Origin of the sequence: Actinokineospora fastidiosa (assembly GCF_014648415.1) — a bacterium.
Lineage (GTDB): Bacteria > Actinomycetota > Actinomycetes > Mycobacteriales > Pseudonocardiaceae > Actinokineospora > Actinokineospora fastidiosa.
On record NZ_BMRB01000002.1, the window covers coordinates 890,575 to 947,261 of the forward strand.

The 56,687-nt window shown below is 73.8% G+C and carries 50 protein-coding genes (2 of these 50 only partly in view); 17 read left to right on the top strand and 33 right to left on the bottom strand.

Annotated elements, in window-relative coordinates; genetic code table 11:
* The 5 genes in view from IEY98_RS13970 to hpaD are tightly spaced (each overlapping or abutting the next) and all read right to left on the bottom strand, a layout consistent with a single transcriptional unit that may run on beyond the window.
* Positions 1-482, bottom strand: the 5' portion of a protein-coding gene (locus tag IEY98_RS13970; RefSeq protein ID WP_189210856.1) for an SDR family oxidoreductase. Its footprint begins 100 nt before the window's first position; only the first 482 of its 582 coding nucleotides appear in the window; its start codon is at positions 480-482; its stop codon lies off the left edge, out of view.
* Entirely contained in the window at positions 479-1,954 is a 1,476-nt protein-coding gene (gene hpaE / locus IEY98_RS13975) for a 5-carboxymethyl-2-hydroxymuconate semialdehyde dehydrogenase (protein ID WP_189210857.1), read from the bottom strand. Before hpaE ends, IEY98_RS13970 begins: the two co-directional genes overlap by 4 nt.
* The gene (dapA, locus tag IEY98_RS13980; RefSeq protein ID WP_189210858.1) at positions 1,951-2,880 is read right to left on the bottom strand and encodes a 4-hydroxy-tetrahydrodipicolinate synthase; all 930 of its coding nucleotides are present in this window, start codon (positions 2,878-2,880) and stop codon (positions 1,951-1,953) included. Before dapA ends, hpaE begins: the two co-directional genes overlap by 4 nt.
* Positions 2,877-4,283 carry a fumarylacetoacetate hydrolase family protein gene (locus IEY98_RS13985; RefSeq protein ID WP_189210859.1) on the bottom strand — a complete coding sequence of 469 codons (1,407 nt, stop codon included), beginning with the start codon at positions 4,281-4,283 and terminating at the stop codon, positions 2,877-2,879. Before IEY98_RS13985 ends, dapA begins: the two co-directional genes overlap by 4 nt.
* Positions 4,280-5,131, bottom strand: coding sequence for a 3,4-dihydroxyphenylacetate 2,3-dioxygenase (gene hpaD / locus IEY98_RS13990; RefSeq protein WP_189210860.1), 852 nt, complete (start codon positions 5,129-5,131; stop codon positions 4,280-4,282). The genes IEY98_RS13985 and hpaD overlap by 4 nt, the downstream gene beginning before the upstream one ends.
* Positions 5,132-5,337: 206 nt before the next feature.
* On the opposite strand from hpaD, the gene IEY98_RS13995 reads away from it, so the two are divergent.
* The 3 genes from IEY98_RS13995 to IEY98_RS32580 all read left to right on the top strand — a co-directional run bounded on the left by IEY98_RS13995 (position 5,338) and on the right by IEY98_RS32580 (position 9,190).
* Positions 5,338-6,300, top strand: a complete 963-nt coding sequence (locus IEY98_RS13995) for an AraC-like ligand-binding domain-containing protein (RefSeq protein WP_189210861.1) — start codon at positions 5,338-5,340, stop codon at positions 6,298-6,300.
* Between the two features lie 68 nt (positions 6,301-6,368).
* A complete protein-coding gene (locus IEY98_RS32575; RefSeq protein WP_229786896.1) occupies positions 6,369-7,796 on the top strand; it encodes an aldehyde dehydrogenase family protein in 1,428 nt (475 codons plus the stop codon).
* A complete protein-coding gene (locus IEY98_RS32580) occupies positions 7,769-9,190 on the top strand; it encodes an aldehyde dehydrogenase family protein (RefSeq protein WP_373292386.1) in 1,422 nt (473 codons plus the stop codon). The genes IEY98_RS32575 and IEY98_RS32580 overlap by 28 nt, the downstream gene beginning before the upstream one ends.
* 10 nt (positions 9,191-9,200) lie before the next feature.
* Here IEY98_RS32580 and IEY98_RS14005 read toward each other — a convergent pair whose 3' ends face one another.
* The 14 genes from IEY98_RS14005 to IEY98_RS14070 all read right to left on the bottom strand — a co-directional run bounded on the left by IEY98_RS14005 (position 9,201) and on the right by IEY98_RS14070 (position 24,871).
* Positions 9,201-9,755 (bottom strand): NUDIX hydrolase, encoded by a 555-nt coding sequence (locus tag IEY98_RS14005; RefSeq protein WP_189210862.1) that lies wholly within the window; start codon positions 9,753-9,755, stop codon positions 9,201-9,203.
* Between the two features lie 47 nt (positions 9,756-9,802).
* Entirely contained in the window at positions 9,803-10,813 is a 1,011-nt protein-coding gene (locus tag IEY98_RS14010; RefSeq protein ID WP_189210863.1) for a LuxR C-terminal-related transcriptional regulator, read from the bottom strand.
* Between the two features lie 119 nt (positions 10,814-10,932).
* Positions 10,933-11,901: an aldo/keto reductase gene (locus IEY98_RS14015; protein ID WP_189210864.1), complete on the bottom strand. Its 969-nt coding sequence runs from the start codon at positions 11,899-11,901 to the stop codon at positions 10,933-10,935.
* The gene (gene lipP1, locus IEY98_RS14020; protein ID WP_189210865.1) at positions 11,898-12,845 is read right to left on the bottom strand and encodes a LipP1 family hormone-sensitive lipase; all 948 of its coding nucleotides are present in this window, start codon (positions 12,843-12,845) and stop codon (positions 11,898-11,900) included. Before lipP1 ends, IEY98_RS14015 begins: the two co-directional genes overlap by 4 nt.
* The gene (locus tag IEY98_RS14025; protein WP_189210866.1) at positions 12,829-14,949 is read right to left on the bottom strand and encodes a N,N-dimethylformamidase beta subunit family domain-containing protein; all 2,121 of its coding nucleotides are present in this window, start codon (positions 14,947-14,949) and stop codon (positions 12,829-12,831) included. Before IEY98_RS14025 ends, lipP1 begins: the two co-directional genes overlap by 17 nt.
* A gap of 3 nt (positions 14,950-14,952) precedes the next feature.
* Positions 14,953-15,690, bottom strand: coding sequence for an SDR family NAD(P)-dependent oxidoreductase (locus IEY98_RS14030; RefSeq protein WP_189210867.1), 738 nt, complete (start codon positions 15,688-15,690; stop codon positions 14,953-14,955).
* Entirely contained in the window at positions 15,690-16,646 is a 957-nt protein-coding gene (locus tag IEY98_RS14035; protein ID WP_189210868.1) for a methyltransferase, read from the bottom strand. The genes IEY98_RS14030 and IEY98_RS14035 overlap by 1 nt, the downstream gene beginning before the upstream one ends.
* Positions 16,643-17,761: a zinc-binding dehydrogenase gene (locus IEY98_RS14040; protein ID WP_189210869.1), complete on the bottom strand. Its 1,119-nt coding sequence runs from the start codon at positions 17,759-17,761 to the stop codon at positions 16,643-16,645. Before IEY98_RS14040 ends, IEY98_RS14035 begins: the two co-directional genes overlap by 4 nt.
* Entirely contained in the window at positions 17,746-18,492 is a 747-nt protein-coding gene (locus IEY98_RS14045; protein ID WP_189210870.1) for a dienelactone hydrolase family protein, read from the bottom strand. Before IEY98_RS14045 ends, IEY98_RS14040 begins: the two co-directional genes overlap by 16 nt.
* Before the next feature lie 15 nt (positions 18,493-18,507).
* Positions 18,508-19,371, bottom strand: coding sequence for a branched-chain amino acid ABC transporter permease (locus tag IEY98_RS14050; RefSeq protein WP_229786897.1), 864 nt, complete (start codon positions 19,369-19,371; stop codon positions 18,508-18,510).
* 1 nt (position 19,372) lies between these two features.
* Positions 19,373-20,527: an ABC transporter substrate-binding protein gene (locus IEY98_RS14055; protein ID WP_189210871.1), complete on the bottom strand. Its 1,155-nt coding sequence runs from the start codon at positions 20,525-20,527 to the stop codon at positions 19,373-19,375.
* On the bottom strand, positions 20,524-22,248 hold the full coding sequence (locus tag IEY98_RS14060; protein ID WP_189210872.1) for a branched-chain amino acid ABC transporter ATP-binding protein/permease: 1,725 nt from the start codon (positions 22,246-22,248) through the stop codon (positions 20,524-20,526). Before IEY98_RS14060 ends, IEY98_RS14055 begins: the two co-directional genes overlap by 4 nt.
* Before the next feature lie 2 nt (positions 22,249-22,250).
* Positions 22,251-22,964 carry an ABC transporter ATP-binding protein gene (locus IEY98_RS14065; protein WP_189210873.1) on the bottom strand — a complete coding sequence of 238 codons (714 nt, stop codon included), beginning with the start codon at positions 22,962-22,964 and terminating at the stop codon, positions 22,251-22,253.
* Positions 22,965-22,978: 14 nt separating this feature from the next.
* Positions 22,979-24,871 carry a primary-amine oxidase gene (locus tag IEY98_RS14070; protein WP_189210874.1) on the bottom strand — a complete coding sequence of 631 codons (1,893 nt, stop codon included), beginning with the start codon at positions 24,869-24,871 and terminating at the stop codon, positions 22,979-22,981.
* Between the two features lie 143 nt (positions 24,872-25,014).
* Here IEY98_RS14070 and IEY98_RS14075 point away from each other — a divergent pair, with 143 nt between their 5' ends.
* Both IEY98_RS14075 and IEY98_RS14080 read left to right on the top strand, forming a co-directional pair.
* Positions 25,015-26,112 carry a histone deacetylase-like amidohydrolase gene (locus tag IEY98_RS14075; protein ID WP_189210875.1) on the top strand — a complete coding sequence of 366 codons (1,098 nt, stop codon included), beginning with the start codon at positions 25,015-25,017 and terminating at the stop codon, positions 26,110-26,112.
* Positions 26,113-26,214: 102 nt separating this feature from the next.
* Positions 26,215-26,781 carry a D-alanyl-D-alanine carboxypeptidase family protein gene (locus IEY98_RS14080; RefSeq protein ID WP_189210876.1) on the top strand — a complete coding sequence of 189 codons (567 nt, stop codon included), beginning with the start codon at positions 26,215-26,217 and terminating at the stop codon, positions 26,779-26,781.
* Here the strand turns inward: IEY98_RS14080 and IEY98_RS14085 are convergent.
* Positions 26,778-27,344 (bottom strand): TetR/AcrR family transcriptional regulator, encoded by a 567-nt coding sequence (locus IEY98_RS14085; protein ID WP_189210877.1) that lies wholly within the window; start codon positions 27,342-27,344, stop codon positions 26,778-26,780. The genes IEY98_RS14080 and IEY98_RS14085 overlap by 4 nt on opposite strands.
* 78 nt (positions 27,345-27,422) lie before the next feature.
* On the opposite strand from IEY98_RS14085, the gene IEY98_RS14090 reads away from it, so the two are divergent.
* Positions 27,423-29,177 (top strand): ABC transporter ATP-binding protein, encoded by a 1,755-nt coding sequence (locus IEY98_RS14090; protein ID WP_189210878.1) that lies wholly within the window; start codon positions 27,423-27,425, stop codon positions 29,175-29,177.
* Here the strand turns inward: IEY98_RS14090 and IEY98_RS14095 are convergent.
* A complete protein-coding gene (locus IEY98_RS14095; protein ID WP_189210879.1) occupies positions 29,167-29,736 on the bottom strand; it encodes a TetR/AcrR family transcriptional regulator in 570 nt (189 codons plus the stop codon). The genes IEY98_RS14090 and IEY98_RS14095 overlap by 11 nt on opposite strands.
* 49 nt (positions 29,737-29,785) lie before the next feature.
* Here IEY98_RS14095 and IEY98_RS14100 point away from each other — a divergent pair, with 49 nt between their 5' ends.
* The 4 genes from IEY98_RS14100 to IEY98_RS14115 all read left to right on the top strand — a co-directional run bounded on the left by IEY98_RS14100 (position 29,786) and on the right by IEY98_RS14115 (position 35,403).
* On the top strand, positions 29,786-31,036 hold the full coding sequence (locus IEY98_RS14100; RefSeq protein WP_189210880.1) for a flavin monoamine oxidase family protein: 1,251 nt from the start codon (positions 29,786-29,788) through the stop codon (positions 31,034-31,036).
* A 53-nt stretch (positions 31,037-31,089) separates the two neighbouring features.
* Positions 31,090-32,034, top strand: a complete 945-nt coding sequence (locus IEY98_RS14105) for a GlxA family transcriptional regulator (RefSeq protein WP_189210881.1) — start codon at positions 31,090-31,092, stop codon at positions 32,032-32,034.
* A 47-nt stretch (positions 32,035-32,081) separates the two neighbouring features.
* Positions 32,082-33,359 (top strand): DJ-1/PfpI family protein, encoded by a 1,278-nt coding sequence (locus IEY98_RS14110; RefSeq protein ID WP_189210882.1) that lies wholly within the window; start codon positions 32,082-32,084, stop codon positions 33,357-33,359.
* A gap of 157 nt (positions 33,360-33,516) precedes the next feature.
* Positions 33,517-35,403, top strand: coding sequence for a Calx-beta domain-containing protein (locus tag IEY98_RS14115; protein WP_189210883.1), 1,887 nt, complete (start codon positions 33,517-33,519; stop codon positions 35,401-35,403).
* Between the two features lie 43 nt (positions 35,404-35,446).
* On the opposite strand, the gene IEY98_RS14120 is transcribed toward IEY98_RS14115, so the two are convergent.
* The 9 genes from IEY98_RS14120 to IEY98_RS14160 all read right to left on the bottom strand — a co-directional run bounded on the left by IEY98_RS14120 (position 35,447) and on the right by IEY98_RS14160 (position 50,830).
* Entirely contained in the window at positions 35,447-37,003 is a 1,557-nt protein-coding gene (locus tag IEY98_RS14120; RefSeq protein WP_189210884.1) for an amidohydrolase, read from the bottom strand.
* An 84-nt stretch (positions 37,004-37,087) separates the two neighbouring features.
* Positions 37,088-40,027, bottom strand: a complete 2,940-nt coding sequence (locus IEY98_RS14125; protein WP_189210885.1) for a glycoside hydrolase family 48 protein — start codon at positions 40,025-40,027, stop codon at positions 37,088-37,090.
* Positions 40,028-40,127: 100 nt separating this feature from the next.
* Positions 40,128-42,566 (bottom strand): glycoside hydrolase family 9 protein, encoded by a 2,439-nt coding sequence (locus IEY98_RS14130; RefSeq protein WP_229786898.1) that lies wholly within the window; start codon positions 42,564-42,566, stop codon positions 40,128-40,130.
* 242 nt (positions 42,567-42,808) lie between these two features.
* Entirely contained in the window at positions 42,809-43,369 is a 561-nt protein-coding gene (locus IEY98_RS14135; RefSeq protein WP_189210886.1) for a hypothetical protein, read from the bottom strand.
* A gap of 61 nt (positions 43,370-43,430) precedes the next feature.
* Positions 43,431-44,741, bottom strand: coding sequence for a lytic polysaccharide monooxygenase (locus tag IEY98_RS14140; protein WP_229786899.1), 1,311 nt, complete (start codon positions 44,739-44,741; stop codon positions 43,431-43,433).
* A gap of 223 nt (positions 44,742-44,964) precedes the next feature.
* A complete protein-coding gene (locus tag IEY98_RS14145; RefSeq protein ID WP_229786900.1) occupies positions 44,965-46,026 on the bottom strand; it encodes a cellulose binding domain-containing protein in 1,062 nt (353 codons plus the stop codon).
* Positions 46,027-46,105: 79 nt separating this feature from the next.
* Positions 46,106-47,722 (bottom strand): cellulase family glycosylhydrolase, encoded by a 1,617-nt coding sequence (locus IEY98_RS14150; RefSeq protein ID WP_189210887.1) that lies wholly within the window; start codon positions 47,720-47,722, stop codon positions 46,106-46,108.
* Positions 47,723-48,986: 1,264 nt separating this feature from the next.
* Positions 48,987-49,994, bottom strand: coding sequence for a LacI family DNA-binding transcriptional regulator (locus IEY98_RS14155; protein WP_189210888.1), 1,008 nt, complete (start codon positions 49,992-49,994; stop codon positions 48,987-48,989).
* A complete protein-coding gene (locus tag IEY98_RS14160; RefSeq protein ID WP_189210889.1) occupies positions 49,991-50,830 on the bottom strand; it encodes a LacI family DNA-binding transcriptional regulator in 840 nt (279 codons plus the stop codon). The genes IEY98_RS14155 and IEY98_RS14160 overlap by 4 nt, the downstream gene beginning before the upstream one ends.
* A gap of 67 nt (positions 50,831-50,897) precedes the next feature.
* On the opposite strand from IEY98_RS14160, the gene IEY98_RS14165 reads away from it, so the two are divergent.
* From IEY98_RS14165 to IEY98_RS14180, 4 genes are all read left to right on the top strand, one after another.
* Positions 50,898-51,503, top strand: a complete 606-nt coding sequence (locus IEY98_RS14165) for a TetR/AcrR family transcriptional regulator (protein ID WP_189210890.1) — start codon at positions 50,898-50,900, stop codon at positions 51,501-51,503.
* Between the two features lie 32 nt (positions 51,504-51,535).
* The gene (locus IEY98_RS14170; protein ID WP_189210891.1) at positions 51,536-52,168 is read left to right on the top strand and encodes an NIPSNAP family protein; all 633 of its coding nucleotides are present in this window, start codon (positions 51,536-51,538) and stop codon (positions 52,166-52,168) included.
* A 123-nt stretch (positions 52,169-52,291) separates the two neighbouring features.
* Positions 52,292-52,687, top strand: coding sequence for an ATP-binding protein (locus IEY98_RS14175; RefSeq protein ID WP_189210892.1), 396 nt, complete (start codon positions 52,292-52,294; stop codon positions 52,685-52,687).
* Positions 52,684-53,475, top strand: a complete 792-nt coding sequence (locus IEY98_RS14180; protein WP_189210893.1) for a SigB/SigF/SigG family RNA polymerase sigma factor — start codon at positions 52,684-52,686, stop codon at positions 53,473-53,475. Before IEY98_RS14175 ends, IEY98_RS14180 begins: the two co-directional genes overlap by 4 nt.
* Positions 53,476-53,489: 14 nt before the next feature.
* Here IEY98_RS14180 and IEY98_RS14185 read toward each other — a convergent pair whose 3' ends face one another.
* Positions 53,490-53,849 (bottom strand): STAS domain-containing protein, encoded by a 360-nt coding sequence (locus IEY98_RS14185; RefSeq protein ID WP_189210894.1) that lies wholly within the window; start codon positions 53,847-53,849, stop codon positions 53,490-53,492.
* Positions 53,850-53,979: 130 nt separating this feature from the next.
* Here IEY98_RS14185 and IEY98_RS14190 point away from each other — a divergent pair, with 130 nt between their 5' ends.
* Together IEY98_RS14190 and IEY98_RS14195 are read left to right on the top strand one after the other, a co-directional pair.
* Entirely contained in the window at positions 53,980-54,480 is a 501-nt protein-coding gene (locus IEY98_RS14190) for a DUF6328 family protein (RefSeq protein ID WP_189210895.1), read from the top strand.
* A gap of 14 nt (positions 54,481-54,494) precedes the next feature.
* Positions 54,495-55,385 (top strand): universal stress protein, encoded by an 891-nt coding sequence (locus tag IEY98_RS14195; RefSeq protein WP_189210896.1) that lies wholly within the window; start codon positions 54,495-54,497, stop codon positions 55,383-55,385.
* A 2-nt stretch (positions 55,386-55,387) separates the two neighbouring features.
* Here IEY98_RS14195 and IEY98_RS14200 read toward each other — a convergent pair whose 3' ends face one another.
* Together IEY98_RS14200 and IEY98_RS14205 are read right to left on the bottom strand one after the other, a co-directional pair.
* Entirely contained in the window at positions 55,388-55,987 is a 600-nt protein-coding gene (locus tag IEY98_RS14200; RefSeq protein ID WP_189210897.1) for a flavodoxin family protein, read from the bottom strand.
* A gap of 16 nt (positions 55,988-56,003) precedes the next feature.
* Entirely contained in the window at positions 56,004-56,420 is a 417-nt protein-coding gene (locus tag IEY98_RS14205; RefSeq protein ID WP_189210898.1) for a CBS domain-containing protein, read from the bottom strand.
* Positions 56,421-56,504: 84 nt separating this feature from the next.
* On the opposite strand from IEY98_RS14205, the gene IEY98_RS14210 reads away from it, so the two are divergent.
* Positions 56,505-56,687, top strand: partial view of a ZIP family metal transporter gene (locus tag IEY98_RS14210; protein WP_189210899.1) — the start only. Its footprint extends 564 nt past the window's final position; the window shows 183 of its 747 coding nt (coding positions 1-183); its start codon is at positions 56,505-56,507; its stop codon lies beyond the right edge, outside the window.

A 56,687-nucleotide genomic window follows, 5' to 3' on the forward strand; every position in this document is an offset into this window, starting at 1 on the left:
GCGCGATTGGCGAGGCGGACCATGGCGGCGACCCCGCCCGAGGCGGCGGCGCGCTGCGGCAGGTGCGGGCAGGCGGTGTGCACGGCGACGATGTGGCCGCCGCGCCCGCGCATCGCCCGCAGACCCGCGCGGACGCCGTAGAAGGCGCTGTCGAGTTGCGCGGCGAGCGCGATGTGCCACTCGTCGTCCGTCACCGACGCCGGGTCGGCGAGCACCGAGGGGCATCCCGGTTCCGCCGTGACGACCAGCAGATCGAGCCGCCCGTAGTGCTCGACGACGGCGGCAACGGCGTTGTCGACCTGGACCGGGTCGGCGGCGTCGGCGTGCACGGCCATGCCCCGGCACAGCGCTCCCCCGGTCAGCTCCACCGACGTCGAGTCGCCGTCCAGCGCGGCGACTCGCGCGCCGAGGGCGTCGAGCCGGTGGGCCACCGCGGCGCCGACCCCGCCGCCCGCCCCGGTGACGAGGGCGACGACGGTCACGGCGCGCCGAACCGGGGCGCCGCGAGGTCGGCGACGGCGACGTGGACGACGCGCAGGTCGCTGTAGAAGTCAATGCTGTGCGCCCCGCCCTCCCGGCCGACGCCGCTGGCCTTGATGCCGCCGAAGGGGGTGCGCAGGTCGCGGACGTTGTGCGAGTTGACCCAGACCATGCCCGCCTGCACCGCCCGCGCCACCCGGTGGCCGCGGGCGAGGTCGCCGGTCCACACGTATCCCGCGAGGCCGTACCGGGTGGCGTTGGCCAGGGCCACGGCCTCTTCCTCGGTGTCGAACGGCGTCACGCACACCACTGGGCCGAAGATCTCCTCCTGAAAGATCCGCGCGTCCGGCGGCACGTCGGCGAACACCGTCGGCGCGAGGTAGGTCCCGGTCGGCAGCCCGTCGGGCCTGCCGCCGCCCGCGACGAGCCGGGCCTCCCGCTTGCCGATCTCGACGTACTCCATGACCCGGGCGTGGTGCTCGGGGTGGATGAGCGCGCCGACCTCGGTGGCCGGGTCGGACGGCGGGCCGACGCGCACGGCGGACGCGCGGGCGGCCAGCGCGGCCACGAACTCCTCGTACACCTCCCGCTGCACCAGCACGCGCGAACTGGCCGTGCAGCGCTCGCCGTTGAGCGAGAACACCCCGAACACGGCGGCGTCGAGCGCGCGGTCGAGGTCGGCGTCGGCGAAGACCACGCACGGCGACTTGCCGCCCAGCTCCATCGACACCTCCTTGAGGTGCTCGGCAGCGGCGCGCATGATGATCTGCCCGGTGGCGCTCTCCCCGGTGAAGGACAGCCGCGGCACGTCGGGGTGCGCGACCAGCGCCGCGCCCGCCTCCTCGCCGATGCCGTGCACGAGGTTGAACACCCCGTCCGGCACCCCGGCCTCGGCCATGATCGAGGGCAGCAGGCTCGCCGACAGCGGCGACCACTCCGCGGGCTTGAGGACCACGGCGCACCCGGCGGCGAGGCTGGGCGCGAGCTTCCAGGTCTCCAGCATGAACGGCGTGTTCCACGGTGTGATCAGCCCGGCGACGCCCGCTGGCTGGCGGATCGCGTAGTTGACCTGGCGCGTGCCCGCGAGGAAGGCGTCCTCGTGCTGGGCGACGATCACGTCGGCGAAGTAGCGGAAGTTCTCCGCGGCCCGGTGGGCCTGGCTCTTGGCCTGGGTGATGGGCAGGCCGGTGTCGAAGCTCTCCAGCCGGGCCAGGACGTCCGCGCGGGCCTCGATCGCCTCGGCGATCCGGACCAGGGTCGCGGCCCGCTCGCGCGCGGGAAGGCCGGGCCACGGGCCGTCGGTGAACGCCCGCCGGGCGGCGGCGACGGCGAGGTCGATGTCGGCGGCCTGGCCCGCGGCGCAGCGGGCGTACTCCTCGCCGAAGACCGGATCGCCGACGCCGAAGGTCTCGCCGCCGACGCTCGGGACGTCCTTGCCGTCGATGTGGTGCAGCAGTTCGGTGGGGATGCTCATGCGGGGACTCCTGGGGCGAGCAGGTCGGCGGCCTGGGCGCGCAGCGCGGCGATGCGGTCGAGGCCAGCCGGGGTGGGGGCGATCAGCGGCGGGCGGACGTGCCCGGAGGCGATGACGCCGAGGTCGGCGAGCACGTGCTTGGCCGGGGCCGGGTTCGTCTCCACGAACAGCAGCTCCACCAGCGGGTGCAGGCGGTAGTGCAGGTCGATGGCCGCGTCGTGCTCGCCCGCGGTGTAGAGCTCGTACATGCGGGCCACGGCGGCGGGCGCGAGGTTGGCCAGCGCGCTCACGAAGCCGCACCCGCCGATGGCCAGCAGCGGCAGGCACAGCAGCTCGATGCCCGACCACATGAGGAAGTCGCGCCCGCACAGGTGCAGCACGTGCGAGAAGTGCTCGAAGTCCTTTGTGGTCTCCTTGATGCCCACGATGTTGTCGTGCGCTTTGCGCAGCCGGAACACCGTCTCCGGGGCGATGTCCACGGCCGTGCGCGACGGCACGTTGTAGACCACGATCGGCAGGTCCGGGTACTCCCGCGCGATGGTCCCGTACCAGGTGACCAGCGCTTCCTGGGTCGGCCGGGCGTAGTACGGGGTGATGACCAGCGCGATGTCCGCGCCGAGGTCGCGGGCCAGGCCGGTCAGCTCCAGCGTGTCGGCCAGGCTCGCCGAGCCGGTGCCCGGCAGGAACGGCAGTTCGTCGGCGGTCTCCTCGGCGACGACCCGCATGGCGGCGGCCCGCTCGGCGGTGCTCTGCGCGCCCGGCTCGCCGGTGGACCCGCCGAGGGAGATGCCGTGCGAGCCCGCCGCGCGCTGCCAGCGCACGAGCGCGCGCAGGCTGTCGGTGTCCAGCTCGCCGTCGGCGGTGAACGGCGTGACCAGCGGGGCGATCGAGCCGCGCACGGCCGCGGGGTCGGATCGGAACTTCATGGGGTGGCTCCTGCTTCGTATTCCGCGCGCCGGGCCGGGCTGAGCGGGTACAGGCCGTCGATGGACTCGCCCGCGTCGACGCGGGCGAGGATGTAGCGCTCCTCGCGCTCCTGGGCGAGCGCGTCGGCGGCGACGGCGTCGGCGAGGTGGGCGGGGATGAGCAGCACGCCCTCGGCGTCGCCGACGAGCACGTCGCCGGGGCGCACCAGCACGCCCGCGCAGGCGATGGCGTCGCCGACCGACCAGGGCACGTGCCTGCGGCCGAGCACGGCGGCGTGGCTGCCCCGGCTGTAGGCGGGCAGGTCGAGGTCGGCGAAGGCGGGGCTGTCGCGCAGGCAGCCGTCGGTGACCACGCCCGCCGCGCCGCGGCGCAGGGCGCGCAGGGCGAGGATGTCGCCGAGGGTGCCTGCTCCCGGGTCCTCGCGGGCGTCGATGACCAGCACCTGGCCGGGCCCGATGGTCTCCACGGCCCGCTTCTGGGCGTTCATGCCGCCGCCGCGTTCGGCGAACTGGTCCTCGCGCAGCGGCAGGAAGCGCAGCGTGTGCGCGGTGCCGACCAGGCGCATGTCGGGCCGGGACGGGGCGAGGCCGGAGAGGAAGGTGTGGTCGAGCCCGCGCTTGCGCAGCTGGCTGGACAGCGTGGCGGTCGAGACGCGGCGCAGCGCGGCCTCGGTCTCCGCCTTGAGCGGGCGGACCGCGGCGCCGTGCGCGGTGGCGCGCTCCTCGGGCCCCGCGCGCGGCGGCACCGGCGGGTCGCCGTCCTCGCGGACGGTGTTGCGCAGCGGCTCGGTGTCGCCGACGGCCACCTCCACCACGTCGCCGGGGTGGACCACGGTCGCGCCAGCCGGGGTGCCGGTGAGGATGACGTCGCCGGGCTCCAGCGTGATGGTCGCGCTGAGGTCGGCGATCAGGTGGGCGAAGTCGAACAGCAGGTCGGCGGTGGAGGCGTCCTGCACCAGCACGCCGTTGACCCAGGTGCGCAGCCGCAGGTCGGACAGGTCGACCCCGGCCGGGTCGATGAGCACCGGGCCGATCGGGGTGTAGCCGTCCGCGCCCTTGCTGCGCAGGTTGGAGCCGCGGTCGGCCCAGCGCAGGTCGTGCACGCCGAAGTCGTTGGCCGCGGCCAGCGCGCCGATGTGGGCGGCGGCGTCGGCGCGCGCGACGCGCTGCGCGCGGGCGCGGATGACCAGGGCGATCTCGCCCTCGAACGCCGACAGCTCGGTGCCGCGCGGGCGGATGAGGTCGCGGCCGGTCCAGGACAGCGACGACGGCGGCTTGAGGAAGTACGACGGCTCGGCCGGGTACCGCCCGCGCTCGGCGGCGCGGGAGCGGTGGTTGAGGTGCACCGCGATGATCTTGGAGGGGGCCAGGCCCAGCGGGTGGCCCGGTGCCGTTGCGCTCATGCGTCCACCGGGAAGTCCACGATGACCTGGCCGGTCCCGCTGCTGGGGAAGTAGTCGCACAGCTGCTCGCCGCGGCCGGTGTAGGCGTCCCAGCCGAGCATGCCGAACAGCATCGCCGTGTCGGCCATCGCGGCCTCGCCCGTGCAGCGCTCGTTGTAGGCGGGCAGGGCGGCCAGGAACTCGGCGATGCGGCCCTCCCGCCACTGGTCGAGCACGACCCGGTCGGCCTGCTCGTTGAACGGGTCGCTGATCCGGTCGAGGAAGCGGTGGGACACCTCGTTGGGCGGGAACTGGTGCGACAGCGAGCCGCTGGCCAGGAACGCCACCCTGCGGTCGCTGCGCTCCACCGCGCGGCGCAGCGCCGCGCCGACCTGGCGGTTCTCCTCGATGGTCGAGTAGATGTTGCACCCCACCGGGACCACCGCCAGCGGTTCCTCGGCGCGGTTCATGAAGTGCATCGGCACCAGCGTCGCGTACTCCAGGCCCAGGTCGCGCACGTCGTGGGCCATGGCCCGCTGTCCGCCTGCGACGATCTCCTCCACGATGAGCGCCGCCAGGTCGGGGCAGCCCGGGTAGTCGTACTCCAGGTCGCGGATGAAGTGCGGCAGCTCGTGGGAGGCGTAGCTGCCCTGGTGGCGGGCCTTGGCGTTGACGTGGAAGCCCATGCTGTTCATCCAGTGCGAGTCGGCCACCAGGAAGGTGTCCGCGCCGCGCTCGCGGGCGCGGCGGCCGACCTCGGCCAGGCCCAGCTCGGCGGGCCTGCGGATGCCGTGGTGCTTGCCCGGGTGGATGGACAGCCAGATCGACGGGACGTGCGTGATCTTGGCCGCCAGCACCAGCTCGCCCATGTGGGAACCTCCGGCTGACTGTCGACGGCCCCGAGCGGGCCGCGTACCCAAGGTCTAACAGGACGGTCCGGCGGGTCGGTTGACTCGGCGCGCACTGCCGTTGTCGGGCGGCGCACGCGGTGGTCGGACCATTACGAGCGGGCCACGGTCCTTGACGCGGCGGCGTTCTGCGACGAGGGTGCCTCTCACGCGAAGGGAGGGAGCGCATGTCCTACGCGCTGACCACCGCGGGCGTGCCCGCCGCCCAGCAGTTCGAGGTCTGGGAGTCCGCGGTGTCGCAGACTTTCGTGCCGCTCACCGCCACCCCCGCGACGGGCTCGGGGTTCCGCGGCAGGCTGCGCGGCCAGGACCTGGGCAGCGTGGGGGTGTACGAGGCCACCGCCGACCCGCACACCGTGCGCCGGACCGAGCGCACCATCTCCCGCGCCGACCCCGAGGTCTACAAGCTGAGCCTGCAACTGCGCGGCACCGCCAAGCTCGCCCAGGACGGGCGCAAGGCGACGCTGGACCCGGGCGACTTCGCCATCTACGACACCACGCGCCCGTACACGATGGCGTTCGACGAGTTCGCCTCGACGCTGGTGCTGATGTTCCCCCGGGACATGCTGTGCCTGCCCGCCGGGCACGTGGCGGGGCTGACGGCGACGCGGTTCTCCGGCGGCCAGGGCGTGAGCGGGATCGTGAGCACCACTCTCGTCCAGCTGGCCCGCAACCTGGACGACCCGCAGGTGCACGGCAGCCTGCGGCTCGCCCGCAACGTGGTGGACCTGCTGGGCACGGCGCTCGCCGACCGGGCGGACTACCGCGACGTGCCCGCCGAGTCGTCCCGGGCGGCGCTGCTGGTCAAGATCCGGTCCTTTGTGGAGGCGAACCTGGACGACCCGGGCCTCTCCCCCGGCGACATCGCCGCCGCGCACCACATCTCGACCCGGTACCTGCACAAGCTGTTCAGCGAGGCCGGGACGACCGTCTCGGCCTACATCCGGCACCGGCGCCTGGAGCGGTGCGGGCAGGACCTGGCCGACCCGGCGAAGCAGCGGCTGTCCATCGGCGTCATCGGGGCGCGCTGGGGGCTGCCGGACGCGTCCTACCTGAGCCGGGCGTTCCGCACCGAGTACGGGATGTCGCCGAGCGAGTACCGCAGGCGCGGGGCGCGGCACCGGGGCTGAGCACGCTGGGTCAACTCCCATGCGCGCGGGGGCAAGCCCGGCGGGCCGCCGGTCCGCAGACTTCGCCCATGCGCACGACGAGTCTCTACATCGACGGCGAGTGGGGCCGCGCGGACGGCGCGTTCACCACCGCCGACCCGGCCACCGGCGAGCCGCTGGCCGACTGCGCCGCGGCCGGGCCTGCCGAGGTCGACGCCGCCGTGGCCGCGGCCAGGGCCGCCCTGCCCGGCTGGGCGGCCACCGCGCCGTCCGAGCGCGCCCGGCTGCTGTGGCGGATCGCCGAGCTGATCGAGGCGCACGCCGACGAGCTGGCCGAGACCGAGACCCGCGACCAGGGCCAGCCGCTCGGCGTGGCCCGCGCGGTGAGCGTGGCCGGGGCCGCCGAGCACTTCCGCTACTTCGCGGGCTGGTGCGCCCGGCTCGACGGCGCGGTGCACACCGTCGGCTACCCGGACACCCTCCAGTACACCCGGCGGGTGCCGGTCGGGGTGTGCGCGCTGATCGCGCCGTGGAACTTCCCGCTGATGATCATGGCGTGGAAGCTGGCGCCCGCGCTGGCCTGCGGCAACACCACCGTGATCAAGCCGGCCGAGCAGACCCCGCTGACCACGGTCCGGCTGGTGGAGCTGTGCGCGGAGGCCGGGCTGCCACGCGGCGTCGTCAACCTGGTGACCGGCGGGCCGGAGACCGGCCGGGAGCTGGTGCGGCACCCGGACGTGGACAAGGTGTCGTTCACCGGGTCGACGGAGGTCGGCCAGGAGATCGCCGCGCACGCCGGGCTCAAGCGCGTGACGCTGGAGCTGGGCGGGAAGACGCCGGTGGTGGTGGCCCGCTCGGCCGACCTCGACGCCGCCGTCGCGGGCACGGTCGCGGGCGGGCTGCTCAACAGCGGTCAGGTCTGCGCGGCGTACGCGCGGATCTTCGTCGACGCGGCGCGGGCCGAGGAGTTCACCACGCGGCTGTCGGCCGCCGTCGCGAGCCTGCGCGTGGGACCGGGCATGGCGCCGGAGACCGAGCTGGGGCCGCTGGTCGCTCCGGAGCACGTCGCGCGGGTCGACGCGCACGTCCGGGCCGCGGTGGCCGCGGGCGCGGAGCTGGTGACCGGCGGCGCGCCGGTGGACGGGCCGGGCTGCTTCTACCGGCCGACGGTGTTCTCCGGGGTCACCGACGAGATGGCGCTCGCCCGCGACGAGGTGTTCGGGCCGGTCCTGGCCGTGCTGCCGTACGACGACGAGGACACCCTGCTGGACCGGGTCAACGACTCGCGGTACGGGCTGGCCGCCGCGGTGTGGAGCGAGGACGTGCGGGTGGCGCACCGGCTGGCCGACGGCATCCGGGCGGGGGCGGTGTTCGTCAACATGCCGTGCGTGCCGGACCCGGCCGCGCCGTGGGGCGGGTTCCGCGCCAGCGGGGTCGGCCGCGAGATGGGGCCGTACGCGATCGACGCGTACACCGAGGTCAAGGGCGTGTGGGTGCACCACGGGGCGCGGGCGTGATCCCGTACTGGGTGGCCGGGCGGCCGGTCACCGGGCCGCTGCCGCTGGCGACGCGGGCGGGGACGACGTCGTGGGCGTCGGAGGCGCACGTCGAGCACGCGGTCGCGACGGCGTGGGCCGCCCGGGGCCTGCGCACGCCCGCCCGGGTCCGCGCCGACGCGCTGGCGCACGTCTCGGCCGCCCTCGCCGCCCGGGCCGAGGAGGCCGCGGCGCTGATCACGGCGGAGTCCGGCAAGCCGATCCGCTGGTCGCGGGCGGAGATCACCCGTGCGGTGGCGACGTTCCGCTGGGGCGCGGAGGAGGCGCGGCGGTTCTCCGGGACGGTCCAGCGGCTGGACACCGACGCGGGCTCGGACGGCCGCGTCGCGCTGGTCCGGCGGGTGGCGCGGGGGCCGGTGCTGGGGATCACGCCGTTCAACTTCCCGGTGAACCTGGTGGCCCACAAGCTCGCGCCCGCGATCGCGGCCGGGGCGCCGGTCGTGATCAAGCCCGCGCCAGCCACGCCGCTGTCCGCCCTGTTCCTGGGCTCGCTGCTGGCCGAGACCGACCTGCCCGAGGGGACGTGGTCGGTCCTGCCGGTGCCGAACGCCGACGCCGCCCGCCTGGCCGCCGACCCCCGGCTGCCGGTGGTGTCGTTCACCGGCAGCGACCGCGTGGGCCACCTGATCCGGGACGCGAACCCGGCCAAGCACGTCCTGCTGGAACTGGGCGGCAACGCGGCGGCCGTCGTCTGTCCCGATTGGACTGACCTGGCGTGGGCGGCTGAGCGGATCGCGGACATGGGCACGTATCAGGCAGGCCAGTCCTGCGTCTCGGTGCAGCGCGTCTACGCCCATCGCGAGGTGTACGGCGAACTGGTCGAGGCGCTGCGGGCCCGGATGTCGGCCTTGCCGGTCGGCGACCCGCGGGACCCCGCGACCCACGTCGGCCCGCTGATCGACGAGGCGGCCGCGGCCCGGGTCGCGGACTGGATCGCCGACGCGGTGTCCCGGGGCGCGACCCTGCTGGCGGGCGGGACCCGGACCGGGCGGACCGTCGCGCCGACCCTGCTGGCGGACGTGCCCGATGGCTGCGCCGTCCTGACCGAGGAGGTGTTCGGCCCGGTGGTCGTGGTGTCCCGTGTGGACTCGCTCGACGAGGCGATCGCCCGGGTGAACGCGTCCCGGTACGGCCTGCAGGCGGGCGTCTTCACCCACGACCTGCGGGTGGTGGACCGCGTCGCGGCGGAACTGGAGGTCGGCGGCGTCATCATCGGTGACGTGCCGACGTACCGAGCCGACCAGATGCCCTACGGCGGCGTGAAGGACTCCGGCACCGGCCGGGAGGGCGTGGCGGCGGCGATGGAGGACCTGACCGAGCCGCGGGTGCTGGTGATGCGGGGGTTGGGGTACTGATCCGCGGGCGCTACCTCGCCTCCCTCCGGTCCCGCAGGGCCAGATAGGTGGTCAGGGCGGTCAGGGTCGGGCCGTCGTGGAGGTCGCCGGTGCCGATCAGGGCGGGGAGGCAGGCCAGCGGAAGCCATTCGACCCGGCTGGACTCGGCCGGGTCCGCGGCGGCGGTCTTGCGCGTCCGGGTGGCGACGAACAGGTGGAAGCGGTGGTTGGTGATGCCGTTCATCGGGTGATACGTCACCAGCGGGGTGATCTCCTCGGCGTCGTGGCCGGTCTCCTCGCGGATCTCCCTGCGGATGGCGGAGACCGGGGTCTCGGTGCCGTCGAGCCACCCAGCGGGGATCTCCCAGCCCCAGGTGTCGGTGGTGAAGCGGTGGCGCCACAGCAGGAGGGCGTGGTCGTCCTCCACCACCAGCGCGCCCACCGACGGGCGGGCGAACCGCACCACGTGGTGGTCGAAGCGGGGGCCGCCGGGGATCTCGACGTCGTCGAGGTCCAGGTTGACCCAGGGGGACTGGTAGATCCGGCGGGTCCCGTGGACCGTCCACTGAGCGGCGTCGCGTTCCACTGGGGTTCCTCCCTCGTCGGCGTCACCTCGATGATGCCGGCGTTAGATCACCCCCAGTCGCTTCCCCGCGTCAGTCTGGCCAGATCGCCGATGCCGGGGTGCGGGGTCGGGCGGACGAACCCGGCCCTGGCCGCGACGCCCGCCGTCTCGCCGCGGGTCTGGCAGCCCAGTTTGGTCAGCAGCCGCTCCACGTACGTCTCCACCGTGCGGCGGCTGACCACCAGGGTCTCGGCGATCGCCTGGTTGCTCAGCCCGGCCACCAGGCCGGTCGCCACGTCCAGCTCCCGGGCCGTCAGCCCGATCGTGTTGGTGAACGGCGTGCACGTCACGACCACGCCGGTGTGCTCCCCCTTCGCCACGCGCAGCAGGCGGGCGCGGTGCCAGACGTCGCGGGCGGGCCAGAGGAAGGCCAGGGCGTCGGCGCGGACGTGGGTGAAGGCGTGGGCCACCGCCAGCACGTCCTCGGCGATCGGGGCCGGGTCGCGGCCGGGGATCGCCGCGACCGACGGCAGCACCCAGCTGGCCGTCCACTCCGGACCAAACCAGGCGTCGAGCTCGGGGCAGTGCAGCGGGTTGACGCGGCGGGCGATGGCCGAGCCGATCTCGGCGACGAATCCCCGGGTGGTCTCGTCGAACGCGTGCCGGACGGCGGCGTTCATGTGCAGGACGCCGACCACCGCCCCCGACGTCGAGCGCAGCGCGGCCGACAGCCCGTCCTCCAGGCCCGCCGGGCGCAGCTGCTCCTGGTAGTGCGGCGAGTCCCGGAAGTTGTGCGGCATGTCGTCCATCAGCAGCGGGCGCGGGGAGTCGAACAGCTGCCCGCCCCAGCGGGTGCGCGGCAGCTCGTGCGCCAGCTCGGCGCTGATCGCCCGGTTGTAGCCCTCCTCGGCCAGCACCCGGAACCGCCGCTGGACGGGGTCCCAGCCGGTGATCTGCGCGGCGCACACCCCGGGCAGCGCGCGGCGGAGGTCGGTGAAGACCGACGGCCAGTCCACCGCCGCCGCGCTGCCCAGGGCCGTGCCGATCCGCACGGCGGAGGCCACCAGTGCCGAGTCCATGCGCCCTCCTCGCGTAGAGCGCACAACTTACGGTGCGTGATGTGATGCGGACAATAGTGCGGTCGTGACGTGCGCTCCCGGACAACTCCAGTTCCCCGGGAGTCCAAAACGAGGCACGCTCAGTGACCGGTCGGGTCCACGACGTCCCGGTCCAACCACAGCTCGGCTACGGCCTCGCGCAGCGCAGGGCCGTGCTCGGCGGCCAGCTCGACCGCGGCCAGGTTCTCCGTCAGCTGGGCCATGCGGCTCGCCCCGAACAGCACCGTGGTCGTCGCCGGATCGGCGAGGCAGAACGCGATGGCCGCCTGCGCGGGCGTCGCGCCGAACCCGGCGGCGATCTCGGCCAGCCGCGGCGCCGCCGCGACGATCCGCTCCCGGATGGCGCCGGGGTCCTTGCCGATCTGCCGCTGCGGCGTGCCCACCCCGGCCAGGATGCCGCCCTCCAGCACGTCGGAGGCCTGGATGGTCACCCCCAGGTCGTCCACCAGCGCGCGGAACGGCGGCCCGTCCGGGATCGAGCGGCGCACGACGCTGTACTTCAGCTGCGCCATGGTCGGCCCCGGCACGCCCTGCGCGGCCGCGGCGGCGTGGGTGGCGCGGATGTGGTCCACCGACCAGTTGTTGACGCCCCAGCCGCCCAGCTTGCCCTTCGCCACCAGCTCGCCCAGCTGCGCGGTGAGCAGGTCGAGGTCGGGCTCCATGCCGAAGAGGTCGCCGAGGATGGCGTAATCGGCGTGCTCGACGCCGACGCGGAACAGCAGGCGGTCGAGCTGCTCCTCCATCGACTGCTCCGGGAAGTAGTTCACCCACAGCTTCGCCGACAGCCGGTAGTCGCCCCGGTCGACGCCGACGGCCTGCATGATCCGGCCGAAGATGACGTCGGTGTAGGACTCGGGCACCGGCTTGCCGTCGATGCTGAACCCGCCGTAGTAGCCGACGTCGAACAGATCGATGCCGGACTCCAGCGCGGCGGAGACCAGCGCGACCGAGTCGTGGAAGGGCACCCGGTCGTAGATGTGCCACGAGCCCAGGGCGAGGACGGACACCTCGGGGCCCTCCGCCCCGATGCGGCGCTTGGGGATGGTCATGCGGTGATCGACTCCTCGGTGACGGTGACGGCGAAGGCCCTGCGCAGCGCGGCGGCCGCGCGGGCGTGGGCGTCGGCTGACACGGACAGCTGGTCGACGAGCAGGGCGAAGAAGCCGTGGATCTGCCCGTCGTAGCGGACCAGCTCCACGGGCACGCCCGCGTCGAGCAGCCGGTGGGCGTACTCCTCGCCCTCGTCGCGCAGCACGTCGTACTCGGCGGTGAGCACCAGTGCGGGCGCGACGCCGGACAGGTCGGGCGCGGCCAGCGGCGACAGGTACGGGTCGTCCAGGTCGTCTGGCGTGCGCGGGTACTGGGCGAAGAACCACTCCATGCTGTCGCGGCTCAGGAAGTGCCCGTCCGCGTAGTCCACATAGGACGGGCGGTCGCTCGGCGGCGCGGTGACCGGCGAGGCGAGCACCTGCAGCGCGATCCGGGGCCCGCCCCGGTCGCGCGCCATCAGCGACACCACGGCGGCCAGGTTGCCGCCCGCGCTCTCCCCCGCCACCGCGATCCGCTCGGCGTTGACGTTCTCCGCGGTCCACAGCAGCGCCGCGTAGGCGTCCTCTGCGGCGGCCGGGAACCGGTGCTCGGGCGCCAGCCGGTAGTCCACCGAGACCACGACCATGCCCACCGCGTCGCACAGCGCGCGGCAGGTGGCCTCGTTCTCGTCCAGCGAGCCGATCACCCAGCCGCCGCCGTGGAACCACACCAGCGCGGGGAACGGCCCGTCGCCGAACGGCGTGTAGACGCGGACGGGGACGTCGCCGTCCGGCCCGGGGATGGTCCGGTCCACGACGGACGCGACCGGCTTGAGGTTCGGCGACGGCCGCCAGGACTCGGCGAACGCGGCGCGCATCTCGGCGGCGGACTGCTCGACCGGGACGAGCCCGCCCGCGGCGGCGCTGGCCTCGATCACCGCCCGCGCCTCAGGGTGCAGTGGCATGGTTGCCTCCGTTCGGCCCGGTGAACCGGCGCAGCACGGCGGCGGTCACCCGGGAGACGTCGTTGTCGTCGGCGGCGTGGGTCAGCGCGGCGCACCAGCCGATGGAGCCGGTGGCGAACACCTCCCCGCCGCCGGGGTGGCGGTACAGGGTCAGGTCGGCGCGGCGGCGGTCCACCGGGTCGCCGAGCGGGTGCGGGATGGCCGGGCCGGTGTCGCCGGACATGTAGGTGTCGCCGAGCATCGCCCGGCCGAGCAGCTCGACGTTCGGCGGGCTGCCCAGCAGCGGGTCGATGCCGTCGGTCTCGAACGACGCGGCCCCGCCCAGCACCGCGCCGTAGTCGCCCAGCGGCTCGGTCACGCCCGCCAGCAGCGGGTGGTCGGCGAGGTCGGTGTAGGACCCGCCGGTGGACATGCCCGCTGCGCTGGTGCCGATGCCGAACAGCCGGTGCGGGGAGCGCCCGCGCTCGGCCCAGAGCCCGCCGGGCTCGCCCGTGCAGGCCAGGGTCAGCTCCCCCGGCTCGCACTCCCACGTCCGCACGCCGCTGTACCCGCGGCGCAGCTCGGCCAGGTGCTCCCGGCCGGGCGCGATCCCGGTGACCCAGTACGCGCCGTTGCCGCCGAGGTAGGCCAGGTTGCCGCCGCCGTCGAGGTAGGCGTGCGCGGCGTCCATCATCGCCGTGGTCCAGTACTCCGGGTGGCTGCCGGTCAGCACGGCCCGGTAGCCGTCCAGCAGGCCGGGTTCGGCGTGCAGGTCGTGGTCGGTGAGCACGTCGACGTCGACGCCCTGCCGGGCGAGCCACCCCACCAGGTGCAGGTCCTCGCTGTACTGGTGCGGCGAGCGGGTGTAGCGGAAGACGTGGTCCTCGCGCATGCCCAGCAGCGGCCGCCGCAGCGAGGCGACGGCGACACCGCTGCCGTCGGTGTGCCGGTCGTAGAGGCTGTGCAGCGTGTTGTCCCTGGCGAAGGGCGCGGCGACCTCGCGCGGGTCCTCCTGGGCGAACGGCTGGTACAGGTGGTCGAGCGCGTAGGCGAGGTAGCTCAGCGTCGGGATCAGCAGCGCGACCTCGGCCCGCCGCCGCGTCGGCCGGACGAAGAACGGCAGCCGGTCCACGCCGCTGTCGGTGGCCAGTTCGACAGCGTAGCAGCCGGTGGGCGCGTCGGCGGGCAGGGCGACGGTGAGCACCGGCGGCCAGCCGCAGTCGGACAGGTCGTCGGAGTGGAAGTGGACCGCGCCGTAGCCCTGCGCGGCGAAGCGCCAGTCGAGCACGTCGCCGTCCCAGTCGTGCCCGGTGACGCCGCGCAGCGGGTGGTTGCGCAGCGTCCCGTGCCTGCCGTCGATCACGTCGAGCATCCGGTCGCCCGCGATGTCGGCGGAGAGGTCCCAGTGCGACCGGGCGCCGCCGCGCTCGTCCAGCCGCGGCGCGGTCTCCACCCGGTCGAAGACGGTCGGCGCGTCGAGCTTGCCGTCGAAGTGCCCGACCCGCTCCCCGCCGACCCGCCGGGCGGCCAGCAGCAGCGGTGCCGCGCCGATGACCGCGGGACCGCCGTCCGCCGTGGACACCGCGGACGGGTCCTCGCCCGCGACCCGGTCCCGGGGCCGGGTCTCCAGCCGCAGCCCGTCCGGGCCGTGGCTGCCCACGAGCCGGTACCAGCGGCGCAGGTGCAGCACCGGCCCGGCGACCGACACGAGCCCGCCCGTGGTGCGGACGGTGTACTCGGGCCTGCCGTCGGCGCGCAGCGCCAGCTCGGCGTGCGGGCCGGAGGCGGCGTCGCCCTGGCTGAGCAGGCCCGCGCGGTCGGCGGGCAGCGCGGTCGGCCAGACCCACACGGCGAACGTCCCGGCCGCGCCCAGGTCGGGCGGGCGCGGCACCTCGCCGTAGGAGCCGTGGTCGAACACCTGGTGCGGCACGTCGACCGTCTCCGGCGTGCCCCAGTCGAGCACGGTGTGGACGGGCGCGGTCCCGTCGTGGCCGACCCGGAGGACGCGCACGCGGGCCGTGCCGTCCACCGAGCTGGCCGACACCGCGATCCGCTCGCCGGGCCGGGCCGAGAGCCGGTCGGTGTAGCCGACGACCGGCGCGTGGGTGTGGTCTACCCGAGCCATCCCTCAGCCCTTCAGCAGTTGGCCGCCGTCGATCGGCAGCACGGTTCCGGTGATGTGCGCGGAGTCCGGCGAGGCCAGCAGCAGCACCGCGGGCACCAGGTCGGCGGTGGTCGCCACCCGGCCGAGCGGGATGCGCTCGGTCCAGAACGCCCTGGCCTCCGGCGACGCCAGGGCCGCTGCGGTGAGCGGCGTCTCCACCGGGCCGGGGGCGACCGCGTTGACCCGCACCCCCAGCGGCGCGAACTCCAGCGCCGCGGAGCGGGTCAGCGCGTTGACCGCCGCCTTGCTCGCCTCGTAGTGGCCGAGCCCGACCGTGGGCTGCACCGCGCCCGCCGAGCTGATGTGCACGATCGCCCCGCCACGCCCGGACATCGCCTCCGCGGCGGCCCGGGTGACCAGGAACGTCCCGCGCACGTTGACCGCGAGCACGGTGTCCAGCGCGTCGACCGGGATGGTCAGCAGCGGACCCCCGCCGCCGACGACGCCCGCGGCGTGCACCACGACGTCGACCGGGCCGAGTTCGGCGGTGGCGCGGGCGAAGCCCGCCCGCACCGACTCCTCGTCGCGCACGTCCATCGGCACGGCCAGCCCGCCGATCCCCCCGGCCAGCCGGGCCGCGCCGTCACCGTCCACATCGGCCACGGCGACCCGGGCGCCGAGCCCGGCCATGGCGGTGGCGATCGCCCCGCCTATGCCGCCCGCGGCGCCGGTGACCAGCGCGATCCGGCCGTCGAAGCCCATCACACCGCCTCCGCGACCACGACCCGGGGGCTGCCCGGCAGCGGCCGGACCTCCACCAGCCGCCAGCCGGTCTCGGCAAGCCAGCCGACGACCTCGGCCTCCGGGTACACCACCGTCCCGTCGATGACCAGGTACTCCCCCGCCAGCACCGGGTCGATGCGGCGGCCGTCGGCGGGGTCGAGCAGGAAGTCCAGCACCAGCAGCGTCGCGCCGGGCTCGACCACGCCGCGGGCGACGCGGAGGAAGGTCTTGTTCTGCTCGGCGTCGAAGCGGTGGATGACGTGCTCCAGCAGCACGGCGTCGTAGCGGCCGGGCACGTCGTCGGTGAGCGGGTCGGCCTCGTGGAAGGAGATCCGGTCGGCGACGTCGGCGGGCAGCGAGCCGGACACCATCGCCAGGAAGTCCGCCGTGCTGACGAACGCCCCGCGCAGCTCCGGGGCGCGGGCGGCCGCCTCGGCGAGGAACGCGGTGGAGAGCCCGCCGAGGTCGAGCACGTTCCGGTGTGCGGTGAAGTCGTAGTTCTCGGCGAGCATGCGCGCGTGCAGCGAGTTGTAGGTCTGCACGCCCGCCATGAACTCGCCCATGGTCGCCTCGTCCAACTGGAACGGTCCGGGCTTGGCAGTGCGCATGGACTCGGTGTAGTGCTGCCAGTGCGGGTAGCTCAGCGAGTTCCAGAACGCCAGCCACGGCCGCAGGTCCAGCCCGTCGCCGCCCGCGAGGTAGGCCGAGGTGACCTCGGTGTTGGCGTAGACGCCGTCGGCGTGGGTCACCAGGCCCATCCCGACCATGGCGTCGGCGAGGATGCGCGCGGAGCGCTCGGGCAGCCCGGCGCGCTCGGCGACCTCGGCGGCCGTGCCGGGCAGCGCGGCGAACACGCCCAGCTCCGATGCGGCGAACAGCTGCTTGGCCGCCATGAACCCGGTGGCGGCGGCCACCAGCGGCGTCGGGTCGGTCATGAGATCTCCATTCGGGGGTCGACGACGGCCTTCACGGCGGCCATCGTGGCCATGTCCTTGAGCGCGGAATCGGCGTCGGCCAGGCCGACGGGGTCGCTGAACAGCGCGTCCCACGCGAAGCGGTCGGCGAGGCCGGTGAGCAGGCGCAGGGCGCGCACGAGGTCGCCGACGTCGCCGTTGAGCGAGCCCACGACCCGCAGCTCGCGGCTCATCACCACGTCCATCGGCACCGCGGCCGCGCCCGGCCCGGCCAGGCCGACGACGACGTGGGTGCCGCGCTGGGCGCACATCAGCACGCCCTCGCGGTTGACCGTCGGCCCGCCCGCGACGTCGATCACGAGGTCCGCGCCGCGGGCCCCGGTCAGCTCCTCGACCATCGCCACCCGCTCGTCGGAGTCGGTGACGGCGGTGACGTCGATGATGGTGTCCGCGCCGAACGCGGTCGCCATCCGCAGCCTGCCGCTCGGCCCGCCCAGGGTGATCACCTGGCCCGCGCCGCCCGCCCGGGCCAGCGCGGTCGCCACCAGGCCCAGCGGGCCGGAGCCCTGCACGACGACCGTCGCACCCGGGTCGACGCCGCCCGCGTTGGCGAAGGCCCGCACGACCGTCTTGACCGCGCAGCCCGCCGACGCCGCCCAGGTGTCCGGCATGTCGTCGGCGACGACCACGCGGTGCGCGCCCGGCGGCAGGTAGGCGTACTCGGACAGGCCGCCGATGACGAACGGCCAGCGATCCGCGCGCTGGCTGAACCCGTAGCCGCGGTTGGCGCACAGCACCGGCTCGCGCAGCACGGCGCAGCCGTGGCAGTGCCCGCACACCGACTCCGACCACACCACCCGGCTGCCGATCTCGACCGGCGCGCCGAGCGCGTCCTGCCCGGCGTACGGGCCGAGGGCGACGATCTCGCCGACCATCTCGTGGCCCAGCACGATCGGCAGCGCGACGAACGGCATCGCGCCCTGCCACAGGTGCGCGTCCGTGCCGCACAGCGTGGTGGTGCGCACGCGCACGATGGCCGAGCCGGGCGGCAGCTCGTCGGGCAGCGGCACCTCGGCCAGCTCCAGCGGGGCGCCGAACTCGCGCAGCAGCGCCGCGCGGGTCACCTTGGGACGCATGCCTGCTCCTCGATGAAGGAGAGCACCCGGCCCCACGCGTCGGCGGCGTTGGCGGCCTGGTCGGGCAGCGCGCCGTCGAAGAAGGAGTGCGGGGCCCCGGGGTAGAGGTGGAAGTCGTGCGGGACACCGGCATCGGTGAGGCGGCGGTCGAAGTCGCGCGCCTCGTCCTCGGAGGTGAGCGGGTCCGCGCCCGCGGCGAGCACGAGCAGCGGCGCCCGCATCCGCGGGATGAGGTCGGCGCACTCGACCGGCCTGCCGTAGAAGCCGACCACGCCCGCGAGCCGGGGATCGATCGCGGACTGCGCCCACGACATCGCCCCGCCCAGGCAGAAGCCGACGGTGAACAGCGAGTCCACCCCGTCATCGGCCAGCCGGTCGAGCGCGGCGGCGATGTCGGCGCGGGTGTGCTCGGGCCGCAGCTTGGCGACATGGCCGAACCCGTCGAAATCCGGGCCGCGGTCGTCGTCGGCGGCGACGCGGCCGTAGTAGTCCAGCGCGAGTGCGGTCACGCCCGCCTCGGCGAAGCGCCGGGCCAGGTCGCGGTAGAACTCGTGCAGGCCACGCACGTCCGGCAGCAGCACCACCCCCGCGCCGGAGGGCCGCTCGGGCACCGCCCGGTAGGCGAGGAAGCGCGCGCCGTCGGCCGCGGTGATCCGCAGCTCCCCGGCCTCGGCCACCGCCCCCGCCGTCCCCGGGAGGGCGGGCGGGCGCGACTGGTCACCGTGACACATCGGTTCGTTCCTTTCTCACGCCGGCTCGTCCCAGCGGTCCCGGCGCCGCGTCCACACCAGGACGACGAGGATCACCAGGAACGGCAGGACGCCGCGGTACTGCTGGAGTTGGGTGACGGTGCTGGCCAGGCCCTGGAGCACGCCGAGGCCGACGCCGCCGACGAAGGTCCACGCGAAGCTGCTGAACCCGCCGATGAGGGCGGCGGCCAGCGCCGGGGTGATGAGCAGGGTCTGGGAGCTGAAGTCGCTGGCCAGCTGCGGGGCGACGATCATGATGGCCAGGGCGCTGGCCGCGCCCGCCGAGCCCCACACGACCATCGACAGGCGCGGCACGCGCACCCCGATCAGCTCGGCGGTCGTGGGCCGCTCGGCCATCGCGCGCAGCAGCAGTCCCAGGCGGGTGTGCCGCAGCAGCAGCGCGGGGCCGACGGCGAACAGCACGGCCAGCGCCATCGTCAGCACGGCGGTCCAGGTGACGACCACGCCGCCGACGGTCAGCGCGGGCCCGTCGAACGGGCTGGGGAACCGGCGCGGGTGCTGGGCGCCGAACAGCCGCAGCCCGAGCGCGACCAGTCCGGTGTAGACGGCGATCGTGACCGCCGCCTTCACGCCCTCGCCCGCCTCGGCGAACCAGCGGACCATCACCACGCCGAGGCCCATGTGCAGCAGCGCGGCGACGGCCAGCCCGGCGGGCACCGCCAGCGGCAGCGGCAGCCCGGCCTCGTAGAGCACGACCATGGCGAAGGCGCCGAACGCGCCCACGGCGGCCTGCGCGAAGTTCACCACCGCGACGAGCCGGTAGGTCAGCAGGGTGGACAGGCCCATCAGGGCGTACGCCCCGCCGGTGGCCAGCCCGGCGATGGCCGCGGAGACCAGCACCTCAGCCTCCCGCGGGGATGGTGATGAACTCGTCGCTGGCCACGACCCACTTGGTGCCGTCGAGGCGGACCATCTTCGAGGCCTGGTTGGGCGCGTGCGACTCGCCTGTGCCGAAGGTGAACGGCGTGCCCAGCATCGGGTGCTCGATGGGCGCCATGCCCCGCAGCGCGGCGTTGACCGACTCGCGGGTCACCTCGCCCTCGATCGTCCTGAGCACGTCGACGAGGAACTTGGCCGCCAGGTAGCCGCCCTGGGAGAACGCCGTCGCGGGCTGCTGGGCCCGGTTCACCGTGTCCCGCCACGCCGCGTTGGCCGGGCTCTCCACGGTGTAGGGCTCGAACTCGCTGCCCGCGTGCACCTTCAGGCCGAGCCCGCCGACGGCGGTGGCCACGCTGTCGGTGTAGGCCGGGGCGAGCAGCAGAAAGTTCACATCGGACATCCCCTGCGTCTTCGCCGCCTGCAGCCACGGCACGACCAGCTGCTCGGCCGGGTTGAACAGGATGGCGTCGCAGCCCGCCTGCTTGGCCTTGAGCAGGTACGGGGTGAGGTCCCCGCTCTGCTGCACGGTCATGTCGTTGACGACGAGCTTCTGCCCGCTGATCCGCTCCCAGTCGCCGAGGGCCTGCTTGATGGCGTCCTCGCTGCCGGGCAGCACGACGGTGAAGTTGCAGACCGCCTTGGCGTCCAGCTCCTCGGACGCGTAGAGCAGCACGGCGGTCATCAGGGTGAACGGGCCGACGTTGACCGGGGCGATGTTGGGGCTCTGGAAGCACTTCGGGCTGGCCGCGACGGCCATGATCGAGCTGATGTCGGACTGCCGGTAGAAGGCGTCGTTGACGTCGCAGTCGGTGAAGCTGGCCGAGGCGGCCATCGCCACCACGCCCTCGCTGTCGAGTTCGCGGGCGACCTGCGCGGTGCGCTGCGGGTTGCCCGCGTCGTCCTTGACGATGAACTCGATCTTCTTGCCGTTGACGCCCCCGGCCTCGTTGGCGTCGTCGAACACGCGCTGCGCGGTCCTGACGACCTCGGCGGTGATGAAGTTGCCGGTGAGCCCGGCGATCGCGCCGATCCTGATCGTGTCGTCGGAGGTCGAGCAGCCCGCCAGCGCCGTGGCGGCGAGCGCGGCCGACAGCGCGGTCGCGAGGTGCGCTCTCATGAGGTCTCCTTGGAGGTGGTGGGGGCGGTGCCGAGGTAGGCGGAGATGACGGCGGGGTCGGACAGCACCCGCTCCGGCGGCCCGGCGGCGATGACCCGGCCGAAGTCGAGGACGACGACGATGTCGCAGGTGGACCTGACCAGCTCGATGTCGTGCTCGACCAGCAGGACGGCGCTGCCGAAGCGCTCGGGGATCTCGGCGAGGCGCTGCTGGAGCAGCCGCGTCTCGCTCGCGGAGTGGCCCGCGGCGGGCTCGTCGAGCAGCAGCACCGGGGGCCTGCCCGCGGCCAGGCCCGCGACCTCCAGCAGCCTGCGGGTGGCCACGTCCACGGTGTCCACCGGGACGTCGGCGGCCGGGCAGCCGAAGAGGGCCAGCTGCTCGTCGATCTCCTCGGCCGTCAGCGGCTTGCCCGCCGCGACCTGCAGGAACATGCCGACGGTGAGGGTGGTGGGCACGCGCAGCTGCTGGAAGCTGCGGCGCAGCCCGGCCCGGGCGCGCCGGTGGGCGGGCAGGGCGTCCACCGGCGCGCCGCCGAGCAGGACCGTGCCCTCGTACTGCCCGGTGAAGCCGGTGACGGTGTTGATGAAGGTGGACTTGCCCGCGCCGTTCGGGCCCACCAGGCCGACCACGCTGCCCTTGGGGACGACCAGGTCGACCCCGTCGACGGCGGTCAGCGCGCCGAACCGCACGCGCAGGCCGCGGACCTCCAGCGCGGGCTCGCTGTCGGTGACCGCGCGCAGCCGCATGGGGATCAGCGGGGGCGGCGGGACCGACGGCGGCGCGGGCGGGTTCTTCGCCGCCTTCTTCTGCCTGCGCTGTGCGCGGAGCAGGTCGGTCTGGCTGCCGCCGAGGCGCAGCACCTGGACCGCGGCGACGCCGAAGAACAGCGCGGCGAGGTCCTGCGGGATGCCGACGGCGTCGATCAGCACCGGGAACACCGCGCCGAGCAGGCCGCCCGCGATCGCGCCCTCGATGTTGTTGGTGCCGACGAACAGCGCGATGGCGAACATGGCGACCGAGGCGAACGCGGCGAAGTTTCCCGCGGCGACGATGCCGAGCTGCCCGGCCATCAGCCCGCCGCCGACGCCCGCGACGAACGCGCTGAGCGCGAACGCGGTCAGCTTGCCGCGCACGACGCTGATGCCGTGGGCGGCGGCGGCGCGCTCGGAGTGGCGGATCTCGGCGAGCGCGCCGCCGACGCGGCTGCGGTCGAGGAACCACAGCCCGACGAAGATCAGCGCGACCACGGCGACGGTGAAGACGAAGTAGGAGCTGTCGTCGGTCAGCCCTGCGGGCCGCCGGACCAGCTGGAAGGTGTCCTGGCCGGGGAAGGCGATGCCGGTGAACACCACGTCCAGCGCGGTGGCGAAGGCGAACGTGGCGACCGCCAGGTTCACCCCGCGCAGCCGCAGCGCGGGCAGCCCGATGAGGACGCCCGCCACGACGGCGGCCAGCCCGCCCAGCAGCAGCCACACGACGAACCCGCCGGGCACGTCGGCGACGTTGGCCCAGCCGACCGTCCACGCGCCGATGGCCGCGAAGCTGAGCTGGCACAGCGCGATGACCCCGGCCCGGCCGGTGATGAGGCCGTAGCTCTGCATGAACACGGTGGACACCGCCGCGCTGGTCAGCAGGAACAGCACGTAGTTGGAGGCGAACCCGGCCACCAGGCCGGTGAGGATCGCGGTGGCCGCCAGGGCGATCGTGATCGGGTGACGCATGCTCACACCCCGCTTCCGGTGGTCGACTCGCCGAGGTAGAGCGCGCGCAGCAGGGAGTCGTCCGAGCGCAGCGCGGCGCCGTCGCCCGCGAAGACGATCTCCCCTCGGGCCATGACGTAGGCGCGGTCGGCGATGCCGAGCGCCAGCGCGGCGAACTGCTCGACGAGCAGCACTCCCATGCCGTCGTCGGCCAGCGCGCGCAGCGCGGCGGCCAGCCGCTCGACCACGATCGGGCCGAGGCCCAGCGACATCTCGTCGATGAGCAGGACCTTGGGCTCGCCGAGCAGGGCCCGGCCGACCACCAGCATCTGCTGCTCGCCGCCGGAGAGCAGCCCGGCGGGGGCGTCGATCTGCTTGCGCAGTTCGGGGAACAGGTCGAGCACCCGGTCCGGCGACCGCCCCGGCCCGCAGGCGACCAGCAGGTTCTCCCGGGCGGTGAGGTCGGCGAAGACGCCGCGGTTCTGCTCGACGTGGGCGAGCCCGGCGCGGGCGCGCCGCCAGGCGCGCATCCGGTCCACCCTGCGCCCCTCGACGGCGATCTCGCCCCGGGCGATCGGGATGGCCCCCGACACCCCTTCCAGCAGGGTGGTCTTCCCGGCGCCGTTCGCGCCGAGCAGGACGGTCACCGAGCCGGGGTCCACCAGCAGCGAGACGCCGCGCACGACGGCCAGCCCGGCCCGTTCGACGTCGACGTCCGCAATGGACAGAACACTCACTTATCCACCGCCTGTCAGGGGTTGCCGGGCGACTGGCCCGGTGTTGGGTGGTTGGGACAGCCAACTCCGGTCCCGGGGGCGGGGCGGTCCGTAGAAATACCGAAATCGGCGGCCGGGTTGCGGTCGCGGAAGCCGACCGGGCGCAGGTGGAAGCCGCTGTGGTCCACCGGCATGACCGGCCAGTCCTCCGGCCGGGGCACGTGCGTCGGGCCGAAGACGTGCCAGAGCACCAGGTCGGTCTCGACGAGGTCGCGGTCCTGCGCGGTCCACTTGGGCAGCCCCGCGCCGCCGGGGTGCTGGTTGGGGTAGTCGCCCGCCGGATAGCGCTCGGCCGGGTCGTAGCGGGTGACCCACAGGTGCCTGGTGGCGAACGCGGCACGCGCGGTGACGGTCGCGTCGGGCTGGGCGAGCAGGGTCGGCCCCGGGCGCGGGACGAGCTGGTAGGCCCGCGGCTTGCCGAGCCGGTTGGTCTCGGTGCCGGTCACCAGCCAGGTCCGCCCGCGCGCCGGGTCGGCCAGGCGGGCGGCCCGGGACTCCCGGTCCAGGACCGTGCTCCGGGTGGTGAAGGCGTTGCCGTACGGGTTGTCCGGGCCTGCGGGCACGCCGACGAGGTCGACCTCGGTGACGGTGTTGCCCCCGCCCGCGACGTCCATGTCCAGCCGGGCGCAGAACAGGTGCTGATGCACGGGCGCGGTCAGGCCGGGAGCGATCGGCGCGGCGTACGGGGTCTCCTCCCCCGCCGCGGCGAAGACGACGCCGGTGGCCTTGGCCTCCAGCTCGATCGTGCCGTCGGGGTAGAAGTACCAGAAGAAGCCGTAGTCGTAGTTGCCGATGGTGCTGAAGAAGGAGACGACCAGCCTGCGGGAGCGCAGCGTGTCGGCGGCGCCGGTCAGGATGTTGGTGTGCTTCCAGAGGACGCCGTGGTCCTCCTCGTGCAGGCAGATCGCCTGCGGGATCGTCACGGGACGGCAGTGGTCGTCGGCGACGACGGCGTCGAGGTAGTGGATGACGCCGAGGCAGTCGCAGCCCAGCCGCAGCGAGTTGGCGTTCTTGCCCAGCAGGTACTCGCCCGCGTCGAAATAGCTGATCCAGTGCCGGTAGGGCGACGGGTCGCCGTAGGGGACGACCATCTCGGCGATCGCGGCGCGGTGCAGCACGGGGTCGCCGCCGAACTCGACGCGGTGCAGGGTCAGGCCCTCACGGGCGGAGAACCCGACGCGCAGCCGCCACTCGCCCCAGGTGATCTCGTGGCCGTCGACGGTGAAGCTCACGCCCTCGGGCTGGGTGATGGAGATCGGGCGGAAGGGGTCGTGCGAGCGGTAGTTGCCGTGCTCGGCGGGGATGGGCGTGTCGCCGTCGTCGCGCACGTTCAGCACCTCGCCGGTGATCAGGTCGACCTCGGCGATCAGGCCCTCCACCGGGTGCGCCCACGGGCTGTCGTCGACGTGGTCGCGCAGGAAGGTGAGCGTGCGCAGGATGCGGCGGCCGTGCTCGGCGGGCCTGCCGAAGTGGCCGGGCGACAGCGGGGCGAGGAAGACCAGGTCGAACTCGGTAACGCCGCGCCTGCGCATGGCCGCCTGCCAGCGCGGATCGGCCCGGACGAGGTCGGCGCACCGGTCGTACTCGGCGAACAGGATGGGCGGCTGGCCGTCGCGGGCGGGGTCGAGGTCGCGGACGGACTCGACAGCGCCCGCCGCGAGGTCGACCACCGCCTCGGCGGCCGCGCCGGTGGCGGTGTCGAGCAGGACGGCGAGCGCGCGCCGCGGCGCCGTGCCCCGGCGGGGCGGCTCCACCGGGAGCACGCTGGGGAACCGGGTGTGCTCGCCGACCCGCCCCTCGGCCACGAGCACGGCCCGGACCTGGGCGATCTCGGCCGCGCTGAGCGGATCGAGCGGGTGGGGTGTCATGGGGCGGCAGTATCGGCGCGCCGGAACGGGCCGGTCTTGGCCCGGGGCGTACCGCTGTTGACCGTCCGCGAACGTGCGCTGAGCGCCAAGGAGGGGACGCGCGCGGACAAGACCCGAGGCGGCAGGCCGCCAACACTGCCCGCATGGCAACGGGTTACGTCTACCACGAGCTCTACGGCTGGCACGACACGGGAACGCACGCGGGCCTGCTGCCCGCCGACCCGCGCCGCGGCCTGCAGCCGCACCGGCACTTCGAGAACGCCGAGGCCAAGCGGCGCGTGCACGAGCTGGTGGTGGTCAGCGGGCTGATCGACCGGCTGACCCGGCTGCGCCCGCGCCCGGCCTCCGACGAGGAGATCCTGCGCGTGCACACCGCCGCTCACCTGGCCCGCCTGGCCTCCGGCAGCGACGCGGGCGACGGCGGCAGCCCGTTCGGCCCGGGCGGGCTCGACATCGCCCGGCTGGCCGCTGGCGGGGTCATCGCGGCGGCCGAGTCCGTTGTGGACGGCGAGGTGGACAACGCGTACGCGCTCGTCCGCCCGCCGGGCCACCACGCGCTGCCGGACACCGGGATGGGTTTCTGCCTGTTGGCCAACATCGCCATCGCGGTGGCGGCCGTGCGCGCGACCCGCGGCGTGCGGCGGGTGGCCGTGGTCGACATCGATGTCCACCACGGCAACGGGACCCAGGCCGTCTTCGCGGCCGACCCCGACGTGCTCACCGTGTCGGTGCACCAGGAGCGCGTGTTCCCCCCGGACTCCGGGCACCGGACCGAGCGCGGCGAGGGCGCGGGCTTCGGCTCCGCCGTGAACGTGCCGCTGCCGCCGGGGACGGGCAACGGCGGCTACGCGGCCGCCATGGCCCGCGTCGTGGTCCCCGCCCTGGAGCGCTTCGCCCCCGACCTGGTCATCGTCGCCGCGGGCTACGACGCGGGCGCGACCGACCCGCTGGCCAGGATGATGGTGACCGCGTCCGGCTTCCGCGCCATCGCGTCGTCGCTGATCGAGGCCGCGGGGCGCCTCTGCGCGGGCCGGATCGTGTTCGCCCACGAGGGCGGCTACGACCCGGTGTACGTGCCGTTCTGCGCGCACGCCGTCATCGAGGCGCTGGCCGGGGTGACCGACCCCCTGCCCGACCCGTTCTCCCCGAACTTCGACTTCCTGGCCGGGCAGGACCTCCAGCCGCACCAGGAGGAGGCGATCGCGGCGGCGGAGGCGCTGCTGGCCGACATCCCCGGCTAGCGGGCGTATGCCGGATCGGCATCAACCGCGCCATCCCCGTCTTGGACAGCATCGGCGTCGCCTGCGAGGCTCGTGGCGTCGTCGACAGTCAACGGGGGGACGATGACCATCATTCGCCGAGGCCATGGCGTGCGCGGCCACGTCGCGGCGCTGGCCGCCGTGCTCGCGGTGACGGGGTGCTCGACCTTCGGCCACGAGCGGGTCGCCGGGCACGCGGAGGCCGTGCTGGAGGACATCCCCGGGCCGCGGACCGGCCCGGTGTGCCCGGTCGACGAGCGGTACGTCGACGAGCCGCCCGACGGCCTGCGCCCGGACGTGCTGACCGCGTGGCGGAGCCTGCGCGCGGCGGCCGAGCGCGACGGCGTCCACCTGTGCCTGCAGGACGGCAAGCGGAACAGGCTGCAGCAGCAGCGGGAGTTCGACGACGCCGTCCGCCGCTTCGGCACGGCCGAGCTGGCCGCGCGGTACGTCCTGCCGCCGGAGGAGTCCATGCACGTCACGGGCATCGCCGTGGACGTGCAGCCGATGGCGTCCGCGGAGTGGGTGGAGCGCCACGGCGCGGCGCTCGGCTGGTGCCGCCGCTACGACAACGAGTACTGGCACTTCGAGTACGCCGCCGAGTACGCGGGCACGGGCTGCCCCGCGCGGCTGCCGAGCGCGACGGGCTAGGGCCGGAGCGTCTTCCGCAGGCTGTAGAGGCACATGTCCAGCGCCTGGTGGCGCGACACCTGCGCGTCCTGTGCGTACTGCCACGCCGAGTAGAGCATCGACCACAGCACGTTCTGGACCCACAGCGGGCTCAGGCGGGGATCGATCGTGCCGTCCTCGTGCCCGCGCTCGACGAGGTCCAGCAGGGACTGGTCGGCGGGGCTGCAGGCGTCCCAGTCGGCGGTGGCGTACTGCTGGGGGTCGTTGAACACCAGCATCAGCACGCGGCCGAGGTCGAAGTACTCCTGGCACAGCCGGTCGAGCGCGGCCGCCGCCGGTCCCTCGGCCGGGCGGGCGCGCTCGGTGGCCTCGGTGACCTGGTCCCACGCCGACTTGCTGAGCGCGGCCAGCAGGTCGGCCCGCTCCGGGAAGTAGCGGTGCACGGTCGTGCGGCCGACGCCCGCCGCGGTGGCGATGTCGCCCAGCGAGGCGGCCGGGTCGGCGGTGAGCACGTCCACCGCCGCGTCCAGGATCGCCCGCCGGGTGCGGGCGCGGGTGCCCGATTCCGTGCGCACGTCGGTCATGTGCGCAGCGTAAGCCAGGACGACCCGGAATGGAATTTCGGTTGACCGTAGCGGAACAGCTGTGTTCCACTCGTAAGCATGAGTGTTCCGATAAGGTTTCCCCGGCTCCGCGTGCTGTGGTCGTTCGCCCGGCCGCACCGCGGTGCCCTCGCGCTCGGGCTCGCGTTGGCCCTGGCCGGGTCGGCGGCGGGCCTGGCCACGCCGCTGGCGACGAAGTGGGTGCTGGACTCGCTGGGGGCGTCGGCGTCGCTGTCCGGGCCGGTGATCCTCATGCTGTCGCTGCTGGTGGTCGGCAGCGCGGTCTGGCTCACGCAGTGGATCCTGCTGGGCAGCCTCGGCGAGCGGGTCGTGCTGGCCGCACGCGAGGCCATGGTGCGCCGGTTCTTCCGCGCGACCGTCCCCGCGGTGACCGGGCGGCAGTCCGGCGAGCTGGTCACCCGCGTCACCTCCGACACCGTCCTGCTGCGCGAGGCGGCCACGTCCAGCGTCATCGGGCTGATCAACGGCGCGGTGATGCTGGTCGGCACGCTGGCGATGATGGCCGTGCTCGACCTGGTGCTGCTGGCCACGACCGTCGCGTCGGTGATCGTGATCGCGATCCTGTTCGGCGTGCTCATGCCCAAGATCGCGGTCGCCAAGGAGAAGGCGCAGGCGCACATCGGCGCCCTGGGCGGGGTCCTGGAGGGCGCGCTGCGCGCCGTCCGCACGGTGAAGGCGAGCCGGGCCGAGGAGCGCCAGGCCGAGCTGATCATGGCCGACGCCCGCGAGGCCGCCCGGCACAGCATCGCCGCGGTGCGCCGCGAGGCGGTCGCGTGGAGCACGGCGTGGACGGGCATCCAGCTGGCGATCATCCTCATCCTGGGCATCGGCGCGTGGCGGGTGGCCGACGGCGACCTCGCGGTGTCGGCGCTGATCGCGTTCCTGCTGTACGCCTTCGGGCTGCTCGACCCGATCACCTCGCTGAGCCAGAACGTCACCGCCCTGCAGAACGGCATCGCCGCCGCCGCGCGCATCCGCGAGATCGAGGCGCTGCCGGTGGAGGACGACAGCGCCGTGTCGGACGCGGGGACGGGCTCGCCGTCCGCGCCGGTCCTGGAGCTGCGCGGGGTGACGGCCGCCTACGGCCCGGACGCCGAACCCGCCGTGCGCGGGGTCGACCTGGTGGTGCCGCGCACCGGCCACACCGCGATCGTCGGCCCGTCCGGCGCGGGCAAGACCACGCTGTTCTCGCTGATCCTGCGCTTCCTCGAACCGCAGGAGGGCACACTGCTGGTCGACGGCGTCCCCTACCGCGAGCTGACCCACGCCGACATCCGCGCGCGGCTGGCCTACGTCGAGCAGGAGACCCCGGTCGTGCCCGGCACGATCCGCGACAACCTGCTGTTCTCCCACCCCGAGGCCACGCAGGACGACCTCGACCGCGTCCTGCGCGCCGTCCGCCTCGACACCCTCGCCGACGGGCTGGAGCAGGGCCTGGACACCCCGCTGTCGGCCACCTCGGTCTCCGGCGGCCAGCGCCAGCGCATCGCCATGGCCCGCGCCGTGCTGGCCGACCCCGAGGTGCTGCTGCTCGACGAGGCGACCGCCCAGGTCGACGGTCTCACCGAGGCCGCGCTGCACGAGGTCATCCGCGCCCAGGCCACCCGGGGCGCCGTCGTCACCATCGCCCACCGCCTGTCCACAGTGGTCGACGCCGACACCATCATCGTGCTGGAGGACGGCCGCGTGCGCGCCCGGGGCACGCACACCGAACTGCTGGCCACCGACGAGCTCTACCGGGAGCTGGTGGCCTCCCTGCGCATCCCCGACGAGGACGCCGTGCTCACCGGCTGAGCCCGGCGGCGGCCAGGACGGCGGCCAGCACCCGCCGCGACCGCCGCGCGCTCCACGCCGCCGCGCCCTCGAACCGGGCGGTGATCAGGCCGTCGACCGCGACGTCCAGCAGGTCGGCCGCCAGGCCCGGGTCGGCGAGCCCGGCCTCGGCGACCAGCGCCCGGACCCGCGCGTCCCACCAGGTGGTGAAGCGGTCGAGCTCGGCGCGCAGGACGGGCTCGGCCGGGGCGGCCATCACCAGCGCGAGCCAGAACCGCTGGGCGCGCTCGCCGGGGGCGTGCACCGCCCAGTCGGCGAGGGTGCGCAGCCCGTCGGCCCCGGTGCGACCGGCCAGCACCCGCTCGGCGTGCTCGCGGCGGGCGTCCACCTCCCTGCGGACAGCCTGCCGCAGCAGGTCGTCCCGACCGGCGACGTAGTGGGTGACCACGGAGGTCGACGCCCCGGCCCGCCGCGCGACGGCCCGGATGGTGACGGCGGCGAACCCGTGCTCGGCGGCGATGTCGACGACCGCGTCCCCGATGGCCGCCCGACGGGCGGCGGGGTCGACCTGCTTGGGCACGGGCCCACCCTACCTTGTCGTGCAACAGACGTTGTGCAACAGTTGTTGCATGAAGGTGGTGGTGATCGGCGCGGGCCTCGCGGGACTCACTGCGGCGCGGCGCCTGGCGGGCGCGGGCGCGGACGTGCTGGTCCTGGAGTCCAACGACCGCGTCGGCGGACGCGCGTGGACGGTCCGCTCGGCCCTGGGCAGCGCGGTCGACCTCGGCGGGATGTGGGTCGGCGCCGACCACGGGCGGGTGCGGGCGCTGGCCGCGGAAGCGGGGATGACGGTGTTCCCGTCACCGACCGCCGGAGCGACCGCGTTCGTCGACGGCGCGCGGGTCCGGCGGCGGCTCCCGGTGGCCACGGCGGTCCCGGCGGGCCTGGCCCTGCTCCGGCTCGCCGCGCTGTCGCGCCGCGACGGCGCCGACCGCACGGTCGGCGCGTGGCTGCGCCGGATTCCGGGGAAGGGCGCACGCGACCTGCTCGCCACCGTCCTCACCGAGGCCATGGCCGAGGACCCCGACGCGATCTCGATGCGGACGCTGCTCGCGGGCATCCGGTCGGCGGGCGGGCTGCGGGCGATGCTGGGGATGCAAGGCGGCGCGCAGGACGGCCTGCTGGCAGGCGGCGCGGGCGGGCTCGCCGAGTGGCTGGCCGCCGACCTGACCGTCCACCTGGGACTGCCCGCGACCGCGATCACCCGGTCCGGTCCCGGGGTTGTGGTCGACACCCCCTCGGGCCCGATCCGAGTGGACCGCGCGGTGGTGGCGGTCCCACCGCCAGTGGCACGCGCGATCCGCCACGATCCGCCCCTGCCCCCAGGACGCGCGGCGGCCGAGCGCGACACCGCCATGGGCGCGGTCTACAAGGCGATCGCGGTATACCCGGACCCGTTCTGGCGGCAGGCGGGGTTCAGCGGCCAGCTGGTCGCCGTGCGCGGACCCGCCGCCTTCGACGTGTCCCCGCCCGGCGGCCCCGGCCACCTCGCGGTCCTGGTCGCGGGCGGCGAGGCCCGCGCGCTGTCCGCCCTGCCCGCCCGCCGTCGGCGAGCGGCCGTCCTCGACGTCCTGGCCACGGCGTTCGGCCCCCAGGCTCGATCGCCCGTCGACTGGCATGAGAAGTCCTGGCACGAGGACCGCCACGTCGGCGGCGGATACTCCGCACTGCCCGTGCTCGGCGCGGGCTCGGTGATCGGCCCCACCCCGCCCGCGGGCCCGGTGCACTGGGCGGGCACCGAGACCGCCGAACGGCACCCGGGCTACCTGGAGGGCGCCGTGGCCTCCGGGGAGGCCGCCGCCGACGCGGTCCTGACCTGATCCGTCCCCACGGCGGCCACCCCTGTCCGCGCCCGCTGCCTTACCGTCGTGGTGTGGACAGTGGACAGCGGCGGGTCGTCGTCGTGGTGCAGCCCGCGGTCAACCTCCTGGACCTCGCCGGTCCGGTGCAGGTCTTCGACGCGGCGAACCACAGGGGCGCGGGGTACCGCCTGGAGTACGCCAGCACCGTCGAGAGCGCGCGGAGCGCGCAGGGACTGCGCCTGGCGGACCTCGGTCCACTACCGGATGTGTCCGCAGGCGACCTCGTGCTCATCCCCGGTCCGCGCCTGGAGCGCGGCGGACCGCGGGTGGACCCGGCGCTGACCGCCTGGCTGCGCCGCTCCGCCGCCGCGGGCGCGGAGTTCGCCGCGGTCTGCAGCGGAGCCGCCGCGCTCGGCGAGGCGGGCCTGCTCGACGGCCGCCGCTGCACGACCCACTGGGAACTGCTGGAGCCCATGCGGGTGCGCTATCCGAGGGCCAGGGTGCAGGACGGCGTCCTCTTCACCCACGACGGCCCGGTCAGCACCAGCGCGGGCATCGCGTCGGGCATCGACCTGGCGCTGTCGCTGGTGCACCGCGACCACGGCGCGGCGATCACGGCCGCGGTCGCCCGCGCGCTGGTGGTGTACCTGCGCAGGACCGGCGACGGCGCCCAGCTGAGCCCGTTCCTCAGCCACCGCGACCACGTGGACGACGCGGTGCACGCCGTGCAGGACCACATCGCCGCGCACCTCGACCGGCCCCACCGGCTGGCGGACCTCGCGGCGCGGGTGCACCTGTCGCCGCGCGGGCTCAGCCGGGCGTTCACCTCGGCCACCGGCATCACCCCGCTGGAGTTCCACCAGCGCCTGCGCCTGGCCATGGCCGAGGACCTGCTGGCCGGGACCGACCTGCCGGTGTCGGCCGTCGCCGCCCGCACCGGCTTCCGCGACGCCCGCCAGCTCCGCAGGCTCTACCGCGCCCGCCGCGGCGTCGCACCCTCGTCGCTGCGCGCCTGACAAGCCCGCATCAGCCCGTCACTCGTCACACCTGGAGCACTGACGTCATGCGCCGCATCCTCCTTGTCCTGGCCGCCCTCCTCGTCGCCGCCGCCGTGTTCGCCGGGACCGCCGCGCTCGGCGTGGCAGCGTCGATGGCCGCCGGGTTCCCCCCGCCGCCACCGGGCCGCTGGCCTGCCGCCGCGCCCGCGCCACCGGACCGGCTGGTGGTCGCGGTGGCGGTCGGGGCGAGCGGGTCCGTCGGCGCGGACGTGCTCGCGCCGTACGCCGTCTTCGCCGGATCGCCGCGGTTCGCCGTGCGGGTGGTGGCCGAGGAACTGGCTCCGGTGACGCTCTCGGGCGGCCTGCACGTCGTGCCGGACGACACCTTCGACGAGGCGACCGCGCCGGACGTCGTGGTCGTGCCCGCGGTGGTCGACTGGGCGGGCCGGGAGGAGGCGGCGCTGCGGGAGTGGGTGGCGCGCCAGGCGGACCGCGGCGCGGTCGTGCTCGGCGTGTGCGCCGGGGCCAAGCTGCTGGCCGCCGCAGGCGTGCTCGACGGGCGGTCGGCGACCACATTCTGGTCCGCTGTGGACGGTATGCGCGCTGACTATCCCGCCGTGGACTGGATCGCGGGCAGGCGCTACGTCGAGGACGGCACGGTGATCACCACAGCGGGCGTGACCTCCGGCATCGTCGGCGCGCTGCGGGTGGTCGAGCGGCTGGCGGGCCCGGACGAGGCCGACCGGGCGGGCGCGCGGGCGGGCTACCCGGGCTGGTCGCGCACCGCGCCGCTGGACATCCCGGTCAACGGCCACAGCGCCGCCGATCTCCCGTACGCGCTCAACGCCGCGTTCCCCTGGGGCCGCACGGTCACCGGCGTCGGCGTCTCCTCCGGCGTGGACGAACTCCACCTGGCCGCCGTCCTGGAGGTGCTGTCCGGCTCATCGTTCGCCGAACGGACCGTGCCCGTCTCGCTGGCGGCCGAGACGACGACGCGGCACGGCCTGCGCCTGCTGCCCGCCGCTCCCGGCGACCTCGACCGGCTCGTCCTGACCTCGGACGACCCCGCCTTGACCGCGTGGGCCGCCGGGCACGCCGTCCCGGTCAGCCGGGTGCGCGGGTTCGACGCTGCCCTGCTGGACCTCGCCGCGCACGCCGACCGGGCGAGCGCGGCCGCGGCGGGCAAGTTCACCGAGTACCCCACCGCGCACCTGGCGCTCGCGGGCCCGCCGTGGCCGTGGCGCGCCGCCGCGCTGGCAGGCATGACCGTCATCGCCTCGGCCGCGCTGGGCGTCCTGGTGGCCCGGTGGGGCAGGCGGTTCGGGTCCAACGGCTCTACCTGATCGGCCCACCCCGGACCGACCCAGCGTGCTGTGGGAGCGCGCTCATTGGGCCAGTCAGGGTCAGACCACTGGACCGGGGGCGTTGTGGTCGACCCGACGCGTTGTCCGATGATCGGCGGTGTCACCAGGATGGCGTGACCGAACCTGGAGGACCCCCATGCGCCGATCCACCGGACGAAGACAAGCCGCCGCCATCGTGGTCGCCGTGACCGCGAGCCTGATGACCGCGACCGCGAGTGCGGCGAGCGCTGCCCCGCCGGGCGTCTCGCCCTCCACTGTGGACGTCACGCTCGGACCGGGCGCCACCACGACCGTCACCAAGACCGTCACCACCGCCGAGGTGCCCCCGAACCCCGACCTGGTCCTGCTGGCCGACACGACCGGCAGCATGGGCGGGGCCATCGCCAACGTGAAGGCCAACGCCGGCGAGATCACCGGGGATGTGCTCGCCGCCCAGCCCAGCGCCCAGTTCGCCGTCGCCGAGTACAAGGACTTCACCGACCCGTTCGCCTACCGGCTGAACCAGAACACCACCGGCGACCCGGCCGCGATCCAGGCGGGCATCGACCAGTGGACCGCCTCCGGCGGCGGCGACTTCCCCGAGGGCCAGATCAACGCCCTCTACGAGATCGCGACCGGCTCGGTCGCGTTCCGCCCGGGCAGCAGCCGCATCCTGGCCATGTTCGGCGACGCGCCCGGCCACGACCCCAGCGGCGGCCACACCCTCGCCGACGCGATCGCCGCCCTGCAGGCCGCCGACGTGCGGGTGATCGTGGTCAACGTCGGCAACATCGACCTCACCGGGCAGGCGACCGCGCTGGTCGAGGCGACCGGGGGCGTGCTGCTCAACAACGTGCCCGCCGACCAGGTGTCCCAGGCGATCCTCGACGGCATCGCCGCCATCGAGGTGACCGTCACCCCGCAGGTCGGCGCGTGCGACGACGAGATCGACGTCGTCAACACCCCGGCGAGCCGCACCGTGGTCGGCGGGGAGTCCGCGACGTTCACCGAGACCATCGGCGCGGCTCCCGACGCCGCCCCCGGCGTCTACACCTGCTCGGTCGACTACCTGGTCAACGGCGTCTCCGCGGGCTACGTCCAGACGGTGACCGTCCGGGTGCCGGGCTTCTCGATCGACGACGTGACCACGACCGAGCCCGACCTGGGCGCCACCGCGGCGACGTTCACCGTCACCCTGTCCACGCCGTCCCCGTCACCGGTCTCGGTCCGGTACGCGACCGCGGACGGCACGGCGACCGCGCCCGGTGACTACGCCGCGTCCTCCGGGACGCTGACCTTCGCCCCGGGCGAGACCAGCAAACCGGTGACCGTGCAGGTCGTGGGCGACACGGTCGACGAGCTGACGGAGAACTACACCGTCACCCTGTCCGACCCCGTCGGCGCCGGGCTCATCGACCCCGTCGGCGTCGGCACGATCGTCGACGCCGACCGCGACGGCGCGTTCTCCTGCTCGGCCACCGCGCTGAAGGTCGCCGGGATCAGCGTCGCCAAGGCGAACCCGCAGAACCTGCCGTGCGTCGACGACGCCGAGACGGTCGTGTCCGCCGACCTCAACGCGGGCCTGATCAACGTCGGCGCGGAGGCGCTCACCGCCGACACCGACCTGACCCCGGACGACCAGCAGGTCGCGCCCCAGGCCGGTGACAACGCGCGGGCGCACAGCGCGGTCGAGCGGACCGGCATCAGCACCGTCGGGCTGAAGATCGAGCTGGGCGTCGTCGAGGCCAGCGCCGCGGTCACCTGCGTGCCCGGTCCGGACGGCCTCCGGCCGGTGTTCACCGGCCACTCGCACATCGCCTCGCTCAAGATCAACGGCGTCGCGGTGACGGTCGGCTCGGCCCCGCTGACGATCCCGCTGGTGATCGGGTCGCTGAAGCTCAACTCGCAGACCGTGCAGAACGGTGTGCTCGTCCAGCGCGCCGTGTCGGTGGAGACCCCGCTGACCACCATCGTGGTCGCCGAGGCGAAGGCCGACATCCACGGCAGCTCCGCTCACCCGTCAGGCGACCCCTGCCGCCGGTGAGCCCGCCGGGCGGGCGGGGGCCGCGGCCCCCGCCCGCCCACACCTACCAGCCCTCCCCATGCACGACCTGTCCACCCTGGACAGTCGAGACGACCGAGACGTCGAACGACCGCAAGGGGTCGCCGTCGAGGACGACGAGGTCGGCGAGGCGGCCGGGGGCGATCGTGCCGAGGTCGCGCTCCCAGCCGCAGGCCCACGCCGCGTCCGCCGTGTACGCGCGCAGGGCCTGCGTCGGCGTGATCGCCTCGGCCGCGCCCACCGCGTTCCCCGACGACGACAGGCGGTCCACCATGAACCGCATCGCCAGCAGCGGGGCGCCCACGGTGACCGGGCGGTCGGAGCTGCCGACCAGGCGCACGCCCGCGTCGAGGAACGAGCGGCCGCGGTAGAGCCAGCCTGCGCGCTCCGGGCCCATGATGCGGGCGTAGTCGTCGCCGAAGGACCACAGGAACGCGGGCTGGACGACGGCGGCGACGCCGAGGCGGGCGAAGCGCTCCAGCTGGTCGGGGCGGACGAGGCCCGCGTGCTCGATGCGGTGCCGGGCGCCGGGGCGGGGCACGGCCACCGCCGCCTCGAAGCCGTCCAGGGCGACGTCGACGGCGCGGTCGCCGATGGCGTGCACGGCCAGCTGCCAGCCCGCGACGTGCGCGTCCCTGATCACCGCGTGCAGCTCGGCCGGGTCGGCGTACAGCTCGCCGGAGCCGGAGCCGTCCGCGTACGGCGCGGTCAGGGCGGCCGTGCGGGCCATCATGCCGCCGTCGGTGAACACCTTGACCGCGCCGAGCGCCAGGCGGTCGCCGCCGAAACCGGTGCGCAGCCCGAGGTCCATCGCGCGCGGCGTCTCGTCGGAGTCATGGGCCGCGACCGGGCGCAGCACGTCGGCGGAGACCATCAGGCGCACGCGCAGCGGCAGCCTGCCCAGCCGCTCGGCCTCCTGGTACGCCGCGCCCTCGATCGGGCTGTGCTTGATCAGCCCGCCGCCGATGCCCGCCTCGGCGCACGCCGTCACGCCCTCGGACAGGCACTGCCGCCCCGCCCGCTCGATCGCGTCGACCAGCTCCGCGCGCGAGTACGGCTGCCGCAGCTCCCGGACGGCCGCCGCGCCGCCCTCCACCAGCAGCCCGTCCCGGTGCGAGACCCCGGCGGGCAGCAGCGCGAGCACCGACGACGACACCACGCACGCGTGCCCGGAGTCGTGGATGAGGTGCACGAGCCGCCCGTCGGCCACGGTGTCCAGCTCCGCGGCGGTGATGTGGCCGCCCAGCCCGCGCTGGTCGTACCCCACGACGTCGACCCACTCCCCCGCGCGCCGCGCGGCCACGGCCTCCCGCACGACCGCGAGCAGCGCGGCACGGTCGGCGCAGGCGGCGACCGACGGCGCGCCCGCCGCCAGGCCGGTCCACGCCAGGTGCACGTGCGCGTCGACGAACCCGGGCACCACCCACGCCCCGCCGAGGTCCACGCGGGCGGCGGCGGGCAGCCCCGACACCGCGTCGTCGACCCCGACGACCCGCCCCCGCCACACGCCGACGGCGTGGGCGGTGGGGTGGCCGGGGTCCATGGTCAGCACCCGTGCTCCGGTGATCAGCAAGTCCAACACGGGCGCAGCCTAACGAGAAGGGGCCGCCGGACCAGAGGTCCGACGGCCCCAACTCACAACGGCGTCACCGCGTGGACAGGCGGATCACGGGGTGAACAGGTCCACGTGCGCGGCGAAGGCGGTCGCGATCTCCGCCTGCGCCCAGAACCGGTGGTAGGTGAACGTCGGCGCGGGCCCGCCGTCCAGGTACGCCTGCACCTTCGGCCAGTCCGGGTCGTCCATGAAGTACGACCGGATCGACAGGAAGGTGGCGCCCGGCTCGATCACGTCGCCGTTCGGCATCGTGCCGCTCCAGCCCGGGGGCACGTAGGTGCCCTCGCCGCCGGGGACGTACTCGTCGTCGAAGCGCGCGTAGTCCGACCGCGTCTCCGGCGTGGCGATGCCGATCTCGGTCTGGTTCGCCAGCAGGGCGTTCAGCAGGCCCTCGCCGGTCGTGCGGGCCGCCGCGTCGCCGGACCGCGCCGCGTAGTGCAGCAGGGTCTTGGCCAGTGCGGCCGCCACGCCGACGTCGCGGCCCTGCGTGTCGACGGTGACGTGCAGACCGGGGTTCGCGGCGGGCCAGTTGCTCCCGCTGCTGGTGAAGTCGCCCGACGGCGTTCCGGTCCAGGTCATGTCGGACGGCACGGCGAAGTCGCCGCCCTCGCCGATGTCGGTGTGCGCGATGGCCCACGGCACCCACTTGTCGAGGATGTCCTTGGCCTGGGCGTTGCCGGTCTCGGAGTACAGCGCCGCGACCCGCTCCATGCCCCACACCTGGAACCCGAACCAGCGGTTCGACGGCGGGTCGTGCCAGACCGGCTGGTAGTCGTAGAACATGCCGTTGAACGTCGGCAGGTCCGTCGGCGGCTGGGTGTACTGCCCGTCCCAGCTGTTCGTCGCGCCGCCTGCGATGCCGCCCTCGGCCGACTGCAGCCACTTGATGAACTGCAGCTGCCGGGTGAGGCTGGTCGCCCAGTCCTGCGCGCCGGTCGCCGACTTCGGCTTCAGCGCCGGGTCGTTGGCCAGGGCGTAGGCCGCCAGCGGGTTCTGGTAACCCTGGTGGTTGGCGCCGTCGCCGATGCGCCACGCCCACCCGGCCGAGGTGTCCGTCGCGCCGCCCCATGCGTAGTACCAGGACATGAGGTAGTGCTGGCTCTGCCTGCCCGTGCCGCCGGGGCACGTCATCGGGTTCGTGCAGTCGCCGATGCGCTTGAAGTACTTGTCGAACATGGCGTACCGCAGGTAGTCGCCCATCTTCGCCGCGTCGGCGACGACGCCCGCGACCTGGGAGGCCTTGCCCTGCTCGGTCGCCCACTTGTTCGCCAGGTAGGCCACCTGCACCGCGCGCGCGTCGGCGTCGGGGGCGTTGGTGTACTTCCACTGCTTGGCGTACTGGCCGTCCCCGGTGAACAGGTCGAGGAAGCCGTTGGGCCCGCCGTGGGCGAAGGTGTCGCACGAGGGCTGCGGGATGGTCTCCCACACCGACTCCTGCGAGCCGCGCTGGTAGGTGTTGATGTAGGCCGGGGCCGCGTCCGACTCGTCGCCGCAGTGGCCGAAGCCGAGCGTGTTGTCCACGTCCAGCAGCCAGTGCATGCCGTAGATCGTGTCGGAGCCGTACGCGGTGCGCAGCTCACCGGCGATCGGGTCCTGGCCGACCGGGACGTTGCCGTCGAGCTGCGACGGGTACGCCGACGGGTGCGGGTGCTCCGGCGCGTAGGTCGCCGGGTCGGCCGGGTTGTACCGGCCCGCGTTGGGCTGGTCGGCAGCCGACGGGATGATGTACTTCTCCAACGACTCCCACGCGTCGTTGAACGGACCCCACTCGCCGCTGATCCGGCCGTAGGCCGCTTCCAGCCACAGGTAGTAGCTGTAGGCCTCAGACGTGGTCTGGTGACCGTGGTCGGGCGCCTCCACCAGCAGCGTCTCCACCGAGTGGTAGGGCACGAGCAGGCCGTTGATGTCGCGGAAGTAGCCGCTGGCCGGGTCCTTGATCTTGTTGTACTGCTCCAGGAACGCCGCGGTGTAGTCCGAGGTGTCCGCCGACAGCTCGCGGGCCTCGATGGTCGCCGCGGTGTAGCCGGTCGCGGTCGCCCGGAACGTCGCGCTGGCGAGCGCGCCGCCGTTGTCGGCCGAGGTGATGGTCACCGGCTTGGCGGTGTTCCAGTCCGTCGGCGAGAACGTCAGGCTGGCGGGCGTCGCGGTCAGGTCGGTGCTGCCCGCGCTGCGGGCGACGGCGACGGTCACCGGGCCCGACGGCTGGGTGGCCAGCTTGATCCCGGTCTGCGCGCTCTGCCCCTGGCGGACGGTCACCGTGGCCGGGCTGGCCACGATGGTGGGCGCGCTCACGACGGTCACCGCGATCGGCGTCGACAGCGCGGACGCGCCGCGGTTGTCGTGCGCCCGCGCGGCCAGCGAGTGCTGCCCGACCGGCGCGTTCGCCCACTGCACGCTGTACGGCGCGGTCGTGTCCGTGCCGATCAGCGTGGTGCCGTTGTAGAACTCGACCCGGTCGACGGTGCCGTCGGTGTCCGCGGCGTTGGCCGAGACGGTGATCGGCGTGCCCACCGGGTGGCTGGAGTTGTCGGCCGGGGCCGTCAGCGACACCGTGGGCGGCTTGTTGGCGCCGGTACAGGGCGTGCCGTTGACGGCGAAGTCGGTCGGCGGCCGGTTCTGCCCGGTCCAGCTGGCGTTGAAGCCGAAGCTGACCGAGCCGCCCGCGGCGACGTTGCCGTTCCACGCCTCGTTGGTCACGGTCACGGCGTTGCCGCTCTGGGTGTGGCGGCCGCTCCACAGCTGCTGGATTCGCTGGCCGTCGAGGAAGGTCCAGCTCAGCCGCCAGCCGGTCAGCGCGTCGCCCTCGTTGCGCAGGCTGACGTTCGCGGTGAAACCGCCCGGCCACTGGTTGGTTGTGTACGTCACCGAGCACGCCACGGCGGCGTGCGCCGTGCCTGCCAGGGGCACCAGGGCCCCGGCGGCCAGGGTGGTCGCCGCGAGCGCCACCCCCAGCGGCCCTGGCCGGGCTCGGCGGGACAGGACGGATCGCATCGTTGCAGGTCCTCCTTCAAGGGACACAGGGATACCCGCGTGCGCGGGGGGCCGGCCCGGGGCACAGCCGCCCCGGGCCGGGGCTGGTGCGTTGTCCCGCCTAAGGTTCGGTGCCCCAGGACAGGGTGGAGCCGGTGTGCGCCGTCACCCGGGGAGCGTCCCGGTAGGCGGCGGTGGCGCCGGAATAGCTGTGGTCGTCGGTCTGGTCGAGCGGTGACCAGTCCGCTTTGGCCACCCGCAGCTGGATCTCGCCGGAGTCCTGTCCGGGTGGGACGGTCCCGGCGGTGAAGGCGATCTGGACGTAGTGGTCGGCGCCTGTGCGCGCGGAGGGCAGGCGCACCACGCTCATCCGGACGTTGGCACAGCCGACGGCCGCGTAGTCGCACCACACCTGGAACGACTGCGCGCCGTCGCCGGTGAACCAGTACCGCAGGGTCGTGGCCGCCAGGTCGAGGGGCGCGTCCCCGGTGTTGCGGACGCGCACCGCGCCGCGGATCTGGTTCTCCGTCGGCGAGGAGTTCGCCGTGCGGTGCTGGACGACCACCGGACCGGTCGGGTCGGGATCGGGTGTGGGGTCCGGGTCGGGGTCAGGCGTCGGGTCCGGGTCCGGGTCGGGATCGGGCGTGCCGCCGTCCGGCGTCTCGCCCCACAGCACGCCCGACGCGTCGGCGATGATGATGTTGTCGGTGGTGGCCTGCGCGGCGGTCAGGCCCTGGTAGGACCAGTCGTTGGCCGGGTCCCACGTGCCCGCGCTGGTCAGCCGGAGCTGGATCTCCCGCCGCCACGCGCTCTGCCCGGCAGGCGCGATGTCGCCCGCGCACCGCACCTCGACGTAGTACACCGCGCCCGCGTGCCGCTTCGGCGCGGACGGCGCGCCGCACTGGTTGTAGTTCGCGGTGGCGGTGATCTGGCCCGGCTGGGTGGCGCCATCGAGGGTGAAGTAGTAGCGGACCACGCCGTCGGTCACCGCCCTGGCCGGGAACGCCGAGCGGTTGTAGGCGAACATCTTTACCTCGGTGAACGTCGCCGACGACTGGCTCACGCCCGCCTGGACGTAGATCTCGTCCATGTCCGGGGTCTCAACGGGCGGGAAGTCCGCCAGCGGGGCGCCGCCGAACTCGTCGTACAGCTTCACCAACGCGCTGGTGAAACCGGCGTTGTAGTCCAGCGCGACCTCGTTGGCCACGTAGTCGTCCCGGTTGTCGACGTAGGCGTCGTTGTTCGTGGACGGCCCGCCGACCAGCGCCCCGTAGAGCACGTGCCTGCTGATCTCGGGCGTCTTGCTGCTGTCCAGCCACGCGCCGTGCGCGGTGCGGTGGTGCGGGTTGCGCGGCGGGTTCTGGCCGAACCCGACGACATAGCTGGACGAGCGCGGATTGTCGCCGAGGATGTAGTTGACCTGCCGGACGCCGAAGTCGTGATAGCGGGCCTTGCGCACCGGGTCGGTGACGTTCTCCGCGTGCACCATCGCCACGAAGGCGGTGTTGGCGGCGTACCGCAGGGATCCCCAGGTGTCGAGCACCGCCTGCCCGCCCGGGGAGTACCGGACGCGGTTTCCGTTGTGGCCGACGGTCCAGTAGTCCAGCCAGCGGTTGGCGTCGGTGAAGTAGCGGTCCCCGCCGGTCAGCTCGGCGAGCAGGACGTAGGCGCCGTAGGACTTGTCGTCCCAGGCGATGGTCCAGCGGTAGGAGCGCTCGGTGCTCTGCGGCTCGGTGGCGAGGCGGTCGTACTCGGTCTCGGCCTTGGCCAGGTATCCCGCGTCGCCGGTGGCCTTGTGCAGCCAGATCGCGCCCCACACCAGCTCGTCCTGGTAGCCGCTCCACGAGCGGTAGAAGCTCTGCGCGTCGGTGATGCAGTCGCTGTAGCGGCCGCGGTAGGTGTCGGCGAAGGAGTACAGCTGCCGGGCGTGGGTGAGCAGCGTGGCCGAGTAGGCCGGGTCGCTGTCGCGGAAGACCAGCGACGCGGCGGCCATCGCCGCTGCGTACTCCCCGGCCAGGTCCGACCCCGGGCAGCTCGCGTCCACCTTGTACGCCGGGCGCGCCATCGGCATGACCTCGGCGGGCCCCCACCAGCGGTGGTCGTCGTCGCCCTTGCCGACCTGCCCGTACACCACGTTCGGCTCGGGGTGCGCCTTGATGATCCAGTCGGTGCCCCAGCGCAGGTTGGCCTTGAGGTGGTCGAGCTGTCCCGAGCGGGCGTAGGCCGCAGGCTCCTCCAGCGCGCCCCAGGCCAGCATGGTCATCGTCGCGGCGAACGGCAGGCCGAACTTGACGTGGTCGCCCGCGTCGTAGAAGCCGCCGGTCAGGTCGACGCCGACGTCCGCGCCGTCGGTCAGCGCCGAGTCCCCGCGCCAGGACACCCGGTTGTCCTCGGGCAGGGCGCCGGAGCGCTGGGCGTCGTAGAACCAGAGGGACTTCTGCAGGGCCTCGGCGTAGTTGAACGCCGGGGCGGCGGCGGCCGAGCGGGCCACCGGGACCACCACCGCGGCGGCGATCACGGCGCATAACAGCGCGCGGACCACGCGTGGACGACTAGTCACAGCCGCTTCCTCCTCGAAGCATCACCGTGCTGGCATCGCCGGAGCGACTTTGGGAGCGCTCTCAGCAGAGAGTAGCCCGCAGCACGCCGGTTGGGAACAGGCAAAACCGGCCGCGCACGAATGGCCTAACGAGGGGCGGCCGATGCGGCCGAACGTCGGAAAGGCGGAACCGCCCGCCGTGTAAGAGCGCTCCCAGTCTCTCGGCGGGCGGTTCCGGTCTCAGGGGCCGGTGACGGCCGGTCTCACTCGTGGCGGTGGCCGAGGGCGGCGAACACGCAGCCCTCCACATCGGACGGCACGGCGCCCTCGGCCGGGATGTCCCCCGGCTCGCACATCAGGTACCGCAGGCCGAGGCGCTCGACGCCCAGCGGGCCCGCGGTCACCGCGAAGCCGTTGCCGAAGGCCCAGTCCGGGTTGCTCCGGTCCTCGCCAGCGCGCAGCGCCGCCGCCCAGGACTCCTGGAACGCGGCCTGCGCGCCCGGGGCGAACACGACCAGTCCGATCTTCTCGTAGGGCGCGACCTTGCACGTGGCCCAAGCGCCGACATACGAGGCATACCAGGGGAAACGCGTGGGGCCGAGGTAGTCCCGCAGGTCCTGCTCCGTCGCGGGCTCGGCGTCGTCGCACTCGTCGGTGGCGTTCTGCACCCAGTCCACCAGGGTGTCCAGCTCGGTGACGGGCTGGCCGAGCGCGGCCGCCCCGCTCGACCCGGCCGGGATCAGCATGGGGTCATCGTGGTGGCCCGCGTCGCTGCACGCGGTGAGCGCGGCCAGCACGGCCACACCCGCGATCAAGCGGAACATCCGGCGACTCCTCGCGCGGGCGGGGGCGGGGTGGGCCCGGGCGGACCCACCCCGCCATCCATCAGGAAACGGCGCACGCCGTGCCGTTGAGCGCGAACCCGCCCGGCGCCTGCGCACCCTGCTGCGCGGAGCCGTTGAATCCGAACTCGACGGTCGCGCTCGGCGCGATCGACCCGTTCCACGACGCGTTGCGCGCGGTCACCTGGGTCCCGGACTGGCTCACCGTGGCGTTCCACGCCTGGGTGACCTGCTGGCCGCCCGGGTAGTCCCACGTCAGCGTCCAGCCGGACACCGCGGCCGTGCCGGTGTTGGTGATGCGGACCGTGCCGGTGAAGCCGCCGTTCCACGTGGTGGAGACGGTGTGCGCCACCCGGCAGGTCGAGCCGCCCGGCCCGTCGCCGGACGAGGTGGTGAACGCGCCCGCCGCCGACGCCGCCGACCGGTTGCCCGCCGCGTCCTTGGCCACGACGTACACGCGGTACGCGGTGCTCGCGGTGAGCCCGGTCAGCGACGCGGAGTTGGTCGTCGTCGAGGCGAGGAGCGTGTCGTCGGCCCCGTTCTCGCGGTAGACCTCATACCCCGTGACGCCGGTGTTGTCCGTCGACGCCGCCCAGCTCAGCTGCGCCGACGAGGCGGTGATCGCGCTGGCGGAAGGCGTTCCCGGCGCGGACGGCGCGACGGTGTCGCCGCCGCCGGAACCGCCGGTGAACACGACGTCGGAGCAGTTGTAGAACGCCTCCGGGCTGTCGGAGCGCTGCCAGATCGAGTAGATGATGTGCCTGCCGGACTTGTTCGGCAGGGTGACCGGCCAGGTGTACTCCGCGCCCTCCGGGCCGCTGCCGTTGATCGGCGGGTTGGTCACCGCGTTGAACGGCGCTGGTTCCAGGTCCGACCACTTCAGCGGCTGCGAGGGGTCCCACCCGTCGCGGGTGACGTACTGGGACCACGTGCCCGGGTGCGGGGCCCAGGCGTTGTACCGGAACGTCACCTGGGAGTTGGCCTGCAGGGTGGTGGTCGGCCACGCCGAGTGCGCGATGTTGAAGCCGTCGTACTTGGCCGTCGGCCCGCACAGGTCGCCGTCGGCGATGATCTCGCGGTGCCTGCCTCCGGCGAGGCTGATCAGGTTGCCGAACCAGTCCCAGAGGGGCTGCTTCCCGCTGATGGCCACCGCGGCCTCGCACGCGTCGTTCTGCGGCGCGAGGTCGCCTCCGCCGCCGCCCGCCCGGCCGTCGACGTAGCAGGCGTAGGTCCGGGTGGCCGGGAAGGTCATGCCTCCGTGGGCCTGCGCCGTGGTGGTGGGGATCAGGATTCCCCCAGCCGTCAGCACACCGACCAGGCCCGCGAGCAACGCGCCGTTGCGTCGTGTTCGCACGGGTCATCTCCTTCGATGGTCCGGGAGCCGCACTCGGGACTGAGAGCGCTCCCAGAACTAGGGGAGCATTCGCGGCCCGATCTCGTCAAGAGTCGGTGTGTTCCTCACCGGACGCGAAGATCTTTCGGGCAGCCCGACGCGGCCGGGCCCTCGGCGGGCCCGGCCGCGACGCTGCGTCACCGGCTTCCGGTCAGCCGTTCATTGAGCACGCCCCGCTCGGCGTTTAGCCCGACACGTCGCCGGAGACGATCAGCCCGGCCGAGGCGGACCGGCCCGGCGGCACCGACGCGTTCCACGCGACGTTCCGCGCGGTGACGTCCACACCGGACACCGTGACCGCCGTGTTCCAGGACTGCGCGACGGTGTTTCCCGACGGCAGGGCGAACCGCACGGTCCAGCCGCGGATCTCCGCCGGGCCGCGGTTCTCGACCACGAGGTCCACCTGCGCGCCGCCGGGCCAGCGGTTGGCGACCCGCACGGTGGCCGTGCAGCCGGGCGGCGGGGAGTCGGTCGTGGTGGTGGGAGTGGTGGTGGTGGGCGTGGTGGTGGTAGGCGTTGTGCTGGTCGTCGGTGGTGGGCCGGAGAGGGCCTCGACCAGCGCCGGGTACCACCGGTCAGCGATCTTGCGGTCCCCGGCGGCATTGGGGTGCACGCCGTCGTAGGTGTCCGCGGCGGTGTCGAAGCCGGTCCACTGGTCGACGATCCTGACCGGTGACCGGGTGGTCGACCTGGCCGCCGCCCACGCGGGCAGCGCCGCGTTGAGGTCGACGACCCGTCGCGCGCACTCCGCGCAGGTGGGCGGGTTCATCGGGATGATCTGCGCGACCAGCACCCGCATGTCCGGGTTGCTCACGCGCATCTGGGCGACCAGCGTGTCGAAAGCGGCCAGGATCTGCGCGGTGGAGCGGTTGCTCCACACGTCGTTGGTGCCGAAGTGCATCATCACCACGTCCGGCCGGGTGGCCGAGAGCCAGGCCTGGAGCTGGTTCTGCGCGGCGACGTCGGTGGCGAGATAGCCGCCGTGGCCCTCGTGCTCGCCGTCGAAGGCGAAGCCGCAGCCGTCCGGGGACAGCGTGCCGACGAAGTCCACTTGGGACTGCCGACCGGCCTGGCGGAGCTTGTCCCAGAGCAGCGCGCGCCAGCAGCCGGGCGAGCCGGTGATCGAGTCGCCCAGCGCCATCACCCGCACCGGCGCGGCGGGGGCCGCGGTTCCCGGGGCGGCGATCATGGCGAGGCCGACGGTGACGGCGGCGAGGATGGCGGGGAGCAGGGCTTTGCGGAGCACGGTTCCTCCACTGGGGACGGGCCGGCCCGGGGCGGCGGGGCAAGGATGCGGAGTGGGCCGCCGCCACCGGGCCGGGGTATCAGCCGACGGTGCAGGCGGCGCCGTTGAGGGTGAACGCGGTCGGCGCGGAGTTGGCCCCGGTCCAGCTGCCGATGAAGCCGAAGCTCGCCGAGCCGCCGGAGGCGATCGTGCCGTTCCAGCCCGCGTTGGCCGCGGTGACCTGCGCGCCGGACTGCGTCGGCGTGGCGTTCCACATCTGGGAGATCCGCTGCCCGTCGGCGAACGACCAGCGCAGCGACCACCCGGACACCGGGGACGCCCCGGTGTTGCGGATGGTGACGTCGCCATGGAAGCCGCCCTGCCACTGGCCTGCCACCTTGTAGGTGACCGCGCAGGAGCCCCCGCCGCCACCGGTCGTGGTGACGTTCACCGTCGCCGACCTCGTCGAGCGGTTGCCCGCGGCGTCCGTGGCGTAGACGGCGAAGGTGTAGGCGGTCGACGCGGTGAGCCCGGTGACGGTGGCCGAGGTGGTGGCCGACGAGGCCGCCGGGGTCTCACCGCCGCCTGCGACGCGGACGACCTGGTAGCCGGTCACCCCGACGTTGTCGGTGGCGGCCGTCCACGACAGACGGACGCTGCTCGCGGTGACGTCCGACGCCGTCGGCGCGCCCGGCGCGGTGGGCGGGGTGGTGTCGCCAGGGCCGCCGCCGTAGACCGTGGCCTCGCGGGAGGTGGCCCTGATGCCGTTGGCGCCGTTGACCGCGCGCTGGCCCCATGCGGTGAGCTGGGCGGGGTTGAAGGAGGTCACCATGTCCAGGTACTCGACGCCGCCGCCGTTGCCGCTCCACGACCAGGCCAGGTAGCCCAGGCGCAGCTGCTGGGCGGTGGCGAAGATGGCGTCCTCGTCGGGGTTGCCGTCGGAGTGGTCGTGGCCGAACTCGCCGACCAGGATCGGCAGCCCCGCGTCGACGAACGCGGCGAGGTAGGCCGACACCTCGGCGGCGGTGTCGAACACCCCGTACATGTGGATGGAGAACATGGTGTTGCCGGTCGGGTCGGCGGCGTAGACCCGGTCGGCGTTGTCCCGCATGGTGAACGACCAGTCCTGCCCCCAGTTGGGGGCGTCGACCATCAGGACGTGGTCGTACCCGCCCGCCCGCAACCGCTGGATGGCCTGGCTGCTGTGCGCGGTCCAGTCCTGGTAGCCGGTGTTGCCGAAGGGCTCGTTGCCGATGTTCAGGATGACGTAGTCCTCCTGCCCGGCGAGCGCGGCCCGGATGTCGGAGCTGAGCCAGTAGTCGGTGGCCTGCGCCAGCGACGCGGCCCCGCTCTGCTCGCCGTAACCGGTGGTGTCGTGCACCTCCAGGACGCAGATGAGCCTGTTGGTCTTGCACAGCGAGATCACGTTGGCCACATCGGCCCCACCGTTGCGCGTCCACCGCGTGCCGTCGGACAGCACCACCCGGACCGTGTTGGCGCCAGTGGCCTTGATGTTGGCGAAGGAGCTGGTCTCCCCGGGATACCAGGTGTGCGCGTGGTTGACCCCGCGCATCACGAACTCGGTGCCATTGGCCTCGTAGAGCCGTCCCTCCCGCACATGCAGCCCGGTGGCCGCCGAAGCGGACGGCACCACCACAACCAGGGTCAGGACCAAAGCGGCGAGCGTGGTCAAGGCCACGGCCAGCCGTTTCCTCATGGGAACACCTCTCGGCTGAATCGTCGTCGTCAACAATTCGGAGAAAGCGCACGCCGGAACGACACAGTGGACAGTCATGGGAAGCGGCAGTCACGTCGGACGCACAGGCGTGCCACCCGCCTGACCGCGGAGCCGCTCCCACACCCCAAGGTGTGTCTCCGCCGAGAGGAAGGACGCCCACACTTAACCAATTAACCGGTTAAGCGTCAACCCCCACCACCCCCCAAAGCAGGGCTTGCCTGCCATCCCGTCGACCTGGCGCAGCCTTACCACACCCAGGGTGGGGGCGCGGCCCTCAACGAAACTGCAGCTTGCAACGTCAGAGCCCCCAGGGCTCTGACAAGCGAACACCCAAAGCTCCGCGCCCCCACCCTGGGTGTGGTAACCCTCCGGGAGGTCGACGGGATGGCAGGCAAGCCCGACCCCATCCCGGAGACCTGCCCGTCCGGCGAGGACGCTTTTGATCAAGAGCAACGCCGGAACGGCGAGCCGACAACCAAGCCACGGAAGGCAAAGGGACAGAGGAGGCAGGAGACAGAAGGCAAGACAGGGCACCAGGCAACCGAGGACAGGTAAGGGAAGGCAGCAAGGAAGGGCAAGCGGATGGGCCGGTGCGGCTCCATGCCGACAGGGACGGCGGCATGACGGGGCGCAGGCAAGGAAGGGCTGGCAAGGGAGGGCAAGCAAGGGAGGGCAAGCAAGGGAGGGCAAGCAAGGGAGGGCAAGCAAGGGAGGGCAAAGGAAGGAAGGGCAAAGGAAGGAAGGGCAAGGAAGGGAGGAGCGGGTCCACGCCAACAGGACCGGCGACATAACGGAGCGCAAGCAGGCAGGGCAGGGCAGGCAAGGGGAGGGCAGGGCAGGCAAGGAAGGGCAGGGCAGGCAAGGCAGGGCAGGCAAGGCAGGGCAGGGCAGGCAAGGCAGGGCAGGCAAGGAAGGGCAGGGCAGGCAAGGCAGGGCAGGCAAGGAAGGGCAGGGCAGGCAAGGCAGGGCAGGCAAGGAAGGGCAGGGCAGGCAAGGGAGGGCAGGCGCAAGTCCATTCCGACAGAACCAGCGACCGGACGGTGCGCAAGCAGGGCCGGGCCGGAAGCAAGGGCAAGCCAGAGCAGGCAACGCCCAGGAACAACCGCCCCACCAGCAAGGACAGCCCAGCCCCCAAGACCCACTCCAGAAGCCCCGCCCCCCGGAAGCCCCGCCCAAACCCCCCAGAAGCCCCGCCCAACCTCCCCAGAAGCCCCGCCCCAAACCCCACCCCAGAAGCCCCGCCCTAAACCGCCCCCGTACTCCCCCGAACCACCAACACCGGATCAGCCGTCCGCAGATGCCCCCCACCCACCCCCTCGATCACCGACAGCAACAACCGCACCGCGGCCGCCCCCCGCTCCACGATCGGTCGCCGCACGGCCGTCAAAGCGGGCCGCACCAACGAGCACAACGTCGAGTCGTCCCAAGCCACGATCGACAAGTCCTCCGGCACCGCGAACCCCAGCTCCTGCGCAACACCCAGGGCCGCCACGGCCATCACGTCGTTGTCGAAGACCAAGGCCGAGGGCGGCGACCCCACCCCCAGCGCCTGGCGGGTGGCCCGTCCGGCGTCCTCCGCGCTGTAGTCCGCGTTGATGATCCCCGCCGCCAACCCCAACCGCTCCGCCTCGGCCAGGAACACCCGCGAGCGCGACCGCGTGTGCACGAACTCCGCAGGCCCGGCGATCCGCCCCACCCGGCGGTGCCCCAGCCCCGCCAGATGACGCAGGACCTCGACCATCGCCACCGCGTCATCGGTCCACACACAGGGCGGGCCGTCGGGCACGACCGGCTCGCCGAAGATCACCGCGGGCAGCCCCAGCCGGGTCACCAGGTCGACCCGGGGGTCGTCCGCGCGCAGATCCACCAGCAGCACGCCGTCGACCCGCCGCTCGGCCCACCACCGCCGGTACAGCGTCAGCTCGGTCTCGGCGTTGTCCGTCACCTGCAGCAGCAACGACGTGGTTCCATCGGCGAGGGCGTCCTGGATGCCGGACACCAGCTGCATGAAGTACGGCTCCACCCCGATCGCCCTGGCCGGCCGGTCGATCACCAGGCCGATGGCGCCCGCCCGGCCGTCGGACAGCGCGCGGGCGGCGCGGTTGGGCACCCAGCCGAGCCGGTCGGCGATGTCCTGGATTCGGGCGCGCGTGCTCTCCGAGACCCCGGGCCGGTTGTTCAGCGCGTACGACACCGCACCCGTCGAGACACCCGCCGCCTTGGCGATGTCGGCGATGGTCGGCCGCTTCATACGGCCCGCGCGGTGCTGCCCCGCACGTCCAGCCGCGCGGCGGGCGACCAGCGCTCGGGGACCGGGCGACCGGCGAGGAGGTCGAGCACGGAGTCGGCGACGGTCCCGCCGAAGCGGTGGACGTCCACGCTCATCGTCGTCAGGCCCGGCGAGGCCAGCCTGCACAGCGTCGAGTCGTCCCAGGCGATCAGGCTCAGCGCGCCGGGCACATCGACGCCGAGTTCCTTCGCGGCGCCGAGCCCGGCGACCGCCATCACGTCGTTGTCGTACAGGATCGCCGTGGGCGGCTCGTCCGCGCGCAGCAGGTCGGCTGTCGCCTTGGCGCCCGACTGCTCCGAGTAGTCGCCCTCGACGGTCACCGGCTCGATCCCCGCCGCCGCGCACGCCTCGGCGAGCGCCGCCGCGCGGGCGCGGGTGTGCAGCAGCGTGTCCGGGCCGCTCACCCTGGCGATGCGGCGGTGGCCGAGGCCGAGCAGGTGCTCGGCGGCGGCGCGGACCGGGCCCGCGTCGTCCGTGCGCACGGCGGGCAGCCCCGCCGCGGGCTCGCCGACCAGCAGCGCGGGCAGCCCGATGGCCACCAGTTCGTCCGGCCGCGGGTCGTCGACCGTCCGGTTGACGACGATCGCGGCGGCGACGAGGTCGCGCTCGGCCCAGCGCCGGTAGGCGGCGATCTCCGCCTCGTGGTCCGCCACGACGTGCAGCAGCAGCGAGAGGTCGCGCTCGGCGAGCCGTTCCTCGATGCCCGCGATGAACTCCATGAAGAACGGCTCGACGCCCAGCAGCCGCGCCGGGCGGGCCAGCACCAGCCCGACCGGACCGGTCGGCTCAGACGACACAGTGGACTCCCTAGGACGCGATGCGCACGGAGTGTAGCCGGTGTGGACCGATCAGTACACTCGCCGGATGGCCACCCTACCCAGGACCGAGCGCGGAAGGCGGACGCGGGAGCGCCTGGTCCGCGCCGCCGCCGAGCTGTTCCGCGCCCAGGGCGTGCGCGCGACCGGCGTCGACGACGTGCTGGAGCGCGCCGAGTGCGGCAAGAGCCAGCTCTACCACTACTTCGACGGCAAGGCCGACCTGGTCGCGGCCGTGCTCGACCACCAGCTCGACTGCCTGCTCGACGGCCAGCGCGAGCACCTGGCCGAGCTGACCAGCTGGGCGGGCATCGAGCGCTGGCTGGCCGCCCTGCCCGGGGTGTTCGCCGGACCGACCGGCGTGGCGGCGTGCCCGCTCGGCGCGCTGGCCGCGGAGCTGGCCGGGACCGACGAGGACGTGCGCCACGCCCTGGTCGCCGCCTTCGACCGCTGGTCGACCCCCCTCGCCGAGGGCCTGGCCGCCCTGCGGGACCGCGGCGAACTCGCCGCCGACGCGGACCCGGCGCGCCTGGCCCGGGCCACGATCGGCGCGCTGCAGGGCGGCCTGCTCATGGCCCGCACCTACGAGGACCCGCAGGCCCTCTCCGACGCGCTGGACGGTGCCTACGCGGGACTCCGCGCGTTCGCCCGTTGAAACTGTACCGAACGGTCCGTACAGTTCGCCGCATGACTGTGGTCGAGTTGCGCCAGTACACGCTGCGCCCCGGCGGGTTCCCCGTGCTCGCGGACCTGTTCGAGCGCGTCTTCACCGACTCCCTCGAGGCGTGCGGGATGCGGGTCGACGGGCAGTTCGCCGACCTCGACGACCCCGACCGGTTCGTCTGGGTCCGCTCGTTCCCCGACCTCGACCGGCGCACGCGCGCGCTCGAAGCGTTCTATCTGGACAGTGAGGCGTGGAAGTCCAATCGCGCCGCCGCCAACGCGGCCATGGTGGACTCCGACGACGTGCTGCTGCTGCGCCCCGCACCGGGCTGGGGCGACCTGCCCGACACCTCGGGACACGCGCTGATCACCGCCACCGTGTGCCTGCTCCCCCGACCCGCCGACGACGCGGTGCGCGCCGCCATCGCAGGCGTTCCCACCGGCACCCCCCTCGGTCTGCTGGAGACCGACCCCGGCCCGAACGGATTCCCCCGGCTGCCCGTCCGCGAGGGCGAGCACGCGCTGGTCCTGTTCACCGGCCACGCCGAGGAGGAGCCGGACGCCTGGGACGCGTTCACCGGCCGTGTGGCCGAACGCCACGCGGCGCGCGTGGATCACCTCCGGCTGTCGCCGCTCGGACGCTCCCGCATGCGCTGATGCGTCTCCCTCACGTGTGAATCCGCGCTGAGCGGGTACCTCACCACCGTGACTGACTGGACGCACGTGGGCTGGTGGCCGCAACCGGCGGCCACAGGCGCCGACTCGGATACGGCTGAGGCCATGACGCAAGGCGAACTCGTCGAACTGCGGGTCGACGCGGCACTGGACAGTCTCCCGCTGGTACGCACCATGGCGGGCGCGGTGGCCATGCGCGCCGACTACGACATCGACGCGATCGCCGACCTCAAGCTGGTCGCCGACGAGATCTGCACGATGCTGATCCGGCGCGCGGTCCCCGGCGGCAGGCTGTGCGGGCGGTTCTCGCTGCTGCCGCGGTCGCTCACCTTCGGCGTCTCGGTCGCCGTGACCGACACCGCCCCCATCAGGCCGGACACCCTGGGCTGGCGGCTGCTGACCGCGCTGGTCGACTCGATCGCCACCACCGTGCGCACCGACTCCGGGCAGGCGCAGTTGGTCATCGAGGTCCTCATGGCCAGGAAGAGCGGCGTGCTGTGACCCAGCCCCACCTGACGACGCACGCCCGGCGCGAGACAGGTGACTACGCGGACCTCGCCCCCCTGTTCGACGAGCTCGCCGCGCTGTCGCCCGACGACCCGCGCCGCGCCGACCTGCGCACCCGGCTGGTCACCGGCCACCTCCCGGTCGCCCAGCACATCGCCCAGCGCTTCGCCAACCGCGGCGAGCCCCAGGACGACCTGCTCCAGGTGGCGACCGTCGGCCTGATCAACGCCGTCGACCGCTTCGACCCCGCCCGCGGCACGGACTTCCTGTCCTTCGCGATCCCCACGGTGATGGGCGAGGTCCGCCGCCACTTCCGCGACACCTGCTGGTCGCTGCGCGTGCCCCGGCGGCTGAAGGAGCTGCACCTCGCGGTCAGCACGGCCAGCGCCGAACTCGCCCAGACCCTGGGCCGCGCGCCGACGCCCAGCGAGATCGCCGCCCACCTCAAGGAGCCGATCGAGGACGTCTACCAGGGACTGGAGGCCGCGGGCGGCTACCGGTCGCAGTCGCTGGACGAGGTGCTGGGCCCGGACGAGGACTCGGCGTCGGTCGGCGACCGCATCGGCTTCGAGGACCGCGCGCTGGCCGAGGTGGACCAGCAGGAGACCCTGCAGCCGCTGCTGGCCGAGCTTCCCGAGCGCGAGCGCCGGATCCTGATCCTGCGGTTCTACGGGAACATGACCCAGACGCAGATCGCCGAGAAGGTCGGGCTCTCCCAGATGCACGTCTCCCGCCTGCTGAGCCGGACGCTGCGGCGGCTGCGCGAGCGGATCGGCGACTGAGGCCGCCGCTGGCGCTAGGCCCTGGGGGTCCCGGGCGTCAGGGCGGCGCCCTCGTCGTCCACGATGGTCAGCACGCGGTCCAGACCAGTGAGGTGGAGCGCGCGGCGGGCAACGCATTCCGGGCCCGCCACGACCACCAGCGAGCGGCCGTTCTGCTCGGCGTCGGTCCCCGCGGTCACCAGGACCGCCAGGCCCGCCGAGCCCAGGAAGCGGAGCTTGCTGAGGTCGGCGACCAGCAGGCGGTCGGCGTCCGCGCCCGCCACGGCGAGGGCGGCCGCCAGCTGGGGGGCGGTGGCCAGGTCGACCTCGCCTTCCGCGGTCACCACCACGGCGTCGCCGTGGTCGGACCGGCCCAGCGTCAACAGGGTGCTCACCGCGCGGCTCCTCGGTGCATACGGCTCGGACGAGCCCCACTGTAACCGCATCCCCGCGCGGGCGCGCCACGGTTGAGCTTTACCCGAATGGGGTACGTCGCTGGCGTCGTGCGAGGTCAGGAGGCATGGGTTGACGGATGAGTCGGACGCCGCCCGGTTACGGAGGAACGTCAACGAGCTGCTGCAGGAGCTACGGGTCGCCCAGGCAGGCGTGCAGATCCTGTTCGGCTTCCTGCTCGCCGTCACCTTCACCGAGCCCTATCTGCGCGGCAGCGACTTCCAGCACGCCGTGCACCTGATCACGGTCGGGTTCACCGTCGTCGCCGTCGCCCTGTTCACCGCGCCCGCCGCGTGGCACCGGATGCTGTTCCGGCACGGCAAGCGCGACCGCATCCTGCGCAGCTCCAACCGCTTCGCGCTGTGGGGCCTGGGCTGCCTGGCCTGCGCAGTGTCCGGAACGGTGCTACTGCTGGTGGACGTCATCGCCGGGACCGTGCCCGCCGCCATCGCCTCGGCGGTGGCCCTGACCGGGTTCGCGACGCTGTGGTTCGCCCTGCCGCTGCGCCACCAGGACCCGGCCGAGATGAAGCCCGCCCCGAAGGACAGCAGGTCGGTCGAGAACGGGGCGTGAGAGGGAGGTCCGTGGTGCGCGACCGCGCTGTTGTCGTCGGATACGACGCCTCGCCCGGCGCCCAGGACGCCGTGCGCTGGGCGGCCGCCGAGGCGCGCCGCACGGGCGGCCCGCTGATCGCGGTGTTCGCCGTCGACCCGGTCCCCGTCGCCCCGGCGCTGGCCGGTCCGGTGCCCACCGACGGCATCGATGAGGAGAACCTGCGCGCCGCCGCCGCCACGATCCTCGGCGAGCTGGCGGCCGTCCTGCGGGAGCAGGCGGGCGACCTGGAGGTGCGCACGCGCATCCCGCTGGGCCCGCCCGCGCCGGGCCTGCTGGCCGTGGCGGGCGAGGAGAACGCCGAGGTGGTCGTGGTCGGCGCGACCGGCCACAACGCGGTGGCCCGCGCCGTGCTGGGCTCCACCACCGACGCCCTGCTCAAGGCCGCCCGCCGCCCGGTCGTGGTGGCCAGAGGGGTCGGCGACCCCGACGGCGACGTCGTGGTGGGCATCGCCGACGACGACTCCAGCAACGCCGCCGTGGCCTTCGCCGCCGAGTACGCCCACCGCCACGGCAAGAGGCTGCGCGCGGTGCACGGCTGGTCGCCCGAGCCCGTCCCCGGGTTCGGCGCGGTGGACCTGTGGGCCAGCGACGCCGACCGCGGCGCCGTCCTGGCCGACGACCTGCTCAGCGGCCCGCTCGCCCCCGTGCTGGAGGCGTACCCGACGGTCCCGGTCGAGGTCGAGGCCGTCCCCGAGCCGCCGGGCCACGCCCTGCTCGACCGGGCCGCGGGCGCGGCGCTGCTCGTGGTCGGCACGCACGGCCGGGGCGCGCTGCGGCGGATGCTGCTGGGCTCGGTCAGCCACCGGGCGGCGCACGTGGCGCCCTGCCCGGTCGCGGTCGTCCACGGACGGTGCGAGCTGTAGCACTAGCGCGGCTGGATCGGGTTGCGGCGCAGCGCCTCGGCGACGGAGTGCAGGTTGTGCGCCATGGCCGCGGCCGTCTTCTCCGACCACTCGTGCCGGTGGTCGGTCTCGGTGTAGCTCGGCCCGGGGCCGGGACCCATGTTCCAGTAGGTCCACGCCTGGCCCGGCACGGTGTACCCGATGTCGATCAGCGCCCCGCTGATCTCGCTGATGACGTGGTGGGCGCCGTCCTCGTTGCCGGTCACCACCACGCCCGCCACCCGGTTGTAGGCCACGGGGTTCCCGTCGTCGCCGGTCTCGGACAGCATCGCGTCCATCCGCTCCAGCGCGCGCTGCGCGAGCGAGGACGGCCTGCCCAGCCAGGTGGGCGATGCGAAGATCAGGATCTCGGCGGCCAGCAGGTCGTCGTGGATCCGCGGCCACTGGTCGCCGTCGCCCGCGTCGGTCACCACACCCGGTGGGATGTCCATGTCCGCCAGCCGGTGGACGGTGGTCGCGCAGTCGCGTTCGGTCAGCGACTTCAGCACGACGTCGGCGAGCACCTGGGTGTTCGACGGCTCCGGCGAGCTCTTCAGCGAGCAGTTGAGGAGTACCGCGCGCACGGGGCTCCCTTCCGGTTCACTCGGCCGAGATGTCGGCGAGCAGCGCGCCGACCGTCTCGTTCGGCAGCGCCCTGGCCACGTCGGCCTGCGCGACGATCCCGACCAGCTCGTGGCCGTCGATGACCGGCAGCCTGCGGACCTCGTGGCGGGCCATCGTGCGCAGGATCTCCTCGGCCTCGTCGTCGGCGCCGATGGTGACCACCTCGCCCTGGGCCAGCTCGCCGACGTGCACGGCCATCGGGTCCTTGCCCTCGGCCAGCACCTTCACCACGATGTCGCGGTCGGTGATCATGCCCTTGAGCTTGCCGTCCTGCCCGCAGACGGGCAGGGACCCGACCGAGGACGAGGCCATCTTCGCCGCCGCCTCGCGCACGGTGGACGAGGTCTCCACGCACACCGGATCGGGTGTCATCAGTTCACGTGCGGTAGTCATCGCAACTCCTTGTGTCGGTAGTTCTCCACATTCCACGCCTGCGCACCCGGCAAACCCCGTCCACATCGGACTACCCTCGGTCGCGTGCCGGAATGGGTCGCGGCGGGACTGTGGGGCCTGGCGGCCGGGTCGACCCTGGTGGTCGGCGCGGCGGTCGCCTGGCTGGTCCGGGTGCCCGCGCGCGTCGTGGCCGCGGTGATGGCCTTCGGCGCGGGCGTGCTGATCGCGGCGCTGTCGTTCGAGCTGGTCGACGAGGCAGCGCGCACC

What these genes read in the sequence shown, in the direction of transcription:
- IEY98_RS14090 (WP_189210878.1), top strand. Translation starts at nt 27,423, where the DNA reads ATGAGTGTTCCGATAAGGTTTCCCCGGCTCCGCGTGCTGTGGTCGTTC.
- IEY98_RS14085 (WP_189210877.1), bottom strand. Translation starts at nt 27,344, where the DNA reads ATGACCGACGTGCGCACGGAATCGGGCACCCGCGCCCGCACCCGGCGG.
- IEY98_RS14155 (WP_189210888.1), bottom strand. Translation starts at nt 49,994, where the DNA reads ATGAAGCGGCCGACCATCGCCGACATCGCCAAGGCGGCGGGTGTCTCG.
- lipP1 (WP_189210865.1), bottom strand. Translation starts at nt 12,845, where the DNA reads ATGCCACTGCACCCTGAGGCGCGGGCGGTGATCGAGGCCAGCGCCGCC.
- IEY98_RS14035 (WP_189210868.1), bottom strand. Translation starts at nt 16,646, where the DNA reads ATGACCGACCCGACGCCGCTGGTGGCCGCCGCCACCGGGTTCATGGCG.
- IEY98_RS14040 (WP_189210869.1), bottom strand. Translation starts at nt 17,761, where the DNA reads ATGCGTCCCAAGGTGACCCGCGCGGCGCTGCTGCGCGAGTTCGGCGCC.
- IEY98_RS32575 (WP_229786896.1), top strand. Translation starts at nt 6,369, where the DNA reads ATGCGCACGACGAGTCTCTACATCGACGGCGAGTGGGGCCGCGCGGAC.
- IEY98_RS14015 (WP_189210864.1), bottom strand. Translation starts at nt 11,901, where the DNA reads ATGACCATCCCCAAGCGCCGCATCGGGGCGGAGGGCCCCGAGGTGTCC.
- IEY98_RS14070 (WP_189210874.1), bottom strand. Translation starts at nt 24,871, where the DNA reads ATGACACCCCACCCGCTCGATCCGCTCAGCGCGGCCGAGATCGCCCAG.
- IEY98_RS14080 (WP_189210876.1), top strand. Translation starts at nt 26,215, where the DNA reads ATGACCATCATTCGCCGAGGCCATGGCGTGCGCGGCCACGTCGCGGCG.
- IEY98_RS14060 (WP_189210872.1), bottom strand. Translation starts at nt 22,248, where the DNA reads ATGCGTCACCCGATCACGATCGCCCTGGCGGCCACCGCGATCCTCACC.
- hpaD (WP_189210860.1), bottom strand. Translation starts at nt 5,131, where the DNA reads ATGGGCGAGCTGGTGCTGGCGGCCAAGATCACGCACGTCCCGTCGATC.
- IEY98_RS14115 (WP_189210883.1), top strand. Translation starts at nt 33,517, where the DNA reads ATGCGCCGATCCACCGGACGAAGACAAGCCGCCGCCATCGTGGTCGCC.
- IEY98_RS14100 (WP_189210880.1), top strand. Translation starts at nt 29,786, where the DNA reads ATGAAGGTGGTGGTGATCGGCGCGGGCCTCGCGGGACTCACTGCGGCG.
- IEY98_RS14045 (WP_189210870.1), bottom strand. Translation starts at nt 18,492, where the DNA reads ATGTGTCACGGTGACCAGTCGCGCCCGCCCGCCCTCCCGGGGACGGCG.
- IEY98_RS14150 (WP_189210887.1), bottom strand. Translation starts at nt 47,722, where the DNA reads ATGAGGAAACGGCTGGCCGTGGCCTTGACCACGCTCGCCGCTTTGGTC.
- IEY98_RS13995 (WP_189210861.1), top strand. Translation starts at nt 5,338, where the DNA reads ATGTCCTACGCGCTGACCACCGCGGGCGTGCCCGCCGCCCAGCAGTTC.
- IEY98_RS14165 (WP_189210890.1), top strand. Translation starts at nt 50,898, where the DNA reads ATGGCCACCCTACCCAGGACCGAGCGCGGAAGGCGGACGCGGGAGCGC.
- IEY98_RS14010 (WP_189210863.1), bottom strand. Translation starts at nt 10,813, where the DNA reads ATGGACTCGGCACTGGTGGCCTCCGCCGTGCGGATCGGCACGGCCCTG.
- IEY98_RS14175 (WP_189210892.1), top strand. Translation starts at nt 52,292, where the DNA reads ATGACGCAAGGCGAACTCGTCGAACTGCGGGTCGACGCGGCACTGGAC.
- hpaE (WP_189210857.1), bottom strand. Translation starts at nt 1,954, where the DNA reads ATGAGCATCCCCACCGAACTGCTGCACCACATCGACGGCAAGGACGTC.
- dapA (WP_189210858.1), bottom strand. Translation starts at nt 2,880, where the DNA reads ATGAAGTTCCGATCCGACCCCGCGGCCGTGCGCGGCTCGATCGCCCCG.
- IEY98_RS14170 (WP_189210891.1), top strand. Translation starts at nt 51,536, where the DNA reads ATGACTGTGGTCGAGTTGCGCCAGTACACGCTGCGCCCCGGCGGGTTC.
- IEY98_RS14030 (WP_189210867.1), bottom strand. Translation starts at nt 15,690, where the DNA reads ATGGGCTTCGACGGCCGGATCGCGCTGGTCACCGGCGCCGCGGGCGGC.
- IEY98_RS14125 (WP_189210885.1), bottom strand. Translation starts at nt 40,027, where the DNA reads ATGCGATCCGTCCTGTCCCGCCGAGCCCGGCCAGGGCCGCTGGGGGTG.
- IEY98_RS14205 (WP_189210898.1), bottom strand. Translation starts at nt 56,420, where the DNA reads ATGACTACCGCACGTGAACTGATGACACCCGATCCGGTGTGCGTGGAG.
- IEY98_RS13985 (WP_189210859.1), bottom strand. Translation starts at nt 4,283, where the DNA reads ATGAGCGCAACGGCACCGGGCCACCCGCTGGGCCTGGCCCCCTCCAAG.
- IEY98_RS14055 (WP_189210871.1), bottom strand. Translation starts at nt 20,527, where the DNA reads ATGAGAGCGCACCTCGCGACCGCGCTGTCGGCCGCGCTCGCCGCCACG.
- IEY98_RS14135 (WP_189210886.1), bottom strand. Translation starts at nt 43,369, where the DNA reads ATGTTCCGCTTGATCGCGGGTGTGGCCGTGCTGGCCGCGCTCACCGCG.
- IEY98_RS14110 (WP_189210882.1), top strand. Translation starts at nt 32,082, where the DNA reads ATGCGCCGCATCCTCCTTGTCCTGGCCGCCCTCCTCGTCGCCGCCGCC.
- IEY98_RS14025 (WP_189210866.1), bottom strand. Translation starts at nt 14,949, where the DNA reads ATGGCTCGGGTAGACCACACCCACGCGCCGGTCGTCGGCTACACCGAC.
- IEY98_RS14075 (WP_189210875.1), top strand. Translation starts at nt 25,015, where the DNA reads ATGGCAACGGGTTACGTCTACCACGAGCTCTACGGCTGGCACGACACG.